The organism is Microbispora sp. H10670 (assembly GCF_014161385.1).
Lineage (GTDB): Bacteria > Actinomycetota > Actinomycetes > Streptosporangiales > Streptosporangiaceae > Microbispora > Microbispora triticiradicis.
In genome coordinates this window covers 1-53,643 of the sequence record NZ_JABBWW010000037.1, presented here as the reverse complement: position 1 = coordinate 53,643, position 53,643 = coordinate 1, and the positions used below count along the sequence as shown (strand labels likewise).

Sequence of the window (53,643 nt, the reverse complement as noted above, 5' to 3'; positions counted from 1 at the left end):
CGGTCAGCAAGGGCATGAAGGTCCGCGGTCACACCCTGGTGTGGCACGCCCAGCTGCCCAGCTGGATCAACAACAACATGTCGGCCAGTGACCTGCGCTCGGCGATGACCAACCACATCACCCAGGTGATGAACCACTACAAGGGCAAGGTCTTCGCCTGGGACGTGGTCAACGAGGCGTTCGCCGACGGCGGCGCGGTCGGCACGCTGCGCGACTCGATCTTCACCCAGAAGCTGGGCAAGGGCTTCATCGAGGAGGCCTTCCGCGCCGCGCGGGCCGCCGACCCGAACGTGAAGCTGTGCTACAACGACTACAACATCGACAGCGCCACCGCCGCCAAGACGCAGGGCGTCTACAACATGGTGAAGGACTTCAAGGCGCGTGGCGTGCCGATCGACTGCGTGGGCCTGCAGTCGCACTTCGGCAACCCGCCGTCGAACTACCAGCAGAACATCGCGCAGTTCGCCGCGCTCGGCGTCGACGTGCAGATCACCGAGCTCGACGTCGGCGGTTCGGGCTCCACCCAGGCCGACGCCTACCGCCGCGTCGTCCAGGCCTGCACGGCCGTGCCGCGTTGCACCGGCATCACCGTGTGGGGCATCACCGACAAGTGGTCATGGCGGAGTGGCGACACCCCGCTGCTGTTCGACGGGAACTTCAACAAGAAGCAGGCCTACACCTCGGTCCTGAACGCGCTCAACGCGGCGACCCCCAGCACGAGCCCGTCACCCAGTGCTTCGCCGTCCCAAAGCCCCAGCGCCAGTCCCAGTGCGAGCCCGAGCGCCAGTCCGAGCGCGAGTCCCAGCGCGAGCCCGTCGGCCTCGCCGTCGACGTCCCCGGTTCCCGGCGGATGCTCGGCGACGATCAAGACGATCAACAGCTGGGGAGGCGGCTTCCAGTCCGAGGTGACGGTGCAGGCGGGCAGTTCGGCGGTCAACGGCTGGACCGTGAAGTGGACCTGGCCGGGCGGGCAGAGCATCAGCAGCCTGTGGAACGGCCGGCAGAGCGCGTCCGGTTCCTCGGTGACGGTCACCAACGAGTCCTACAACGGCTCTATCGCGGCGGGCGCGTCCACGACGTTCGGCTTCACCGCCAACGGCACCGCGGCCACCCCCACCGCCACCTGCACCAGCCCCTGATCCACAACTCCTGATCAGGCGCCCCTGACGCCTCCGGTGCGCGGGACCTCCCCCCGCGCGCCGGAGGCGTCGACGGAAGGCGGCGTGGCCGGATCGACCGGATCGAGATCCGCGAGCGACCCGCCGGCCGAGGCGAGCCAGGCGCGTACGGTGGCGTCGTGCTCGCCGAGCGCCGGAGGCGGCTCCGCCGGGCGGACCAGGTCCTCGGAGTAGCTCACGGGGTGGCGCACCTGCGGCGTGCGGTCCGGCCGGGGGCGTACGGCCGGCGTCAGGCCGAGGCGCTCCGCCAGGCCGAACGCCTCGGCGATGTCCGCGACGCAGCCCGCCGGCACCTGCTCGGCGGTCAGCCGTTCCTGCCATTCGGCTGCGGCGGCGGCGGCGAGGAGGCCTTCCAGCGCCGCGACGAGTTCCTCGCGGTTGGCCACTCTGGCGGCGTTCGTCGCGAAGCGTTCGTCGGTGGCCAGGCCGGGATCGCCGAGCACGCGGGTCAGCCGGGCGAACTGCCCGTCGTTGCCGCAGGCCACGGCGAGCAGGCCGTCCCGGCAGCGCAGGGTCTCGTACGGCGCGATGGAGGGGTGGCGGTTGCCCATCCGCCCCGGCGGCACACCGGTCTCCAGGTAGCCCTGGGCCTGGTTGACCAGCGCGGCCAGCAGGCTGGACAGCAGGTTCACCTCGACGTGGCATCCCCTGCCGGTGCTCGCCCGGGCGGCAAGCGCGGCCAGGATCCCGATGGCCGCGTCCTTGCCGGTCAGCACGTCGACCAGGGCCACGCCGGCCTTCGTCGGCTCCCCGTCGGCCGCGCCGGTGACCGACATGAGTCCGCCCACGGCCTGGACGATGAAGTCGTAACCCAGCAGCCCGGCTCCGGCGCCCGGGCCGAAGCCGCTGATCGTGCAGTAGACGACGCCCGGGTTCGCGGCCGCCACCTGCGCGTAGCCCAGCCCGCGCCGGTCGAGCGCGCCCGGCCTGAAGTTCTCCACGAGCACGTCGGCGCGCCGCGCCAGCTCGCGGGCGAGCGTCAGGTCGGCCGGATCGTCCAGGTCCAGCGTGACGCTCCGCTTGGTGCGGTTCACGCTCTCGAAGTACGTCGACGACGTGGCGGACCACGGCGGTCCCCACGAACGGGTGTCGTCTCCGGTGCCGGGGCGCTCGACCTTGATCACGGTCGCGCCCAGGTCGGCCAGGGTCATCGTGCAGGACGGGCCGGCCAGCACACGGCTGAAGTCGGCGACGAGCACGCCGTGGAGCGGACGGGTCACGACCGCGCCTCCGGCTCGGGGTCGCACATCAGGTCTCCTCGTTCGGGGCTCCATGGGTACCGGGACGTTCACCACGCTAAGGCCGGGTGAGGCCGGTGGTGGCTTCCGATCGGTCTTGCGGCCGAGTTTCCGGCATTCCGGTCGCCTCCGGCAGCGTGGCCTAGCCTGAAGTGATTCGCGAAGTTTCCACGCGGAAGGGTCGCTTCATGCGGGTTACCACCGACGCCGACGTACGACGGGTGTTCGACCGGATCGCGGATCGGTACGACGACCAGATGCGGGCCTGGGAGAGGCGCCTGTTCCCCGGCAGCCGGGAGTGGGCCGTCGGGCAGGCGCGCGGACACGTCGTGGAGATCGCGGTCGGCACCGGGCTGAACCTGCCGCTGTACGACGCCGGGACCACCGTGATCGGGATCGAGTTGTCCGAGCGCATGCTGGACCTGGCGCGGCGGCGGGTGGCGCTGGCCGGTCTCGGCGCCCGGGTGGAACTGCGGCAGGGCGACGTGCAGCGCCTCGACCTGCCCGACGGCATCGCCGACACCGTCCTGTCCACGTTCACGATGTGCACGATTCCCGACCCCGCCGCCGCGGCCCGCGAGGCCTACCGGGTGCTCAGGCCGGGTGGGCGGTTCGTGCTGGCCGAGCACGGGCCGGCCCGCAACCCGGTCCTCCGGGCCGGAATGCGGCTGGTGGAGCCGCTGTTCGTACGGTTCGAGGCCGACCACCTCACCCGCGATCCCCGGCCGTACCTGGAGCGGGCGGGGTTCCGGATCGAGTCGGTGACCCGGACGGCGCGCGGCGTCGGCTTCCGGGTGCTGGCCGTACGGCCCTGACCCGGGTGCGGCGTGATCGCCTATGGGTTTTAACCATTTGCCTAGTGTCATTAGGAATGACTAGCCTCGCCGCTCATGAGACCGGTCACCGAGCACGAAGTGCGTACGTCGTTCATCAACTGTTCCAAGGGCGAGGCCAAGCGTCTCGGGCTGCCCAGGGACCTCCCGGATCGTCCGTGGGAGGACCTCGACTTCCTCGGCTGGCGAGACCCGGGCGCACCGGAGCGGGCGTACCTGGTGGCCGAACGCGACGGCTCCCTCGTCGGCATCGCGCTCCGGGTGACCTCCGGCGCCTCGCGCGCCTTCACCTCCCGCAGCATGTGCTCCCTGTGTCTGACCACCCACACCAGCGGCGGCGTGGCGCTGATGACCGCGCGCCGGACCGGCGAGGCGGGCCGTCAGGGGAACACCGTCGGGCAGTACCTGTGTACCGACCTCGACTGCTCCCTCTACCTGCGCGGGAAGAAGGAGGCCCCCGGGGCGGGGATCGTCGACGAGTCCCTGACCGTGGAGGAGAAGGCCGCCCGCACCCGGGCCAACCTCGACTCCTTCCTCGACAAGGTCGCGAACGGCTGACCGCCGGTCGTCGCACCCGCTGCGGCATGATGGCGCCCATGGCTTCGCAATCCAGGCACGTCAGCGAGTGGATCGACCGGCCGGCGGCCGACGTCTACGAACACGAACTGTCCTGATTCGCCCGCGCGCTTCAGCCTGGTGTGCCGGAGGTGGCCGGCTGCTCCTGCGGTTCGTTGCGGACCAGTGCGCGGGTGCCGCGGTCGAGCAGGCTCGCGGTCACGGCCAGGACGATGAGCGCGGCGCCCGCGGTCAACGTCACCTGGGCGTTGAAAGCCGAGGCGGCGAGGGCCGTGACGGCGAGCCCGGCCGGTCTCAGGATGAAGGATCCCGCGTAGTCGAACGACGAGACCCGCGACAGCGACGAGTTGGGGATGTGCTGCTGGAGCGCCGTCTCCCACAGGGTGTTGGGGAAGGTGGTCGCGATCCCGGCCAGCAGTCCGCAGACGATGAGCGGGATCGGTTCCGGCGCGGTTCCGAGGACGACGATCAGCGGGGCCGCCGGCAGCATCATGAGCCGCCCGGTGAACAGCAGGCGGCGCGGCCGGAACCGTACGGCGAGCGCGTTGCCCAGCACGTCGCCGATTCCGAGGCTCGCGGTCACGGCCCCCCAGAGCAGGCCGCCGTTGTCCGAGCCGGACAGCGACACCGGGCCCAGCACGTAGAGGAAGGAGTAGACGAAGTTGAAGATCATGAACATGGCGATGCCCGTCCAGACCCACGATCGCTTCGCGACCTCCTGCCATCCGCCGCGGAAGTCACGGAGGAAACCGCCGCCCGCGGCCGCGGGCCGGGCGGGGACCGCCAGCCGGCGGAGGAACAGCAGGCTGCCCAGGAAGGTCAGCCCGTCGGCGACGAGCACCCAGCCGGCGCCGGCCAGGACCACCGCCATTCCCGCGATCATCGGCCCGACGCTCACCGAGACGTTGCGGGTGAGCGACAGCAGGGCGTTGGCCTCCTGCAGCAGCCGCGGCGGCACGGTCTCGGCGACCAGGCCGACCGACGCGGGCATGAACAGGGCGCTCGCCGCACCGGCGAGGCCGTGCAGCGCGATCATCGCCCACAGCGGCGGATGCCCGGTGAGCAGGAGCAGGCCGAACGTGATCTGTGAGGCCGCGCTGATGCCGTCGGACAGCACCATCAGGCGCTTGCGCGGCAGGCGATCGGCCCACACACCGCCGCCCAGCATGAACACGATCTGAGCCGCCGAGTACGCCGCCAGCACCAGGCCGAGGTCGGCCGCGGAGCCGGTGGCGTCGAGCACGCCGAAGGAGAGCGCGACGGGTGTCATGGCGCTGCCGGCCGCGGAGAGGGCGCTCGCGAGGAACTGATTGCGGAACTGGACGAATCTGGCCAGTTCCGCGAGGTTGCGCCAGTGGACCGCGGCCATCAGGGTGTGTGGCCCGCCGACTCGAACTCGACCGCGTACTCCCGCATGACCCTCCGGGCGGCGGCGCGGACGCTGCGCTCGTCCGGCCCGGTCAGCCTGAAGCGCCCGGGTACGTGGAAGTAGCCGCCGGTCCCGTCGAAGACGTCCCCCGGCTCCGGCAGCACCTCGGCGTACACCTGGGGGACGGTGCCCGTCATCGCCGTACGGCGGACCACCCGGCCGGGGCGGAGGCCGGGTTCGGGCATCACCACCCAGCCGGCCGGGGCGTCGCCGAAGCGGGCGCCCGCCGACTCCAGCGGGATGCCCAGGACCGTGCGGAAGCTCTCCGTCACCAGGTCGATGCCGTGGAGTTCCCGGTGGACGTAGGGCACCTCCGCCCCGCCGGCGCGCATCCCCGCTTCGAGGAACACCAGACCGCCGTCGGGCCGGCGGATGACTTCGAGGTGGAAGCAGCCGGTCTCCAGGCCGAGAGCCCTGAGACACGCGACGGCGAACTCTCGGATCTCGTCCCGGAGCGGGCCCGGGTCCAGCGTCGCCGAGCCGAGCGGCCTGCCCCGCAGGAAGTCCAGGGGCGTGTTGACGTAGCCGGAGACGCTCAGGAAGTGCGGCAGCCCCCCGGAGAGGACTCCGTCCGCGTGGTAGATCTCGGTGGAGACGAACTCCTCGCACTCGAACGCCGTGACGTCGAGGCCGTCGAGTTCGGCCGCGAGTTCCTCCTCGTCACGGATGATCCGGACGCCGACGGAGCCGGCCTCGGCCCGTGGTTTGAGGACGAGCGGGAAACCGATCCCGGCGGTGATCTCGGCGATCGTGGTGGAGGCGCCCAGTTCCATGAACCGCGGCACCGGCAGGCCGCGCTTGGCGAGCCGCTCCTTCATCACGATCTTGTCCTTGAACGCCCGCACCAGGTCCGCGCCCGGGCCCGGCGCGCCGAACTCCTCGCGCAGCAGCGCCGCCGTCAGCACGTCGAACTCGGAGAGCGCGGCGACGCCGTCGAACCGCCCGTACCGCTCGGCGAGGTCCCGCGCGGCCGGCACCAACGTGGCGAGCCGCAGATCGGGGACCGTGCCGACCCGGCCCGGCTCCACCGGGCCCAGCGCCGTCGTCCGCATGGGCAGGGTCAGGTACGACAGGTCGCACGGCTGATCGGCGCAGTAGCGGAAATACTCCGCGTCGCTGTCGTCGTAGCGGTTGACGACGAGGTAGTGCGGGCGGTCCGGCATCGTCGTTTCCGTGGGTCGGAGTCAACAGGGCGGTCGAAGTGACAGGGGTCAGGGGTCAGGCCAGGGCGTACCGCGAGGTGGCGGGCAGGACCGGCACGAGGTCGCCGATGCCGATCGCGCCGAACCCCAGAGGGGCCATGGCCTCGCGCGGTGACGTCGGGGCCAGGAACTCCTCCAGCCGGGGTTCTCCCACCCCGCCGAGATCCTCCCAGATACGGCGGCCCAGCCGGGGCATGATCGGAAATCCGAGCACGCTCACGCCCTTCAGCCACCAGTAGGCGTTCTCTTCGAGGTCGGCGACGCTCCGCCACCAGGCGTCGAAGGCCTCCAGCGCCTGGGAGGTCGAGACGACCGGGCCGTCCAGCGCCGACTGCTGCCGCTCCAGCAGCGCCTCCAGCCGCGCGAGCTGCCCGTCCGAGATCGCCTCCGGAACGGAGACCCCGGCGAGCGTACGGCGGGCTCTTTCCAGCAGGGGCGTCAGGCCGTCCGCCAGGCGCCGGTTGACCGTCTCGACGAACGACTCCGGCTCCATGCTCTCCCGGCGCTCCTCCAGCCGGGTCCCGGCGAGGAAGTACCGTACGGCGTCGACGTCGACGTTCGGGGTGCCGGCGATGTCGGCGGCCCCGATGACGTGGCCCCTGCTGGTGGAGAACTTCTCCCCTTCGAGCCCGTAGAACTCGTTGATCAGCGTGCGGTCGTAGGTCTTCATGTCCCCGTGGAGCAGCGACGTGCCGACGATGCAGACGAGTGTGGGGACCACGTTGTCGACGCCGAGGCTGGTGACCGTGACGACGTCCGAGCCCGGGTCGAACGCGTTCACGCCGGTGCCGCTCAGCGAGCCGTGGACGGCGCCGGTCAGCCGGGCGAACATGAAGATCCCGGCGTACGGGAAGAGCGTCCGCGGCACGCCGGGGTCCGCCTGGTCCAGCGGGATCCCCCAGCTCTCCGGGGCGCTGACGCGGACCATCCCGCCCTCGCGGCTCAGGTAGCGCTTCACGGTCTCCTGGTAACGCGCCGGGACCCCGATGCCGGCCATCCGCGCCCCCAGGTCGTGCGGGTCCGCCGGGCGCAGGAACAGCGAGGTGATCTCCCGCCACTGGAGCGGGCCCACCCCGTTCGTGCCCTCGGGGTCGCGCAGGTTCTCCGGGCGGAAGTGGCCTCCGCAGGACTCACAGAAGTAGCTGCCCGCGTCGGCGCCGCAGTCCGGGCACCGGCCGGAGAGCCAGGGGCCCACGGCGAACCGCCCCGCCGCGGGGCTGTAGGGGACCCGCTCGCGCAGCGTCGTCACCGCGCCACGCTCCCGCAGCCGCCGGAGGCAGCCCGCCACCTCGTCCTCGAACGCCGTACGCCACGGCTCCTCGGCCGGGTTGATGAACGCGTCGAGGCCGATGTCCATCGCGGCGAGGTCCTCGGCGATGAGCGCGTGGTACTCGGCGGCGATCTCACCTTCGGGGCGGCCGTCGACGGCCGACTTGAGCGTCATGTACGGCTCGTAGACGTCGATCCCGGTGATCGTGAGGGGCAGGTCGCCCCTCATGCGGGCGAACCGGCTGAGCATGTCCGACCGCAGGTAGGGCCCGGCGATGTGCCCCAGGTGGAGCCGTCCGTTGGGGGTCGGCTCGGGCGGGACCAGCAGGTAGTGGCGCGGGGGGAGGGTGCCCGCGTTCCGGATGAGGCCCGTGGAGCGAGTGCTCATGAGCGACCACTTCCAAGTGACTGGGTTCCAAGTGACGGGGGGTTCAGGTGACCGGGGGTGAGAAGACCAAGGGCTCGTTCGGCGATCGCGGGCGCCAGGCGGAAGCCGGATCCGTTGCCGCCGACCGCGATCACGACGCCGGGGTGATCGGGCACCGGCTCGACCAGCGGCAGCCGGTCGCGGGTGTAGCCGTCGTAGAAGGCACGCCCGCCGGAGATCGTCCCGGCCAGCGACGGAGCGTACCGGCGCAGGACGCGCACCGCCTCGCTGTAGTCCCCGCCGCTCAGGGCGGCCGGCCTCAGGACCGGAGAGCCGCCCCACTCCTGGGAGGTGAAGCTGAAGAGCCAGCGGCCGCTCTCCGGCTGCGGCAGCAGGAACGCGTCGTCGTCCTCGAAGATCAGCACGGGCGCGTCGTCGGCGGGCCGGAGGTCCAGGTGGAATGCGGCGACCTTCTTGATCCGCAGGCCGGCCGCCCGCATCCGCTCGCCGAACGGTCCGTGCAGGGCCCACGGGCCGGTGGCGACGACCGCCGTACGGCACCGCGCGAGCGGCCGCCCGCCCTCGCCGCTCAGGAGGAACCCGTCCCCGTACGGCCGCAGGGTGGTGACCTCCTCGTCCTCCCGGACGGCGCAGCCGGGGCGGCCCCGCTGTTCGTCGAGGAGAGCGCGGGTCAGCCCGGCGACGTCGGCGCGCCAGGAGCCGCCGGAACGGAGCAGGACCCGGTCGCCGGACGGGCGCAGCCCGGGGAAGACGCCGTCGAGGGCGTCCGGGTCGGCCTCCTCCAGGGCGGGGCCGGCCATCGTCTCGCGGAGACGGCCGACGTTGCCGCGCGCCAGCAGCCAGAAGGTGTCGAGGGAACGGACGGGCAGGCCGGGCCGTTCGGCTCTGAGCCGCCGGTAGAGGGCGGTGCTGCGGGCCGCGAGCTCGCGCTGCCGCGCGTCCCGCCCCGTCGGCACGTCGAGCCCCGCCGACAGGCCCGTCGCGTTGAGGCCGCCCTGGTTCAGGGGGAGCTGGTCCACCGTGAGTACGCGCAGGCCCGGGTCCCGCTCCAGGGCGAGATGGCCGGTCATGGCGCCGACGACGCCGGCTCCGACGACCGCGAGGTCGAAGTCCGGGATCGCGCCGGTCATCCGGTCGTGCCCCACCAGATCGACAGCACGGAGAGCGGGACGCCGCGGTCCGCCATCGCCACGTGCTCGGCGAAGGGCGCGAAACCCAGCAGATCGCCCTTGCCGACCTCGTACGGCCGGTCCTCGTAGCGGACGGTTCCCGCGCCGTCGAGGATCAGCCAGATCTCCTTCACGGCGTGGCTGTCGGGCGGCGTCGCGCCGCCGGCGGCCACCGTGAAGCGCGCCATGGAGAACGGACGGTCGCCGTCGAACGGCCCGAGGAGCGCGGCCCATTCGTCCAGCTCCTCGAACTCGCGCGGCAGCGCCTCGAAGCCGAGCCGGGGGAGGCTCATGTGTTGTACCTCCGGTAACCGAGAATCGCGTTGAGGATGACCGCGCTGCGCCAGGCCAGCAGGCTGAGGTTGGGGTCGGCGATGCCCCAGGTGTGCCGGGCGCCGTTCTGCAGGAAGACGCGGCCCGAGGTCCGCAGGTCCAGCGACAGCGCGTAGTCGTCGCCGACCACCAGCCCTTCGGGGGCCCTGGCCAGGTGGGGGGCGAGCTCGCTCATGCAGTCCGGAAGGCGGTACTCGTACCCGGTCGCGAGGACCACGACGTCGGACCGGACGACCGAGGCGTGCGGGCCCCGCACCTCCAGCTCCCAGCCGTCGGAGAGCCGGGCACAGCCGGTGACCTCCGACCGGGGCATCAGGCGGAGCCAGTCCTTACGGCCCAGCAGGCACTCGTGCCGGTAGCGCTCGCGGTAGACGTCCTGGAGCGTCGCGAGGTCGATCCCGTCGCTCGCGAGCTTCTGCTCGGCCAGCAGCTCCTGCTTGTGGGTCTGCGGCAGCCCGTGGAACTCCCGCGCGTACGCCGGGAAGAAGTACTCGTTGGTGAAGGGGGAGTCGTCCATCGGCAGGAAGCCGGGCCTGCGGGTGATCCAGGTGATGCTGCGCGGCGGCACGTCGAGACGCATGAGGTGGCGGACGATCTCCGCCCCCGACTGCCCGCCGCCGATCACCGTCACGGCGCGGTCGGGCAGCTCCCGCGGCCGTGACAGGAACTCCTCGGCGTGGAACACGTCGGCGCACAGGTGGGGGCGCAGGAAGCCGGGGACGAACGGCGCCTGGCCGGTCCCGAGCACCACGTTCCGCGCGGTGACCTCGCCGTGTCCCGTGTCGAGGACGAAGTGCCCGTCACGGACGCGGACGCCGCGCACCTCGGTGCCGAACTCGATGGACGGAATGCTCCGGGAGGCCCACTGGAGATACTGGTCGAACTCGGCGCGCAGGACGGCCGGGAACTTCGCGGTGAGGAACTGGTACAACCTGCCCTCGTTGGCGAGGAAGGCGAGGAACGAGTAACGGCTCGTCGGGTCGACCAGCGTGACCAGGTCCTTGAGCGGCGAGACCTGGAGGGTCGCCTCGGGCAGCAGCAGGCCGGGGTGCCAGGAGAAGTCGGGGCGCGCCTCGAAGTGCACGCTCCGCAGGTCCTCCACGTCGGCGCCGAGGGCCGCCAGGCTCAGGTTGGCGGGGCCGACCCCCACCGCCGCGTAGTCCAGGACGTCGCTCACGGGAGCACCGCCAGGTCGTCCAGGCTCTTCCAGAACGCCTGGACGGCCTCGTACGACTCCGCGGTGTAGCGCACGCAGGCGAGCCGCGAACGGCAGTCGCCGGTCTGGGGAATGGGCGTGCCGGGCGGGATGAACAGCTGCTTGCCGATGACGCCAGGCCGGCCGTCCAGCTCGTCCCAGCCGAGGATCCCGCTGTGGGAGTCCAGGTCGTCGGCCGTGAGGAACCGTACGGCGGCGTACGGCGCGGCGGGCGGGCCGAACGCCGGCAGCTCCGCGGCGCCGACGCCCAGCCCCGCCGCGAGCATGACCGCGGCGAGGTCGGTTCCGGTGGCGAGCCGGATCAGCTCGGGGATCCCGTCGCCCGGCAGCCGGGCGCCGAGCTCCATCAGGACCGGGCCCTCGTCGCTCAGCCGCACCTCGCAGTGGAACGGCCCGGCGGTCACGTTCAGCGCCCGGACCACCTGTTCCGTGTACGCGACGACCTCCTTCGTCACGTCGTCCGGGAGGTCGGCCGGCGTCAGGTGCCCCAGCTCGACGAACCGCGGCTCGGCGCCGAGGACCGTCCTGGTGATCGCGACGACGGTGGCCCGGCCGTTCTCGACGTAGCCGTCGGCGCTGACCTCCTCACCCGCGACGTACTGCTCGACGACGACGGTGTGCCCCATCGGGCGGCCGAGGTCGAGCTCCCGGTCGCCGGTCAGGGCGGCGTAGGCGGCGGCGAGCTGCGCCCAGTCGTCGGCCCTGCTCACGTGGATGCTGCCGGAGGACTCGACCGGCTTCATGACGTTCGGGAAGCCGACGATCTCCGCCGCCGTACGGAGAGCCTCCGGGGAGGACGCCTCGGCGAAGCGCGGCGTGCGCAGCCCGGCGGCGGCGACCCGCTCGCGCATGCGCGCCTTGTTGCGTACGGCGTCCACGGTCTCGACCGGCAGGCCGGGCAGTCCCAGACGTGCCGCGAGCCTGGCCGTCGTGGCCACGTAGAAATCGCATCCCGGGAGCACCGCGGCGAGCGGTTCGCGCTCGTGGTGCTCGGCGACCACGTCGAACAACGTCTTTTCGTCGTTGGTGTCGACGGTGAGCACCACGGAGGCGATCTTCCGCAGATCCGCCGGGATCTCGCAGTCGCCCACGTCCTGCGAGGCGATCACAACTGTCATGCCGAGGTGGTGCGCGAGCCGGGCGACGTCTGCGCCGCCGGAGACCGGTTCTACGACGAGGACGGACGAGCCGACCGGATCGAACACGGACTGACCTCCACTTCCGGGTTCATGACTGCTTGGCCGTAGTGTTGACTACCAGCTCCCCCTCTCCGATCACTATCCGCACGTCGATCGAGGCCAGCTCGCCGAGATTCCCCAGGTGCGTGCCACCGCAGGGGAGCCGTGCGGGACCCGGGGGCAGCTCGCAACCCCACCAGCGGCGGGAGTTGATCCAGGGCCCCTCGGTGTCGATCGCGATCCGCCCGCCGGCGGCGATCCACTCCGACAGCCGGGCCGTGACGCCCTCGCGCACCGCGTCGAGCCGTCCGGGGAGGGCTTCGGCGTCGAAGCCCGCCTTGCGGAGCGACTTGCCGAGGCGGTAGCGGTCGACGCTCTCCCACGGGGTGATGCTCGACCGCGTGATCGCCGCCTGGTCGAAGTCGGGGCTGCCGAGGCAGTCCGTACGCGGGACCTTGCGCCACAGGTCGCGCAGCTCCATGTTCAGGGCGAGGGACATCAGGTGGCAGGCGGTGTGCGCGGCGCTCAGGCTCGATCGCCGCGCCACGTCCACCGCGAGGCCCACCTGTTCGCCGACGAGATCCGCCGGGCTCCCGTCCGGCGGCGTCTCGAGGACGTGACCGACAAGGAAGGACCAGCCCGGGTCCGTACGGCGGGCGGGGATCTCCTCCCCCTGGTACAGCGTGCCGTCGGGCCCGACCGCCATCGTGACGGCGTCCACGACGGCGTGCTCCCGACGCCCGAGCGTGATGGTGCCCCGGTCGCCCGGCTGGTCGGGCCAGGTGGGGTCGAGCGGGTGGAACGGCGTCCGGTCGGTGACGATCACGACCGGGCCCTCGTCGCCGGCGGCCTCCGCGAGGACGACGGTGGCCTCACAGACGCTCACGCCCTGCGGGAACAGGACGACGGTGCTCGGGGCCGAAGTGGTTTCGCCCATGGCGCGGTCCTTGTCCTTACATAAAAGGGATCAGACGGCGAACGCGGTGTCGATGATACGGCCGCGCAGTCTCCGGTGTCCGGCGGAAGGAACGAGGTCCCGGACCACGCAGACGCGCTGGAGCCATCGGTCCCGGCCGTCGTATCTGGGAGTGAACTCCGAGCGGCCGTGGACCGCCCTGCGGTTGTCGACGATCAGCAGGTCACCCGTGTCGAGGCACACCCACCGCCTGACCTCGTGGAGCACCGCGTGCAGCCGCTTCAGGGCGGCGTCCGCCTCGGGCACGATCCCCATCATGAGGTCGGGGTCCACGGTGAGATAGGGATCGAAGGGGTCGCCGTAGAGCACGCGCAGCAGCGGCCCGTTGCCCTTCGTGCCGTGCGAGCTGCCGAACGAGTAGTCGATCCCGGTCCGGTAGAGGGGCTCGCTGAGGATCGCCCGCTCGCGGAGACTCAACCGGGGCAGGGCCATCCGCAGGCTGGCGCTGATCGTCTTGGCCGCCCCGTCGTGGTCGGGCCGCAGGCAGTGCAGCAGCACGTAGTCGGGCATGAAGGGGTGGAACGCCGTCTCGGTGTGGTAGTCGAGCAGGATGGCCGAGCTCTCGGAGGAGAGCTTCGCGGCGTTGTGGGGCGTCGGCACCACGTTCTGGAACAGCAGACCGTTCTTCTCCTGGCGGTAGCCGATGGGCTCGCCCAGCGCCTGCGCGAAGGCCGCCAGCCACAGCTCGCTGAGCGGACTGGCGAAGCGGACCCGCGCCTTCGGGTCGGCGGGGGTGGGGGGAAGCGCGGGGTCCACGGGCAGGCCCTTCACCAGCAGGACGCCCGAGTCGGTGCCGTGCTGACGGAACCGGCTCACCGCCTGCCTGACGACGCGCGGCATCTCGTGGAACCGCAGTTCGGCCTCGCGGAGGAACGCCTCCTCGTCGGTCTCCGAGTCGCGGAGGAACCCGTCGGCGAGCCCGGTGAACATGTGGGCGTAGACACCGGCGTCGACGACGTGCGGCCCGGGCTCGTTCTTCAGGTTCTCCGTGGGGGAGAAGTCCCGGCCGGAGAACCGGTAGGCGCCGGTCACCTCGGCCGCCAGGTCGGCGGCCGACCCCTGGTGCCGGCCGTCCAGCAGCCAGGAGAGCAGGTTGAGCAGGAGCCGCGCGTTGTCCTCGCGGCCGAGGAAGGGGCGCGCGAACATCTCGGCGTTGCCCACCACGGCGACCCTGCCCGCCCCGTGACGCGCGACCCCCAGGAAGATCTGGCCGTCCTTCTCCACCAGGCCGGTCAGCGGGAAGCGGGCGCTGACGGGCTTGGGCCGGTAGAGGTACGCCCGGGTGACGCCCTCCAGCGCGGGGTGCGCACCGGTGACCTCGGCCGGGAACTGGTAGGGCCGCACGTGGGGCTGCGCCGGATCCGCGGGGTCGCCGATCGCGAGATCACCCGAGGCGAACCCGAACGGGGCGGGGCCCTGGGGCGGCTGCGGCCACTCCCCGTCCCCGAGGATCAGCACCGCGCCCCCCTCCTGGACGTACCGGTCGAGGGCCTCGCACTCCCTTGGAGTGAAGACCGCTCCGTCGACGCCCGGAGCGGGAACGAGCACGAGGCCCAGGTCCTTGAGCGCGTCCCCTTCGAACCCGTTCTCGAGAGCGGCCACCGTTCCCCCGAGAAGGTCGACGGCCAATTCCCCGAGGTCGGCGACGACGCTGACTTCGGAGAAGTCGGCGGCCCGGCCGGCTCCCGATTTCCGCTGAATGTCGAACCTCCACACCGCAGCATGCACCAGATCGATACCGATCACCATGTCGGATCCTCCAGGTGAGACTTCGCGAGGTGAGACTTCGCGTCCATCGGAGAGGCTAGAGGACGAAGTTCGAATTTCTGTACATTCCTCGTATAACGGCAGAGGCTTTCCGGGCCTGTGCCGGGCGACCGGGCATCGCGACCGTGCGCGCCGCATATACGGCGCTTATACAACGGCCGCTTAGCCTCGTGTCCCAGCACGTCGCCCGGAGGAAACCGTTGATGTCGATCGAAGAGCCCGCCGCGCGGAAGACGGACGCGCCGGCCGCATGGATGGCGGAGTCGGGTCTCGTCGTGGTCGCCGCCGTTTTCGGGCTTACTTTCGTCGTAATTCAGGACGCCATAGAAAACGTGCCGCCGTGGTCGTTCGTGGCTCTCCGTTTTCTGCTGGCGGCCGGTGTGGTGGCCGTGCCGTACGCCGCGCAGATCGGCCGGCTCTCACGAACGGGATGGGGCGCCGGGGCGGGTCTGGGCCTGCTGCTGGTCGGCGGGTACGCGTTCCAGACGATCGGTCTCACCTACACGACCGCGTCCAACTCGGGCTTCATCACCGGTCTCTACATCGTGTTCACCCCGCTCATGGCCGCGTTGCTCCTTCGTCAGCGGGTCACCCGCTGGAGCGCCCTGTGTATCGCGACCGCCGCCCTGGGCCTGCTGCTCCTCTCGGGTTACGGCGGGGCCTTCCACCCGCTGGGCGACGCGCTCACCCTGGCATCGAGCCTCTGCTTCGCGCTGCACATCATCGCCATGGACCGGGCGGTCCGCCGTTTCCCCACGGGAGCCCTGGTCGCGGTGCAACTGGGGACGTGCGGAACGGTCGCCCTGTGCATCGCGCTGATCAAGGAGGATTTCCGCCTGCCCGGCGAATGGGACGCCTGGGGCGCGATCGCGTTCACCGGGCTGGCCGCCAGCGCCTTCGCCTATTTCGTTCAGGCGTACGCGCAACGGCGCACCTCGCCGACCCGGGTGTCCGTCATCCTCGGGATGGAACCCGTCTTCGCCGGCGTCTTCGGATATTGGCTCGCGGGAGATCGTTTGACGCCGCTGGGCTGGGCGGGCGCCGCGACCATGGTGCTCGGCGTGCTTCTCATGGACGTCAAGCCGTCCCGCGTGTCGCTGAAGTGGGGGCGAAGCATATTCACCGGCCGGCCGCAGGGTTTTGACATAGTATTTACCCGCCATGGCCGGGGGAGAGCAGCACCCAGATCTGCGGTTCCGCATACTCGGACCGCTGGAGCTGACGGCGAATGGCTCCCCGGTCCCCTTGAAGGGCCAGAAGGTGCGAACGCTCCTGGCCCTTCTGCTCTGTTGTCCGAACACCGCCGTACCGGATGACCGGCTGATCGACGGGCTGTGGCCGTCGGACCCGCCGGCGTCCGCGGCCGCGAACCTGCGCGCCTACATCCGCGGCCTCCGGACGACGCTGGGCGACCCGCACCGCATCACCCGCGTCGACCGCGGCTACCTCCTCCACGTACGGCCCGCCGAGGTGGACGCCCTGCGGTTCTCCGCGCTGGTCGCCAGGAGCGAGGAGTCGGCCGCCGGCGGCGACGTCGCGCGGGCGGCGGAGATCCTCCGCGGGGCGCTGGACGAGTGGACCGGCGTGCCCTTCGCGGGGCTCGACGACTGCCCCGCGCTGCGTACGGAGGCCGCGGTGCTGGAGGAACAGCGGTTCACCGCCGTCGGCCAGTGGGTGGAGCACGAACTCGCGCTCGGCCGGCACGCGGACATGATTCCCGTCCTGGTCCAGCTCGTCGAGGAGTTCCCGCTGCGCGAGTCGCTGCGCGGCCGGTTGATGGAGGCGCTGCACCGGTCGGGCCGCCAGGCGGAGGCGCTGCAGCTCTATCGGGACACGCGCGCCCTCCTCGTCGAGTCGCTCGGCATCGAGCCCGGCCCGCAGCTGCGGGAACAGGAACAGGCGATCCTGCGGGAGGCCGTGTCGCCGGGCGAGGAGCCCGCCGCCGCCTCCCCGCGCCCGTGCAACCTCCCGGCCGACACCCCCGACTTCACCGGCCGGGCCGAGGAGATCGCGCGGATCACCCGCTGGCTGACCTCCGGTGACCGGGTCGGCCCGACGATCGTGGCGGTGTCCGCCCGGGGAGGCGCGGGCAAGACCACCCTGGCCGTACACGTCGCCCACCGGTTGCGGGAGGACTTTCCGGACGGGCAGATCTTCGTGCCGCTCCGCGGGGCCGAGGCGGCGCGCCGCATCCCGCCGGGCGTCGCGCTGGCCGGCTCGCTGCGCACCCTGGGAGTGCCCGACCACCGGCTGCCCGAGCACATCGAGGAACGCAGCGCGATGCTTCGGGAGGTGCTCTCGGAGCGACGCGCGCTGCTGATCCTCGACGACGCCGCCGACGAGAGCCAGGTGATGCCGCTCATCCCGGGCACGAGCGGCTGCGCCGTCCTGATCACGAGCCGGCACCGCCTCACGGCCGTTCCGGGCATACGCCGGCTGGAGCTCGAGTCCTTCACCGAGGAGCAGGCGATCGACTTCCTGCAGCGGATGCTCGGCGACGACCGCATGAGGAGCAGCCCGGAGGCCGGCGCGCGGCTCGTCCGCCTGTGCGGGCGTCACCCGCTCGCGCTGCGCATCGCGGGCGCACGGCTCGCCGCCCGGCCGCACTGGCCCGTACGCCGCATGGTCGACCGGCTGGCCGGAGAGCACCATCGGCTCGACGAACTCGTGCACGGCGAACTGGACGTGCGCGCCAACCTGATGCTCTCCTACGCGGCCCTGGGGCCGCGGGCCAGGCTCCTTCTCATGCTGCTCGGCAGTCTCGACCTCGTCGAATACGAGGAATGGGCGGCGTCGGCGCTGCTGGACTGCCCGCTCAGGGAGGCCGAGGACCTCCTGGACCAGCTCGCCCACAGCCATTTGGTCACCGTGGCGGCCGGAGACCACGGCCAGCCCCGGTACGGCCTGCACGACCTGGTCCGCATCTTCGCCCGCCAACAGGCGCAGGCGCAGCTCCCCTGCGCCGAGGTGCGCGCCGCGCTGGAGCGGGCCATCGGAGCCCTGCTGACGGTGACCGAGTACGCCCACACCCAGCTCGCGGGCCACGACCACCTGGTGCTGCACGGCATGGCCCGGCGGCGGCCGATGACGGAGGAGCACCTCAGGGAGATCGTCGTCGATCCCGTCACCTGGTGCGAGGCCGAGCTGCCGAACATCCAGGGAGCGGTGCGCCAGGCGGCGCACCTGGACTTCGACGACCTCTGCTGGGATCTCGCGGTGACCGCCGCACCTCTCCTGGAGGTCCGCAAACACCACGACGAGTGGGAGCAGACGCACGAGATCGCCCTCGACGCCACCAGGGCCGCCGGCAACCGCCGCGGCGAGGCGGTCATCCTCGCCGAGCTCGGCGAGCTCAGCCTGCACAGACACGACTACGGTGCGGCGGCGAACTTCATCGGGCAGGCCGCCACCATCTTCACGGCGCTGCGCGACCGGCACGCCGAGGCCATCACCGAGCACAAGCTGGCCGTACTCGACCGTCTCGGGGGCCGGCTCCAGGACGCACTCTCCCGTGCCCGGCGCAGCGCCGCCGCCCTCAGCGCGCTCGGCGACGTCGGCAACGAAGCACTCGTGCTCCGTCAGATCGGGCAGATCCATCTCCAGCTCGGCAACCACGAAGAGGCCCGGATCAATCTGGAGCAGGCCCTGCAGATGGCGCAGAAGGCGCAGGGCGCCCGCCTGGCCCAGCAGGTGAACTACCGGCTCGGCGAGCTCAGCCTGGAGTGCGGCGAACCGGCCGAGGCTCTGCCCCGGTTCGAGCGCGTCCACGAGTTCTGCCTGGCCATCGACGACCAGGTCGGCATGGCCCACGCCCTGTACGGGATGGGCCGGGCGTGGGCCGCCCTGACGCGATGGGACACCGCGCACCGCACTCTCACGCTCGCTCTGGCGCACGCGAGGGCGGCGGGGGAGCGGATCGTCGAAGCCGACGTGCTTCACCACCTCGGACGGGTCGCCGGCAGCCGGGGGAGGACGGAGGAGGCGGCCGAGTCCTTCGCCCTCGCCGAGGCCATCTGCCGGAATCTCGGCATCACCCCCACCTGGCTCGGCGAACCCGAGACCGCGGCCCACCCGTGACCGGCCCGGTCGGGGGTGCCGGGTCTCGATGCGGACTCTGGACATCGCGAAGTCGATCAGCGATCTTTGTATTGCAAACGTTATCGATCACGTTTGCGGTAGGCACGGGATCCACTTGATCAAGGCGTGATTGGGGTACCGGATGACCGCTGTGAGTCCGGAGCCGGCAGTGACCTACACCGATCCGGCCGCTGCCGTCGGGGAGCGCGTGACGGATCTGCTGGCCCGGATGACCCGGGAGGAGAAGCTCGCACAGCTGGGGAGCGCCTGGGCGTTCTCGCTGATGGAGGGCGGGCGGTTTTCGGCCGAGCGGGCGCGGACGGTCCTCCGGCACGGCTTGGGGCACGTGACCCGTGTCGCGGGAGCCACAAGTCTCAGGGCGGAGCAGGTGGCACGGGTGACAAACGAGATCCAGCGCTTCCTGGTGACGGAGACCCGGCTGGGGATCCCGGCGATCGTCCACGAGGAGGTGTGCTCCGGGTTGATGGCGCGGGAGGCGACCATCTTCCCTCAGGCGATCGGCGTCGCGAGCACCTGGGAGCCGGAGCTCAACCGGCTGCTGGCGGATGCCGTCCGTGCGCGGATGCGCGCGACGGGAAGTCATCAGGGGCTCTCGCCGGTGCTGGACGTGGTGCGGGATCCGCGCTGGGGCCGGACAGAGGAGACCTACGGGGAGGATCCGTACCTGGTGGCCCGCATGGGCGTGGCGTTCATCCGGGGCCTGCAGGGTGCTTCTCTCGCGGAGGGCGTCGTCGCGACGGCCAAGCACTTCGTCGGCTACGGGGCGTCCGAGGGCGGGCTGAACTGGGCGCCGGCGCACCTGCCGCCTCGTCTGCTGCGGGAGGTGTATCTCCATCCGTTCGAGGCGGCGGTCCGCGAGGCGGGCCTTCAGTCGGTGATGGCCGGCTACCACGAGCTGGACGGGATTCCCTGCCATGCCAACCGTGAGCTCCTCGGCGATGTCCTCCGAGGAGAGTGGGGCTTCGCGGGGACCGTCGTGTCGGACTACTTCGCCGTCGACGATCTCCACTCGTATCACCACTTCGCCGAGGACAAGCGGCGAGCGGCGGCTCTGGCACTCACCGCGGGCACCGACGTCGAGCTTCCGGCCACGGACGCGTACGCGGGGGCGCTGGCAGGGGCCCTGGACGCCGGCGAGATCAGTGAAGGGCGACTGGACGAAGCGGTCTCGCGGGTGCTCCGGCACAAGTTCGAGCTCGGCCTGTTCGAGAACCCTTACGTGGACGAGGCCGCGGTGACGGTGGCGGTGAACGCCGAGCGGCACCGGGAGGTGGCGCTCGAGGTGGCTCGCCGCAGCCTCGTCCTGCTCAAGAACGACGGCGTCCTGCCGCTCCGGCCGGGCACCGGAACGGTCGCCCTCATCGGGCCGAACGCCGACAGCGCCCGGCATCTGCTCGGTGACTACTCCTTCGCGGCGCATGTCGAGTCGCTGCTGGAGGCGCGCGAGCGGAAGGGTCTGCTCGGCCAGGCGATGACCGTGCCGGACGACCTCAAGATCGAGGAGAGCACCGACGGGGTCCCCACGGTGCGCGACGAACTCACGGCCCGCCTGGGCGACCGGGTGCGCCACGCGCGCGGGTGCGACGTGATCGACACGTCGAGGGACGGTTTCGACGAGGCGGTCGCGGCCGCCGCGGCCGCCGACGTCGCGGTGCTGGTCCTGGGTGATCGTTCGGGGTTGACGACCCGGGCCACCACGGGAGAGTCGCGGGACCGGTCGAGCCTGGAGCTTCCCGGCGTCCAGGAGGATCTGGTCCGAGCCGTCGTCGCCACCGGAACACCCGTGGTGGCGGTGCTCGTCGCCGGTCGGCCGGTCGGCGGCGACTTCCTGCACGAGAAGTGCGCCGCGGTGCTGCTGGCCTGGCTGCCGGGGCAGACCGGGGCGCAGGCGATCACCGAGGTGCTGCTCGGCGAGGTCAACCCGAGCGGGAAGCTGCCCATCTCCTACCCGAGGACCGTGGGGCAGATCCCCGTCTTCTACGGACACAAGGTGTCCGGTGGGCGGTCGCACTGGCACGGCGACTACGTCGACTCGCCCGTCAGCCCGCGATACCGCTTCGGTCACGGCCTGGGGTACGCCCCGTTCGTCATCGAACAGGTCACTCTGGACCGCACCGAAGTGCTCGCCGGGGACAGCGTCGCAGTGGAGGCCACCGTGGCCAACATCGGTGATCGAGCCGGAGAGGAAGTCGTCCAGCTCTACGTTCGCGACCCGCAGGCGACGGTCACCCGGCCGGTGCTCGAGTTGAAGAGCTTCGCCCGTGTCGCCGCCGGTCCCGGGCAGCGAACGGCCGTACGCTTCGACCTGCCCACGGGCCAGCTCGGCTTTTACGACAGGGACATGAACTACTCGGTGGAAACCGGGCTCATCGAGGTGTACGTCGGCTTCTCCTCCGATATGCGTACGCTCGCGGGCACGTTCACCATCACCGGCGACTCCGGCCGGAAGGTCCGGAAGGCCTACTCGGGCACGGTCACCGTCGGCGAACCGCCTCAGGCGACCACGCCGCCGGCCTGACGGGATGACGGCCTGCCGATGCGCGACGGACAGCCGTCCCCCGGCCTGCCTGCACATTCTGGTCATGTCCTTATAGGACGTACGGTCGGCGCGGTGAGTGGCCGAAATGGGTCTTGTCTTCGCAATCGTTGTCGCTTACGTTAAAAAAACCGCAAACGTAACCGATAACGATTGCAAACAGAGAGGGCCGCATGGCCGATGGCGGAGCTCCGGTGACCATGAGCGATGTCGCGCGACTGGCGGGCGTCTCCGTGGCAACCGTGTCGCGGGTGGTCAACGGGCGCTACGGCGTCAGCACCGGCACCACCGCGCAGGTCCGTTCGGCCATCGAGCGGCTGGGCTACGAGTCGAGTCTGGTGGCGACGAGTCTGCGGCGCAGTCGTACCAATGTCCTGGGTCTGGTGACCCACAGCTTCCAGTCCTATACGGCCGAGGTGCTCAAGGGCGTGATGGAGGCGTTGGCCCGGTCGAGCTTCGATCTGATCGTCTACGCCAACAGCGCCGTCTACGGGACGTACTCGGAGGGCTGGGAGCAACGGCACCTCACCCGCCTGTCGGGCACGCTCACGGACGGGTGCATCGTGGTCACGCCCTGGGGCGAGGTGCGGAGCAGCACGCCGGTCGTGGTCATCGATCCGGTGCGGGATTCGACGGTGCCGTCGGTGACGGCGGACAACCTCTCGGGCGCCGTCACAGTCGTCGAGCATCTGCTGGGCCTGGGTCATCGGCGGATCGGATTCATCGCGGGCCGCTCCAGCCTCGCGGCCGCGTGGTCGCGCGAGGAGGGTTACCGGAGGGCGCTGACCGAAGCCGGCGTGCCGGTCGACCCCGCCCTGATCGGCAGGGGCGACTTCAATCCCGAGTCCACGGTCCCGTTGGCGCGCGAGCTGCTGGGAAGGGCGGACCGTCCGACGGCGATCTTCGCAGCGAGCGACGGGATGGCCCTTAAGGTGCTGGAGGTCGCGAAGGAGCTGGGGCTCAGCGTCCCCGGCGACCTGTCGGTGGTCGGATTCGACAACATTCCGGAGTCCGCGCTGGCGGAGCCGGGGCTGACCACGGTGGACCAGTCGATGTACCGGCTCGGACACGAGGCCGCGCGCATGCTGCGATCACTGGTGACCGATGAGTGGGAGGGCCCCCGCCAGATACTGCTCCCGACGCGCTTGGTGGTCCGCGGCAGCACCGCACCGCCGAGGACCACGACAAGACCCTGACAACCCACAGGTGCGGTGTCCGGCCGTACCTGACGTCAGGTCAATCGAAAACAGACTCGCGACGCACGGAGGTGCAGGAACAGAGTCCACACCACATCCACCGATGAATCAGGTCGGTCAGTCGGGCCCAATCCGCTGCCGACCACAAAGGAGATCGGTATGTCACTGTCATTATATCACGGCAGAGTGCGTCCCATGGGCGTACGCCGGCTCTCGGCGGCGGTCGTCGCCGGAGTCATGGCACTCGCGGCGGTGTTGCTCCCGCCGCGATCCGCGGTGGCGGACACGCCCTGGCTGAGCGTCTCCGAGGACGGCTACGCGTCGTTCACCGTCCCGGCGGCCTATGTGCAGACCAACGTGGGCCAGGTGTCCCAGGTCGTCGTCGAGGGGAACTTCGGTCCCTCCTCCGCCTGGGCGGAGTTCGGCCTCACCCGCCGCGGCGACGTCTGGTCGGGGATCCTCGGCCCGCTCAAGCCGGGCCTGTACTCCTACCAGGTCACGGGCGACGACACCAAGGGTCTCAAGGATCCGACGAACGCCACCAGCGTGGCGTCCAAGCCTCTGTGGAGCACCTTCCTCGTCGCGGGCGACTCGGTGCGCCTGCTGGCGGACGCGCCCGGAGGGCAGGGCGGCAAGGTCGGGACCCTGACCTACCGGGCCGGGACGCAGGAGCGGTCGGCGCTGGTCTGGACGCCGCCGGGGTACCCGGCCAAGGGCGGCAAGCCCTATCCGGTGCTCTACCTGCTGTCCGGCCCGGACAGGAGCGCCACCGACTGGCTCGACCTCGGTCGTGCCAAGCAGATCCTCGACAACCTGTCGGCCGGCGGTTCCATCGAGCCGATGGTGGTCGTGATCACCGACGGTCGCGGGCCGGACGACGACAAGGACCTCAAGGACCTCCGCAAGGCCGTCGGGGACGCCTACCGCGTCCGTCACGACCGGGAGCACCAGGCCATCGCCGGTGTGTCCGAGGGCGGCTCGCAGGCGCTGCGCGCCGCCCTGACCAGGCCGGACGACTTCGCCTACGCCGGCTCGTTCTCGGGTCTCCTCACGGAGATCGCCGGAGGGAGGCCCGGTCCCGGGCCGAACCCCGGCGCCAAGCTGCTGCGCCTGTACACCGGGAACGTGACCGATCCCGCCTACAACGCCACCGTCCGCCTGACGAAGGCGCTGGACCGCGCCCGTGTCAGGTACGAGTTCGACGGGGTCAACCCCGACGCCGGGGCGAACTGGACCGCCTGGCAGGAGAACCTGGTCGACTTCCTCCCGCGGCTGTTCCGCAAGGCGCCGGACCATGGTCCGAGCGCCGGTCACGAGCCGCTGAAGGGCGAGTTCCACCCGCCGGCGCCCGGCACCACCCCGACGCCGTTCGTGACGAAGGACGGCTTCGTCACCTTCGAGACCACGACGGACTTCAAGGACGCCCAGCACGTCACCGTGTGGGCGAACATCGCTCCCGGCGGGAGCTGGCTGCGCGTCCCGATGTCCCGTGACGGCGACCGGTGGCGGGCGACCGTGGGACCGCTGGACCCGTGGTTCTACTACTACCGGCTCATCGTGGATCGGGTCGCGTTCAAGGACGTGTCGAACCCGACGAAGGTGACCACCGAGCCGACCTGGAGCACCTTCTTCATCTCCGGAGAGAGGTCACGCCTGCTGTCGGACGTTCCCGCCGGTCAGGGCGGAAAGGTGGAGAGCCTGACGTACCGGAGCAACGTGGCGAACGCCGACCGGACCGCGTTGGTGTGGACCCCGCCCGGATACGACCCGGACCGCGCGCAGCCGTATCCCGTCTTCTACCTCCAGCACGGTGGCGGCCAGAACTACACCGACTGGGTGGAGATGGGACGCGCCAAGCAGATCCTCGACCACCACTTCCTCGACGGGAAGCTGGTGCCGATGGTGGTCGTGATGGGCAACGGCAACACGTCCGACTTCAACAAGGAGCTGCTGGACAACATCGTTCCGGCGGTCCGGGCCCGCTACAACATCTCCGGCGACCCGTCGCAGCAGGCCCTCGCCGGTCTCTCGATGGGCGGTGGACAGACGATCGGGGTGCTCAAGGCGTACCCGGGCCGGTTCGCCTACATCGCGGCGTTCTCGGCCGGGTTCGGCGGCGGCAGCGGCGTCGACGTGGCGGCGATCAACAACGGGACCAAGCTGCTGCGCATGTACGTCGGCGATGTGACCGACTTCGTGTACCCGTCGTTCATGGCGGGCCTGACCACGATGAACGACCTCGGCGTCCGCTACGAGTTCGACGGGGTCACCCCTGGACCGCACGGCTGGGACGTGTGGCAGAAGAACCTCATCGACCTGGCGCCGCGACTGTTCAAGCGCTAGGTAGGCCCGACGAGGCGGTGCCGCCGGGGCATGGGCGTTCCTGCCCCGGCGGTGCCCGCAGCGTACGGGAGCCGGCACGAAGGACAGGGCGCGGACCCGGAGAGGAAATCATGTCAACGAAGACGAAGAGAATATTCGCCACCACAGCCATGCTCGCCGCGGCGTGCGTGCTTGCCGCCTGCTCCTCCACCGCGGGAAGCGAAAGCAGCGCGAGGGCGAGCAACAGCGGAAACGACACGACCGGAAACAAGGCGAGCAACTGCACGAACACGATCAGCAAGAAGGACCTGCCGGTCGTGACCTTCTGGGGCTGGTACCCCAACATGCAGCTCGTCGTCGACAACTTCAACAAGCAGAACAACGAGGTGCAGGTCTGCTGGACCAACGTCGGCCAGGGCGGCGACGAGTACGACAAGTTCCAGACGGCCATCTCGGCGGGCACCGGCGCGCCCGACGTGATCATGATCGAGGTGGACCGGATCCCGACCTTCCAGATCCAGAAGGCGCTCGTCGACATCAAGCAGTACGGCTTCGACGCCGTCAAGGCGAACTACGGCCCGGGTGCGTGGAAGGACGTCTCGATCGGCGGCGCGGTCTACGGCGTGCCGGTCGACGGCGGCCCGATGGCGATGATCTACCGGAAGGACATCTTCGACAAGTACAAGATCACGCCGCCGAAGACGTGGGCCGAGTACGAGCAGGCCGCGCAGAAGGTGAAGGACGCGGGAGGCCCGCTGTTCGGCGACCTGGGCGCGAACGTGCCGGCCGTCATGATGGCGCTGCAGATCCAGAAGGGCGCCACTCCCATCACCTACGACCCGGCGAAGCCCGAGTCGATCGGTATCGCGCTGAACGACCAGGCGTCCAAGGACGTCCTGGACTACTGGGGGAACCTCGCGCGGAAGGGCCTGGTCGGGACACAGGACCAGTTCACGCCGGAGTACATCTCCGGCGTCATCAACGGTAAGTACGCGACGTACATCTCGGCGGCCTGGGCGCCCGGGTACCTCACCGGCGCCGGCGTCGGCAAGGGCAAGGACACCGGCAAGTTCGCGGTGGCGCCGCTCCCGCAGTGGGATCCCGCCAACCCGGTGCAGGTGAACTGGGGCGGGTCGGCCTTCTCGGTGACGAGTCAGGCGAAGAACCCCGAACTCGCGGCGAAGGTGGCGTACGGCCTCTACGCCGACGACGAGTCGCTCACCGACGGCTGGACCAACCAGATCATCTTCCCGCTGAACCTCAAGGCGCTCAACGATCCCAAGTTCGTGGATCTGAAGGTGTCGTTCTTCGACGGCCAGCAGGCGAACAAGGAGGTCTACGTCCCCGCGGCGAACGCCTACAAGGGCATGACCTACAGCCCGTTCGGCCAGTACTACTTCGATGCCATGACGAAGCAGATCGGCGCGGTCATCGAGGGCTCCATCACCGGTGCGCAGGCGGCCGACCGCGTCCAGGAGGACGTGGTGGGCTACGCCAAGGAGCAAGGCTTCACCGTCCAGTGACACCACGGGTGGGCCCGCCGTCCTCGACCGGCCGGCCCACCCGCCACTCCCCAGCATCGACCTCCCGGAGCCCAAGATGACCCTCCTGATCGAGGAGAGTGCGTCGAGCACTCAAGAGAAAGCGCACAAGGTCCGCGGCACGGTGCGTCTCCGTGAGCACCTGATGGGGTGGCTCTTCGTCGGGCCGTTCGGGCTCGTCTTCCTGGCGCTTCTCATCGCGCCGCTCGCGTACGCGCTGTACCTCAGCCTCTTCCGGAAGAAGCTGATCGGCGGCACCAGCTTCGTTCTGTTCGACAACTACGTGAAGGCGTTCACCGACCCGAGCTTCCTTTCCGGGGTGTGGTTCGTCGTCCGCTTCTCCCTGGTCGCCATCCCGCTGCAGATCGTCATCGCGCTCGCGATGGCCCTCATCCTGGATACCGTCACCTCCGCGTTCGCCCGGTTCTCGCGGTTGATGATTTTCCTTCCGTACGCGATTCCCACGGTCATCGGTGCGGTGATGTGGGGGTTTCTGTACAGCAGGAGCTTCGGGCCGCTCTCCGACATCTTCGGATTGTTCGGCGCCACCGCGCCCGACTTCCTCAGCAGCAACCTGGTCTTCTACGGCCTGGTCAACGTCGTCACCTGGCAGTGGGCCGGTTACTACATGATCATCCTGTACGCGGCGCTGCAGGGCATCGACCCGGCGCTCTACGAGGCGGCCCGCATGGACGGCGCCGGCAAGTGGCAGATCGCGCTGCGGATCAAAATCCCGCTCATCGCCCCCGCGCTGCTCCTGATCCTGGTCTTCGCGCTCATCGGCACGCTGCAGTTCTTCAACGAACCACAGTTCCTGCGGTTCCTCGCGGCCGGCACGATCGGGCCGGACTTCACCCCCAACATGTACGCCTACCAGCAGGCGTTCGCACTCGCGAACTTCAACTACGGGTCGGCGATCTCCTTCGCCCTCGGCGGGATCGTGTTCGCCGGCGTCTACGCCTTCCTGTTCTTCACCCGCAAGCGGAGGAGCTTTCTGTGATGACCGGCCGCTCCGGCGCACGCCGCCCGCCACAACGCCACCTGCCCCTGCAGGTGCTCCTCGGCTTCCTGGTCGTCTACTTCCTCGTGCCGTTCTGGTGGGTCATCGTCAACAGTTCCAAGGACGCCCCCGGCCTCTTCGGCGGCGGCAACACCCTGTGGTTCACCGACCGGATCGACTACTTCGAGAACCTCAGGCAGCTGTTCACCTACGACGGCGGCATCTACGGCAGGTGGATCCTCAACTCCACGCTCTACGCGTTCGCGGGCGGGATCGGCGCCACGATCCTGGCCGTGATGGCCGGTTACGGATTCGCCAAGTACCGGTTCGCCGGCAGGCGTTTCGGCTTCTCCGTCCTGCTGGGCGCGTTGATGGTGCCCGCGACCGCCCTGGTGATTCCCACCTTCGTGATGTTCTCCGGGCTCGGCCTGACGAACACGATTTGGGCGGTGATCCTTCCGTCACTGCTCAACCCGTTCGGCGTCTACCTGATGCACGTGTACGCGCGCGACGCGGTCCCCGACGAGATCCTGGACGCGGCGCGGGCCGACGGCGCGGGTGAAGTGCGGACGTTCCTGCAGGTCGCGCTCCCGCTGATGCGGCCCGCGGTGGTCACGGTGCTGCTCCTGTCCGCGGTGGCGTCCTGGAACAACTACTTCCTGCCCGTCGCCATGCTCTCCGACAACCGCCTTTTCCCCGTCACCGTCGGACTCGGCCTCTGGCAGGGAATCGCCTCCGCGAACAACGCGGGCAGCACCTCCCTCTGGAGCCTGATCATCCTGGGCGCGCTCGTGTCGGTGATCCCGCTCATCGTCGCCTTCTTCACCCTGCAGCGGCACTGGCGCGGCGGACTGTCCGTCGGGGGCCTGCGCTGACGCGGCCGACGTCACTTCCAGCCGGTCCGCTGCCGCAGCCATGCCAGCGCCACCCTGCCCTGCGCGAGCTGGAAGGCACGCAGGGTGGGGAGGCCGGGCGGCGGGGGCAGGAGCCCACGCTGCAGGAAGTATCCGGTCATCGCGGCGAGAACGGCGGTGACGGCTCCGGGATCGGCGTTCCTCGCGGCCGGGTGGCCGTCGAAGATCTGGGCCGGTGGCGGCCCCCCTTGCATGGTCACGCTGGGCAGCATCCCGAGCAGGTCGAACCACGGCGCGGCCAGGCACGCGTGGGGCCAGTCCACCACGAGCACCCGGCCGTCGGCCGTGAGCAGCAGGTTGTCCGCCCGTAGGTCGGCGTGGGCGAGGCAGTCGCCCTCGGCCGCCTGCCCCCATCGCTCCTCCAGTTCCGCCAGCCGCGGCAGGTGCCGTACGGCCCAGGAGCCGAGGACGGCGGCCAGGTCCGCGCCGTCCGCGGCCAGGCGCCGCCAGCCCCGGAACTCGTCGTCGAGCTTCTCGGCGGCGGCAGGCACCTCGATCGGGGCGGGGGTGAGCGCCTCGGCCATGCGGGCCAGCGCGTCGAGCACGAGGGCCAGCTCGTCCGGCACCCACGGCTGGGCGGGCAGGCGCCCCTCCACGTCCTCGAACAGCAGCACCACCCAGCCGTCCTGGTCGAAGGAGGCGAGCAGCCGGGGCGCGGGCACGCCGGCCGGCAGCGCGGCGGCCACCCTGGCCTCGGCGCGGTGGAAGGCGGGGCTGTCGGGGTTGGGCTGTGGGCCGACCGCCTTGACGAACGCCCTGCCGCCGCCCGCGAGCCGCAGCCGGGCGGCCACACCCGGTGAGAAGCCCCCGGGCTGCGTGACCGCCTCGGCCACCCGATCACCGAGATGACCTTCCACCGCGAGCCGCAGGCCCTCGGGCACCGCTGACCACGGGATCCGTACGCCCTCTGCCGGCGGCGGAAGCTGCTCCTGACTCATCCCGGCATGATCTGGCTCTCCGTACGCCCAGGGCAATCGAGTTTCCCGGAGTGTGCGGGTGCGGCGGGCTAGGAGTCGCCGGTCGCGTGACACAGCCGGGCGAAGGCGTGGTCCGCGTCGGCGACCGCCTCGGGTCGCACGTCGTGTGCGGTCCTTCCGTCAGCGATCTTCTGCCAGTTGGTCCGGGCCAGTACGCGTTGGACCGCGATCACCTGGGCGGCTTGCAGTCGGCCCCGGACACCCGGATCGAGGACGGCGGCCAGCGCGTCCTCATCGTCGAGCATGTACTGCAGGAGCCGTCCCGCCAGGCTCGGGGTGGTGAACACCAGCCGATGGAACGCCACCACCTCGGGATGATCGTTGAGGCCGGTGACCGGCTCGAAGCGATCGAGACCGGCCCGGAAATGCCGGTGCAGCGCCGTGATCGGCTCGATATCCGGGTGCCGGTCACGGACCACGCGTGCGGCCTCACCGTTGTGGTCCGCGAAGCGGTACAGGATCAGGTCTTCCTTTGTGGCGAAGTAGCGGAACAGCGTCGGTTTCGACACCTCGGCCATCGCGGCGATGTCGGACACCGACACCTGGTCGAACCCGCGCGCCAGGAACAGCGAGATCGCCGCGTCAGCGATCGCGTCCCGGGTCCGTACCTTCTTGCGGGCCCGCAGCCCGACCGGCTCGCTCACCGTGTCAGATTAACATTTGTAACCAAGTTGCTTTTTTAACTCGGTAACGAAAAGATGGCGGCCATGGAACAGACAGACACCCCCCGCGCTCCGTCGACGACTCCGGTGCTCGTCACCGGGGCGACCGGACGCATCGGCCGCGCCGTGGTCGACCAGCTGACCGATGCGGGCGTGCCGGTCCGTGCCCTCGTGCGCCGCACCGAGGCCGCGGTGACGCTGCCCCCCGACGTCGAGATCGTCAACGGCGACCTCACGGTGCCCGAATCGCTCGACGCCGCGCTGCACGCCGTCAGTACGGTCTTCCTGGTCTGGACCGCCCCGCCGCGGACCGCGGCGGCCGTCGTCGACCGGCTGGCCGCCCACGCGCAGCGGGTCGTCTACCTGTCCGCACCGCACCGGACCCCGCACCCGTTCTTCCGGCAACCGAACCCGATGGCGGCGCTGCACGCCGAGATCGAGCGGCTCATCGCGGCCACCGGACTCGACTCGACGATCGTCCGGCCGGGGATGTTCGCGTCGAACGCCCTGTTCTGGTGGTCCGCCGCGATCCGTGGCGACGGCCTGGTCCGGTGGCCGTACGGCGCGGCCGAGACGGCTCCGGTCGACGATCGAGACGTGGCCGCGGTCGTCGCGCGGACCCTGCGCGAGGGCGGGCACGCCGGCGGCGACTACGTCCTGACCGGTCCCGAGTCACTCACCCAGGCCGAACAGATACGCATCGTCGGAGACACGCTGGGCCGCCCGCTGACGTTCGAGGAAATGCCGCCCGACGAGTTCCGGCGCGAGACCCCAGAAGCCTCGCGCCCGGCCGCGGACATGCTCCTGGCGGCGTGGAACGCCGCGACGGGACGCCCGGCATACGTCACCTCGACGGTGTCCGACCTCCTCGGGAGGCCGGCGCGAACCTTCCGCCAGTGGGTCACCGACCACGCCACGTCGTTCACCGGGAACCCCGCCCCGATGAATTGAGGCTTCCACGCCGATTCGCCTGCGAAAGAAATGCCTCACAAGAAGTCCTTTCTTGTGAGGCAGGCGCTCTCGGTTCTCACCCCTGCTGCTGTTGCTGCTGGCCGTCGCCGTCCTGCTGTACGACCGGGGCCGCGTGGGCCGGTGCGGCCTGTAACGTCACCGGGAGAGCAGCCGAGGCGGCTAATGCGCAGGCCGCGAGGGTCTTTCGGAACATTGGAGTCACCTTCCGGTCGCGGTCCACCTTTCGGTGAAATATTCGATCCCGCACGCGTCAATGGTGCGATAAGGAGGGTTGACGGATTCGGGCATTTATGAACGCCGAGCGCGACCCCGCCGGAGGCATGATGGGGCGAGAGGTGGGTAGTGGGCGCTTCCGTACCACGGTGACGAGCGCCTCCTGTGGCCGATGTTGCCGTACCTTGGTCGGGGACTGGGTTGTACGGCAGTGACGCTTCGCGGGTAGGAGGCGGTGATCACGGTGCCTCCGAAGGGGATCGTGTTCGACGTGGATCATGGTGCCTACGGCAGGTGGGCGGTCGTTCACGTCACGGGGGACCTCGATTGGACGAGGTCTGCCCGCTTGCTCGACACGGTTGAGCGCCTGTGGGATCACCTCCGCGACGGCTGTCTGGTTCTGGACCTCGGCCCGATGCGCTTCTGCGACTCCTCCGGCATCTCCCAGTTGATCAGGGTGTTCCGGGGCTGCCAGGAGCACGGCATCCGGATGACTTTGGCTGCTCCACCGGCCTTTTTCCGGCGCATGCTCAACACGACCGGCCTGATCCAGTTGTTCGAGATGCACGAGACGTTGGAGCAGGCTCTGAGCGGTCTGGACGGCTGGGGGCCGGACGCGAACGCGGCCCCCGCTTCGTCGATCTGAGCTGCGAGCGGATGCCGTCCGGCGCTGCCGGAGGTGCGGAGCGCAGCCCTTGACGCGATGACGACGAGGGCGACGGCCCGGCCGGGCGGCTGACTCCGGGTTGCCAAGGGGCGCACACGAAGCGGCGGAGTGTGGCGGACCCCGAAAGTGCCGCGTTTGGCAGTGAAAGCTAGTGTTGATGCACATAAGTGGCAACTTGCCCCATTGCTGCGCTTATGCCGGGAGGTGAGGTGGCGACCGCGAAAGTCAGGTCCGAGAGCCACGCTGAACAGCCGCAGGCGGAGCAGCTCGGCGTTGTGTGGGCCTCGGACGAAGGGCACTGGAGCGCGCAGACGCTGACGCTGGCTCTCCAGCAGGCGGTGACGAGCCTGGGCGGCCTGGGCGCCCTCGTGCACAGGTGCGATTCCGCTACCGGTCGCCTGCACCTGGCGGCGGCCAGCGGGCTTCTCCCGGAGACCGCCGAGGTGTGGGCGGATCTTCGCACCGCGCAGGACGTGGCGCCCACACGCGCCGTGCGGCGTGGTGGCTACGTCTGGGTGTGCGGGGACAGCTTGGGGATCGGGGCAGCCGGCACGGCGGCACTGCCCCTCCCGGGCGCCGACGGGCCGGTCGGGGTGTTGTCCGTGCTCACGGCAGGGCCCGCCGAGCCGGACGACGAGCAGCGTTCCTTTCTCGGTGCGGTAGCGGCATGGGCCGCTGCGCGCCTGGAAGGCTTGCCCGGCACGGCGCCGGGCCTTACTTCGGCGGCGGGGTCCGAGAAGACGGTCCGGATGGGCGAGCTGACCGCGGCGCTCGCCGAGGCCGTCACCAGCCGGGATGTCGTGCAGGCCGTCGCGGACCATGTCCTGCCTCCGTTCTGTGCCGACGGGCTCGTGGTCTGGCTGATCGAAGGCGACCGAGTGGATGTGGTCGGCGCCGCCGGGTACCCACCGGAATTCCTCAGTCTTCTCGACCGGGTCCCGCTCACCGAGACCGCATCGGTGATGGATGTGCTGACGAGCGGTGCTCCCCGGTTCATCGGATCGCGCGCGGAGTATCGCCGGCGCTATCCAACAATGAAGATCGTGGCGGAGGCGTCACCGAAGAACGCCTGGGCGCTCCTGCCCGTGATCGCCTCCGGGCGGGCCATCGGCGTATGTGTGGTGTCGTTCGCCCGGGAGCGTGTCTTCAGCGACGAGGAGCGCACCCTGCTGACGGCGTTGAGCGGTCTGGTCGGCCAGGCGCTGGAACGGGCCCGGTTGTACGACATGGAACACGCCCGCGCACAGGAACTGCAGCGCGGCCTGCTTCCCCGGGAGCTTCCCCGTCTCCCCGTGGCCTGCGCCGCTGCGCGCTACCTGCCCGCGGGCCGGGGCGAGGAGGTGGGCGGCGACTGGTACGACCTGATCCCGCTGTCCGGCAGCCGGGTCGCCATCGTGATCGGCGACGTCATGGGACACGGCATCACCGAAGCGGTCACCATGGGTCGCCTGCGCACCGCTGTAAGCACCCTCGCCGACCTCGACCTGCCGCCCGACGAACTGATCGGCCACCTCAACGACCTGGTCAGCGACCTCGGTGACGACTTCTACGCCACCTGCCTGTACGCCGTCTTCGATCCCACCACCCGGACCTGTACGCTCTGCCTGGCCGGCCATCCCCCACCGGTCATCGTCTACCCCGACGGCACCGTGCTGTGCCCCTACCTGGCCGCCGATCCGCCGCTGGGCGCCGCGGAACCGCCCTTCGAGGTCCACGAACTGCATCTGGCCGAGGAGAGCCTGCTGGTGCTCTGCACCGACGGCCTGGTCGAATCCGCCACCCGCGACGTCGACCATGGAATGGCTCAGCTCTGCCGGATCCTGGCCCAGGCCGTGCCCCGCATTCCTCACCTCTGGTCAGGAGACGAGTGCGACGACGTCGGTTGCCTGGAAGAGCTCTGCGACACGGTCGTTTCGGCGCTGCTGCCCGCCCGTGAACAGACCGACGACGACGCCGCCCTGTTCATCGCTCACACCCGTGGTACCGCCGCCGAAGATGTCGCCACCTGCAGCCTCCCCGACGATCCCAGGGCAGCCGGACAGGCCCGCAGATATGTCCGCAAACAATTGGCCACCTGGGGACTGGACGAACTGACGGTCACCACCGAACTTCTGGTCAGCGAACTCGTCGGCAACGTGATCCGGCACGCGAAGGGCCCCGTATGCCTGCGCCTGCTGCGCAGCCGCTCTCTGATCTGCGAGGTCTACGACGGCAGCCTCAGTACCCCGCGCATCCGCCACGCCTCCTACACCGACGAAGGCGGCCGGGGCCTGCAGTTGGTGGCCGCCCTCTCCCGGCGCTGGGGCGCCCGCTACCTCTATGACGGCAAATGCATCTGGACCGAGCAATCCCTCCCTGCTGACGAACACGCGAAACAGCCTCTCGGGTGAGATGGACTCTCCTGGTGGCTGGGGGCCGTGGCCGAACGTAGAAGACTCCCACGCCTCCGGCGCCCTGATGACAAGGCGCGCGGCTCGACGTTTCGGTTACGTGAGCGATGAAGCCGCCTCTCTTGTCGTCGACCTCGCGAACCCACTGGCAATTGGCGCTTGCTCCACGTCACCTGCAAACCCGCTGCTGAAGGACCCGGCCCAGTGGCCGCTGATCAAGCTGAAGGGTCTTACTGACAAACCGAAGCTGCCCGACGAGGCGGAGCGAGCCCTGGCGCAGGTCAGGGTCTTCCTCCGGTCTGTGCGGGCTGTCCAGCTCAGAGTGGAGCGTTCACAGCGATGTGAGCATGTACGTCGACCTGACCAAGTCCGAGGGGCGCTCGGAGCGGCCAGAGGGATTCTCGGGACCGGTGGAGCCGGCGGTGAGCAGTGTCTACGGCACCAAGGTGAGCCTGTTCTGCACCCCCACCAGGATGCTGATCAGGGTCTCTGAAGAGACGTCGCAGCCTTTTGTCTCCGGCGAAGCGGTCGCGCGGCTTGTCGATGGTGGGCTCAACGCCGTCGTCGGCTCAGCGGAAGCCCAGAGGGAGTCGCTGCCCCGTGCGACCGTGACCCGGGGCGGGTAGGGGGTTCGGCCGAGAGGTCGGCTTCGAGGGAATGTCGGCGGCGATTCGCCGCCTGGTCAAGTCGGGGAGAATCGAGCAAGCCTGCAGCCTCCTCGCCTCTCCTGGCGACGTCGGGGAGCAGTGAACGCCCTGGGCTCCGAGCGGCGCTGCACTCGTCGCTTCCCAGCGGCAGGGACCGAGGTCTGCTCCTGCCGGACGAATGGTGGGTTCAGCGAGAAGACCGGCAGTGGGGTTTACGCCACCGCGAACGACATCCGCCGAGGGGAGCCCGGATCACCGTCGCCGTGTGGTCACTCGCCGGCTGACCCGGTGCCACCGCACATTCGCACCGGAAAGATCGAATTTGCCGATTCGGTGGGCAGTGGCTTCGATGAACTTCGTGTCCCGCCCGTTTTCCGTGCCCGCACGCCGACATCGGCCGGTCCGCCGAGCGCTTGCCATCGTCTTGGTGATCATGTGCCTCGGTCCGCTCGTGCTGACGGGCTGCACCCGATCGGACGAGCCACCGTCTCTGCCGCCCACTGGCGTCTACGAGCATGACGCAGCAAGTGAGAACTCGCAGGCCGAGCCGGCTCCTATCGACGGTACGGCAGGGGCTCTCACTCGGTCGTTGAGGGAGGCGGGTTGGTTCTGTGCGCAGGTGCGAGCCAATGCGGACGGCCGTGCCTTGTGGTGCCGAATCGGTCACCGCGACGAGGCGGACGGGGTCTATCCGCAGGTGGCGCAGTTTCTGCTGGACCGCGACGATCGGCTCGCCTGAGCGTGGTTCCCGTCCACAGAGGAGGCGAACCATGAGGACGATCAGGTTGCCGCGGCCGCGGCACCGGCGCTGGCCGCGATCTGGCCCGATGCCGGCGATCGCGTGCGGCAGGAGATCGACGACTTCAATCGCGATCTCCAGACCCCTACGGCGCGGCGGAGCGACGATATCCCCCGTACGGGGTGGCGGGACACGCACGCGGACTACAGCTACGACGGACACAATGGACTGGTCGTCACCGCTCTGGACACCTATGTGCGGCGCTGGCCGTTCGGCTCCGAGCACTATGCGACCACGATGAGCTCCGCTGTTGACGATCTCCTGGCCGGTGGTTACGACTGCTTCTATCCACCCCAGCAGAGCTGCAACCGCCCCCAGTCGAACGGTTACTTCCGGGTCGCCCTCCGTGGTGATCGGATTGTCTCGGCCCAGTTCGGAGTCGGCAGCCTGATCAAGTCGGGGCGGCAACGACACCTGCTCAGCGAGGAGTTTCCGCACGGCCTCACTTTTCTTACCGAGGCGGTCCGCCGACCGGTCACGAAGCGCATCGAACAGTCGCGGCGATCCGGCACCAGTTTCGCCGGTGTTGTGGCCGGAACGGTTGTGATCATCGACGCGCGCCGGGGCGTTGTCGACGGAGACGACCTCGTGGCGTACTTCGACATCCAGATCGGCGCCCCGCTGACCGCGACCTGATCACGCAGGCCGGAGTGGCACATCGGACCGCTGACAGCGTCACGGCTCCTCTTGCCGTGCTGAGCTGGGAAAACAGGGGTGCAGGTCATGGCTGGTCGATCGATCGTGATTCTCTGTGGTTCACCGCTGCTCGCCGTCCGTTCTGGTACGCATCTGGCACGACGGCCCTCCTCGTCGGCGCTGCGAGGGGGTGTCTGCCAAGATGCGTTCCAGGGTGCGTTGGCCCATCAGGCTCATGGCCGGGTTGGTTTCCAGGTAGTACCAGACGAGCCCCATCGCCTGTTCGAAGGCCCACGATTTGCCTCGTTCCCATTCAAGGTCTTCGCACTTGAGGTCGAGGCGGAGCACCTGCCGCGGCCCGGCCTCAAGCAGGTGCCAGGCACTCACGAGATCTAAAGCAGGGTCGGCCGGTCCGAAGCCGCCGACGTCGAGAATCCCGGCCAGCCGACCAGCGGACACGAGGACGTTGCCGGGAATGAGATCACTGTGGGTCATCACGTCGGCTGCTTCGCGAGGGAGACTTCGAAGGTCTTCCCACATCCGGCGAAGTCGGCGAACGTCCAGGAGTTGTTCGCTGTGCCTGAAACAGGTCTCCATCCACGCGTCGTGGGCTTGAAGGTCGCCTCCGCGGCCTCTTCCGGCGAACGTGCGGCCACGTGTGTCGATCGCGCGCAGGTCATTGATGAGATCGGCCAGGTCGTGGGCGAACGCGACCGATTCGGCCGGGTCCTCGTCGGTGGCCACGACGCCGGGCAGCCACGTCTGCACCGACCACGGAAGCGGGTATCCCGCGCCGGGTTCACCGAGCGCGACCGGCTCGGGCGTGGGAAACCGCGTTCGACCTGCCAGCTCGCGCGCTGCTTCCGCTTCGGACTCCAGCCGGCGCCGCGTCGGGTCGATGTCTCCGGGTAGTAGGGGGAACCGAGCTGTGAAGCGGTCGCCGACGCGAAAGACGGCGTTGACCGTCCCATGGGTGGCGATGCGGGTGATGGGCAGGCTCTGCCACTCGGGGAACTGCTCATCGACCAATATGCGCACCGTCTCCAGGGTCACCGTCAGCTGGTTGGCGTGCATCTTCACGCCGGCAGCCTTCCTCGCCCCGGTCTTCTTCTGCAACGTGTTTTCGGCGCCGCAGGGCGGCGTCGCGCCATGCAGCGGCGGAATCCTTACCTTACGACCGATGCTGTGCGCACCAGTATCGAGACCGCGTAAGTGCCGACCGTCAATATCCAGGGCATGGGTTGTTTTTTGTGTTCTCGCCGAGATTGTCCAGACGTTCGCCCCACTTCTCGCGGCCTTCGGAGGTCTTCAGGCTGTTGATCTCATCCCGGACCTTCTTGCCCGCGTAGGCGCCCCCGAGCGCTCCGGCCACTGGTTGCCCGGTGACAACGCCGAGAGCGGTGACCTTCACCGTGACCGCTGACCCGGCAACCGTGGCTACAGCGTCGATGATGTCGTGAGCCAAGGGGGTCTTCTTCTTCTTTCCCATATCGCCCCTCTTTCGCGACCGCTATGTTCGGTTGAACATGTCTGCACTGTAAAACATAGAAAGGTTTATGGCGGCGGCGAGCCATATGGTTGTCGCTTCCCGGATAGCAGGCTGAATACTGACATGGATCGTGTAATCTGCTGACAGCCGCGCGCTACTACTCGAGGTTGAACTGGTGTCGTAGGGGCTGATGGCTCGTCGTCCGTGCGGTATCACCGGAGCATGCGATATCCACAAGGAGGCGGGCTGACTGCCGAACGGCAGCAGTTCCGCGAGGAGTTACGGCTCAAGGCGGCCGAGCGGTTCGCCCAGGGCGAGGCGAGCTCGGTCATCGCCAAGGCCCTGCGCGTCAACGTCCGCTCGGTACAACGGTGGCGGCAGAAGTGGGAGCAGGGCGGTCCGCGGGCCCTGCGGTCACAGCGCGGCCGCTCCCGCAGACGGATCTCCATCGCCGCGCTGACCTGCCGTCCAGCGCATCCGGCGCGGCCTACGGCACATCCAGTACCGCAGCGAACTCATAGACGGCTGCCTCGCCGAGACCGGCCTGGCAATCAGACCCACCTGAGCAACCCGGCCACATCACGAGTTCAACCTCAGTAATGCAGGGCGGCCGCGAGTGCCTCGGCCAGGGTCACGGGCGGGCGGCCGATCAGGCGGCGCAAGTCGCCAGAGTCGGTGTACATCTCGCCGCGCTTCATACCGCGGTCAGCGTCAGCGAGGACCTCCGCCAGCTCGGCGGGTAGGCCCGCGGCGTCCAGTACCTGGGCGAAGTCGGCCACCGGGAGGTCAGCGTAGGTAACCTGCTTTCCGGCCGCAGCGGAGATCGCGGCGGCGAGCTCAGTCAGGGTGAAGGATTCGTCGCCGCCGAGCTCGTACACGGCGCCGGTGTGGCCTTCAGCGGTGAGGACGACCGCTGCGGCCTCGGCGTAGTCGGCGCGGGACGCGGCGCTGATCCGCCCCTCGCCTGCGGCGCCGACGACCGCGCCGTTCTGCAGGATCTGCGGCAGTTGGCTGGTGTAGTTCTCCAAGTACCAGCCGTTGCGCAGCAGCACGCTGGGGATTCCGTGGTCCCGCAGATACGCCTCGGTCTCGCTGTGCGTGGCACCGATGACGGTGGTGGCCGTGTCCGCGTGCGTCGTGCTCGTGTACGCCACTAGCGACACGCCTGCGGATGCCGCGGCGTCGATCACGCGGCGGTGGTTGGCGACCCGCTCGCCCACGGGGACCGAGGCCGAGATCAGCAGCAGCCTGTCCGCCCCCGCGAATGCCTCGGCCAGGCCGTCCGTGTCCGCGAAGTCGGCGCGGCGTACCGTGATGCCTCGGTCGGCCAAATCCTTGATCCCGGCGATGTCCCGGCCGGTCGCGATGATGTCCGCGGCCGGGATCCCGCGCCGCAGCAGTGCCTCGACGGTGAGCCTGCCCAGCTGGCCGGTGGCTCCAGTGACGACGATCGGCATGATGGTCATTCCTTCCTTCCGCGCGTGCCTCGCACGCCTGCCGCGGTCCGTCCGCCGCGGGATAGAACACAGAATGACCTGAACACTCTCTGTTGGGGAGTAGCCACTTCTTGGTAGGGTACTTACCGCAGCGAAAGCATTGAGGTGAACCGTATGGCTGCTGTCGAGAATGCGACCGGGCCCATGCCGTCATTCGATCCGTACGAGCGCGGCTGCCCGTCGCGGGACCTGCTCGACCAGATCGGCAGCAAGTGGGCGGTCCTCGTGCTGGGCGAACTCGGCCGGAACGGGACCTCCCGGTTCGGTCATCTCCGGCAGGCGCTGGCGGGCGTGAGCGAGAAGATGCTCACCCAGACGCTGCGCACCCTCGAACGCGACGGGCTGGTCAGCCGGACCGTCTACCCAGAGGTGCCGCCGCACGTGGAGTATGAGCTGACCGCGCTCGGCCAGACGCTACGGGAACCGCTGAAGGCGCTCACGGAGTGGTCCGTGCTGCACATCGAAGAAGTCATCACCGCCCGCGAAGAGTACGACGACCGCACTGAGCGCACCAGGTAATCAGCGGCGGCCAGTGGTCTGGTCATGGACGGCCGCCTCGCCGAGACCGGCCCGACAATCAGACCACCTAAGCCACCCGGCGACATCACGAGTTCAACCTCAGTAGTCAAGCAGCTCGGGTCGGCGGATTGTCAGGGGCGTCGAGCCGCTATGTAGCGGTCGTTGTCTTCCAGTCAGGTCGGGCGGCACCCGGTGTCCGATCCGGAGGGCCGCCGTACCTCTCCATGACGCGCGGCCGTTCTCGGACACGACGACGGGCATCGCCGGATCGGCGGCCGACGAGCCGCCGCACTGAGCGCGATGGCCCAAAAGTGCAATTTCTGCGCGGGGGTGGCGCGGTGACACTGTGCGTGTCGGGAATTTCCGTCAGTCAAACCTTTAGTCAAGGAGAGGCGCTATGTCCGAGGACAAGGCCCCCGAGGCCCTCGACGCCACCGAGACGGACGACGTCGAGGTCGTGGCGCACAGCACCGAAGAGGAAGAGGAGCCGGGCACCTGCCTCACCAACAACAGCAACGCGCTGTGAGCTTTGCCGGCTGGGTGAAGGCTTCCGGCTTCGCAACGAGGCCGGAAGCCTTCCCGATCTCGCCACCATGACGTCACGGAGGCCACAGTGAACGTGAGCAGCGGGGAGCGGATCCTCAAAGGGGCGAAGAACTGGTGGTTCGTCGGTCCCGGCGGCGTGGCTCGGCTACGCGCCCGGCACCTGACCCCCGGGGGTGCGCTCCAGCCGGGCACAGAGCGCCGGCTGCGCGAGAGCGGGCTGCTCACCACCGCCCCGGTGACCGCCTATTCGCTCACCGTTCTGACCAGCACCGACTGCAACCTGGGATGCGGGTACTGCTTCCAGAACACCAGCCAGGACACTGCCGGTGGCAGTCGCCCGCCGCGGATCGCCCACGCCCGGCTGACGCCGGAGACCGTCACGTCCATTCTCCGTTTCACCGACCGGCAGATGGCCGCGGCCGGGCTGGACAAGCTCAAGATCCTGCTGTTCGGCGGAGAGCCCCTGCTCAACCCCAGAGGCTGCGTGGAACTGCTGTCGCGGGCGGTCGGTCATGGGCTGGCCTCCGCGTCGATGATCTCCAACCTCACGCTGCTCACACCGTCGCTGGCCAGGCGACTCGAAGAGCTCCGGCTCAAGTCCGTCCAGGTCACCTTCGACGGCGATCGGGATGACCACGACCGGATCCGGGTCCGCCGGTCGCACGGCGGGACCTTCGACACCATCGTCCGCAACATCGCCAGGGCTTCGGAGGTCACCTCGATCCGGTGGACGCTGAGGGTGAACGTCTCCCACCACACGTTCCGGGGGGTCGACGCCCTCGTCGACCGGCTCGCCGCCGCCCTGGATCCCTCGCGATGCGGCATCTACTTCGCCCAGGTGGGGGACGTGGGCATCGGGTACGCGAACGACCTGACGCCGACCGGCGAGCTGGCGGCCGGATTCGCCCGATGGCAGCGCTCGGCGCTCGATCACGGCTTCTCCGTGAGCAGGCCGCGTGCTCACCTGCCATGCGCCACCTGCGGGTACGGCGACGGCCGCTACGGCGCGGTGGCGAACGCGGACGGCACCCTGTCCAGCTGCTGGGAGACCGCGGGGAAACCCGGCTGGGAGGTCGGCTCGGTCGCCGAGGGCTACCTTCCCGGCGCGCAGACCCGCGAACGCTGGATCTCCTGCGCGGACCTGTACCGCAACCAGCAGGACGAGCGTGCGCTCGCGGCCTTCCGCGACGCCGTCGACGCCGCCCTGCTCGACCACCTCGACGAGACGGGACGCCTCTAGCGATGCCATCGTCCCGCCGGTACCCGGACGCGCCCCGCGACGACGTCGTCCAAGAGCTGCACGGGCGGCGCGTCCCCGATCCCTACCGCTGGCTCGAGGACTCCGAGGACCCCAGGACACTGCGGTGGACCGCGGAGCAGGAGGTTCTCTACCAAGCGGAACGGGCGACGTGGCCGGACGCGGACCGGTGGCGGGCGGAGCTGACGGCGCTCAACGCCACCGACCTCGTCATCACCCCGAAGGCGCGCGGTTCCCGGATCTTCGTGGAGCGGCGGGACGCGGGACAGGACCACCCGGTGCTCTACGTCCGCGAGGGGGAGGCCGAGAGGCCCCTGCTGGATGTGCGTGCGCTGGATCCGGCCGGCCGTACCGTGCTCGAGTCCTGGGAGCCGTCCGTGGAGGGCGACCGGCTCGCCTGTCTGATCTCCCGTGACGGCACCGAGGACGCGACGCTGTGGGTGCTCGACGTCGCCACCGGGGCGGTCGCCGACGGGCCCATCGGCCGGGTGCGCCGGACGTCGATCGGATGGCTACCGGGTGGCGAGGCCTTCTACTACGTGGGCCGCCTGGCATCGGAGGCGCTCTACCAGCGCCGAATCTACCTGCACAAGGTCGGCTCCGAGCCGGATACCGACGTCCTCGTGTTCGGCGAGGGCCGGGAGAGAACCCAGTTCTACACCGTGGCCGTCACACCGGACGGCCGATGGCTCACCGTCACCGCCGCGACCGGCACCGACCGCGGTGCGGCGGTCTACCTGGCCGACCTGTCCACGAGCCCGCCCGGATGTCCGGACCTGCGGCCGGTCCAGGAAGCCGGACAGGGCCGCACCCGGGTACGCATCGCCCCGGGCACCGGTCCGCACGACCCCATGTGGCTGCGCACCGACAGGGACGCCGCTCGCGGACGCGTCGTCGTGTGCACCCCGGCGGACCCGGCTCCCGGCGCCTGGCGCGAGCTGATCGCCGAACGCCCCGACGCGGTGCTGGACGACCTCACCGTCCTCAGCGGCCCCGAGCTCGCGCGGCCGATCGGGCTGGTCTCCTGGATCCGCCACGCGGCCGCGGAGATCACCGTCCACGACCTGACCGACGGCCGTGAGCTGGGGACCGTCCCGCTGCCCGGCGTCGGTTCCATCGGGCGGATCTCGGTACGGCCGGAAGCGGGACACGAAGCCTGGTTCCCCTACACCGACTACGCCACGCCCCCCTTGGTGCTCCACTACGACGCGCGAACGGGCCAGGTCGGGCCGTGGTCGCCGGCGCCGGGGATCGGCGCTCCTCGCGTGAAGGCCGGTCTGGAGACCTGCCGGTCCGCGGACGGCACGACGGTACGGATGTTCGTGGCGTCCCCGTCGGGTTCCCCCGATCGTCCACGCCCCGCCATCCTCATGGGATACGGCGGCTTCGGCGTGTCGATGTCGCCGCGCTACTCGCCTCTGATCGTCGCCTGGGTCGAGGCGGGCGGGATCTTCGCCACCGCGTGCCTGCGCGGGGGCGGCGAGGAGGGCGAGGAGTGGCACCGTGCCGGCCGCGGGCCGAGAAAGCAGAACACCTTCGACGACTTCGACGCCGCCGCCGACCATCTGGTCGAGGCGGGCTGGACCAGGCCCGGCCAGCTCGCGATCATAGGCGGCTCCAACGGAGGCCTCCTCGTGGGCGTGGCGCTCACCCAGCACCCCGGAAAGTACTCGGCCGCCGTGTGCATGTCTCCGCTCCTGGACATGGCCCGTTACGAGCTCCACGGGCTCGGGCCGAGCTGGGTCCCGGAGTACGGCAGCGCCGCCGACCCCGACCAGGCGCGGACGCTGCTGTCGTACTCCCCCTACCATCACGTCGTCCCGGACGTCGCGTACCCCCCGGTCCTGTTCACCGCGTCCGACGGTGACACCAGGGTGGATCCGCTGCACGCGCGGAAGATGTGCGCCGCGCTCCAGCACGCCACGTCGGGGGAGGGCCCGGCGCTGTTCCGGTTCGAGCGGGGGGTGGGCCACGGGGTTCGCTCCGCGTCCAGCGGGGTGGCGCTGTTCGCCGACTGCCTGGCCTTCCTCGCCGCCCACCTCGGGGTGAGTCCGGCATGAACGTCCTGCTCTGCCCGCTGAGCGACGGGGGGTATCTGTATCCGGCGATCGCGGCCGGACGCGAGCTCCAACGGCGGGGGAACACCGTCTGCGTGCTGGGCAGGACCTCGGCCGCGCAGATCGTGGCCGAATCCGGCCTGCCGTACCTGACGGCGGAGCGGTACGGCGGGCAGCGGGGGTTCTCGGTCGCCAGGTGGCGCGACGGAGGGCCGGCGCAGTTCCGGGCCGCCCTCCGAGCCGCTCGGCAGGTCCGGGCCGACGTGCTCGTCACCTCGGTCCTGTGCCACGGAGCACTGCTCGCCGCCGAGGCGCTGGACATCCCGGCGGTGGTGCTGGGGCTGTCGGCCCACCTGTTGAACTACGCGGCCGGAGGCCACGACGAGCCGCAGCCCGGTATGAGCAGGCAAGCGCGGTCACGCGAGATCCTTCAGTACTACCGCGAGCTGCGCGCGGAGGTCGGCCTGGCCGCACGGAGCGACCCGTGGCCGGAGAGCCCGCTGTTCGGCGCGGCGTTGCTGCTGCGGGGTGATCCCGTCTTCGAGTACCCGGGCGCGGTGCTGCCCGAGCGCGTGCACCACGTCGGACCGCTGGCGTGGGAGCCGACGGCGGACGGGGCCGACGTCGACACCGTGATGGAACATCTCGACCGGGTGGGCAAGCCCGTCGTCTACGTGCATCTCGGTCGCTTCTTCGGAGGGAAGGTCCAGTGGCCGCGGCTCAACTCGGCCTTCACCGGCGGCCCGTTCCAGGCCCTGGTCGAGCAGGGCCGGACGCTGGATCCGCGCCCTGACCCCGGCGCGGACATGCTGCTCGTGCGCAGGCCGTACATGGGGCCGTTCGTCGACCGGGCCGGACTGGTGCTGACCAGCGGCACGTCGGCGCCGGTGCTGGCCGCGCTACTGCGGGGACGGCCGCTCGGAGTGACGCCCAACGGGTCCGAGCAGCCGCTGCTGGCCGCGGCGTGCGTCCGGGCCGGGGTCGCGGTGTACGCACTGGACGACATGGACTCCGATCCGTGGAAGATGCTCCGCCTGGCCTGGGAGGACCCGGGGCTGCGGAAACGCGCGGCGGATCTCGGCCGCAGGCTGGCCTCGGCCGACAGCGCGTCACGCGCGGCCGACGTCGTCGAACTCTCCTGCGCCCGGGTGGCCCGGAAGCCGCACCGACCCGCGGACCGGGCCGTGGACACGATGCCTCTCGAAACACGATGGCTCTCGAAAGGGGCAGATGGATGACCGAACCTGCGACGACCTACGCGGACGAGAGGGCGACCGGCGACCTGGAGCGGCTGTCGGCCGGGGCCAGGCGCTGGATCAGTGACAACCTGGAGTACCTCGATCCGTCGTATTCGGGGCTGCCCGTCACACCCAAGGTGAAGGCGTGCCTGGAACTGGCGCAGCTCTGTGCGATATGGACGAGGTTGCGGCCCGACGACGAGGATCTGGCGAAGGTGGCCGCGACCGTCCGGAAGATCTGGCATGACCCGGACTTCCCACGGCAGCTGACGGCCATGCCCAGGTACTACCGGGCGTACGGCCTGGCCTTCGGCGCGCTGGCACCCCCCGGGCTCACCGACGGGCGCCACTGGGCCGTCCTCGAGGAGCTGGCTCCCGGCGGCTTTTTCCCGCTCTACGGCAGGTCGCCGCACGTGCGCCTCGAAACCCGTTACTACGCGGAACGAGCCGGCCTCCGCCACGACTTCCCTTCGTACCGGGAGCTGTACGAGAGCACCCTCCTCGCCGACTGGACCACGACGTATCCGGTCGACATCGAGGACGCCTACGTCATCACGCACATCCTGTTCCACCTGAGCGACTTCGGCGCCCGGGACCCCGGCTTCACCGACGACGAGCGGAGGCGGATCTTCCAGGTCCTCGACGAACTGACGACCCACTTCGTGGAGATCGACTACTGGGATCTCGTCGGGGAGTTCCTGCTCTCGCAGTCCCTCGTCGGCGAGGATCCGACCCGCACCCGGTCCGGTCTGGCCGCGATACGGAACCTCCTGGAGGCCCAACTGCCCAGCGGGGCCATACCCGGACGGTACGCCGCCCAGCGGCCACCGGAGTCGGCGTCGGCGGTCGAGGTCTTCCGGAAGGCCTATCACACCACTCTCGTGACCGCCATGGCTACGATGATCACCTTGTCCGCGTCGCGCCGCCGGTAGCCCTGGTCCTCTCGTGCCTGCCACTGTCAAGCACCGGTTCCTGATCAATCGCGACTATGCCCGCCTGTGGTACGGGCAGGCCGTCTCGTCCACGGGAGACGTCGTCTTCAGCACCACCCTCGTCCTGTGGGTGGCCGATGTCCTGGCCAAGGACCAGTCGTGGGCGCCCGCGGCGGTGAGCGGCATCCTGCTGGCAGTGGGCGGCGCGGTGCTGTTCGTGGGTCCGATCGCCGGGGTGTTCGTCGACCGGTGGGACAAGATGCGCACCATGCTCGGCACCGAGGTGATCCGCGGCGTTGTGGTGGCGTTCCTGACGGTGGTGGCGCTCCTGCCCGCCGATGCGATCCCGGTCTGGGCCTGGCTCGCACTGATCTACACGTCCGTCCTCGTGCTGAACGCCACGGGTCAGTTCTTCGGGCCCGCGCGTCTGTCCATCATCAGGGACATCGTGACAGGCGAGGCCGACCGGGCCCGGGCGGCGGGCATCGCCCAGGGCACGGCCGGGGCCATCGCCATCGTCGGCCCGCCGCTCGCCGCGCCGCTGATGTTCAGCGTCGGGCTGCAATGGGCGCTGCTCCTCAACGCGGCGTCCTATGCCGTGTCCTACGCCGTCATCCGCTCGGTCCGCCGCGACTCCGCCCCTGACCCGGGCAGATCGGACGGCTCGCAGCCCGGGCTGCGCAAGGAGTTCGTCGTCGGCCTGCGCTTCTTCGCCGGCAGCAGGTTTCTGGTCGCCCTGCTGACCCTCGCGGTGATCGGTCAGTGCGGGCTGGGCGCCCTGAACACGTTGAACGTGTTCTTCCTCACCGACAACCTGCACTCGCCATCTCATCTGTTCGGCTACCTCGGCACGGCGGAGGGCGTCGGCGGGATCATCGGCGCGCTGTGCGCCGGGAGGGTCGTGCAGTGGATCGGCGCCCGGAGGACCGCGTGGATCGGCCTGATCGTGAGCGGCGCGTTGCTGCTCACCTATACACGGCAGACCGAGTTCCTCGGCGGTCTCATCGTGCTCTCCCTGTTCGTGATTCCCATCACCATGCTCAACACGGCGATGACGCCACTGCTGCTCGCCGCCGCGCCGAAGGAGTATCTGGGCCGGGTCATGGCCGTGTTCTATCCGGTCACGCAACTCGCCTCGATGCTGGCCGCGTCGGCCGCCGGTTGGCTGGCCAGCACCGACCTGCGCAACCTCGACGGCTCGCTGGCCGGGGTGCGGTTCGGGCCGATCGACTCGATCCTCGCTCTGTCAGGCCTGCTCATCCTGATCGCCGGTGTCTACGCGAGGGCCGCCCTGGCCGCCGCGGAACGGTCGACGTCGGCGGCCCCGGCTGCCGAACACGGATGACGACGGGACTACCGGAACTACACCGGGAGCAAACCGCATCAATACTGCGATCCCACAGCATTACGTCATGTTCGCTCCTCCTGATCGGAGTCCGGGGTCCGCGATCGACAGCGGGACGGCCAGGCGTCGGCACGCCAGGCTCGGGCCGCGGCGGGCGGCGGGTCCTGCGCTGAGCGGCTGCACGACGTGCGGATCCCAGGACGTCCGGGGATGCGTCAGCATCGGGAATGACGCCCTTCCTTCGCCGATCGCCGCGGCGCTGTTGCTCGCCCCGTCGTTGACGGCCCGGGAGGCGTCGGTCTTCGAACTGCTCGGCCTCGGCTACGACAACCGGTCCATCGCCAGAATGCTGTCGATCAGCGAACGTACGGCCAAACGGCACATCACCGCGATTCTCGCCAAGCTGCGGTTGGAGTCGCGGCTCCAGGCAGGACTCACCGCGATGCTCGTGAGCCTGACCACCCAGACGGATCTGGCACACCAGACGCGCGCGTGACGGTCACGCGGCGTGCCTTCGAACCGCCAGGCGGCCGTCGCCGGCGAGGGTGGTGAGCAGGCGCCGCCTCACCCGGTGACCGCTGTGGAGCGTTGACCTGGGCGTCGGGCCGGTCATGGATGGCCGTGATTGTCCCCTCGTCCCCCTGTCTAATCGCGCGGTAATTGCACGACGACCACGCGCACGACCTGCGGCGGTACGGCATGGGCGCGGCCTGGCCCCTGATCCACCTCTGTCCTCCTCGTAGCTGCCGACCCCCGGGACGGGCCCGCTGTGTCAAGGGTCAGCGAAGCTGTTCGCGGAGCGACGCCGTAGGCGCCCTTGACTCGGGGAGAACGGCCGGGACGCTTGAGCAGCGAGGAGGACGGTGGTCACCAGGTGTCGTAAGCGGGCGATCTGCCGGTCAACGCCGACCGTGAGTGTGCCGTTCGGAGCACCGCCTGCCGAGATGTTCTTACAGGTAGTCTCGCCAGAACGAAACCGATGCATGCGGCTGCCATGTCTCGGCGCGCTCAGGGCGCGGGTCCCGGAACTCCTGGTCAATGTAGTCGAGCAGGTCGGTCCCGTAGTAAATGGTGTCAGTGCCCCGCATGGATAGAACCGGATGTCCGAAGCTTCCACGCCCAGCCGGCAGGAACCGATGCGCATAGACCGGGACCATTCCGGGGACATCCGCCACTCGCACCCGGGCTATTTCGACGGCTTCAAGAGGATCGTTTGGTCGCTTGCCCCAGCTCGATCGCCAGTGGCCATGCTCGACGTCCCACAGGAGATAGTCGACTGGCCAATCGACATGTTTACGCAGCGTCTCAGGGTCTGCGTTGCGCCAGTCGGGCCATGGGTTCTCCCATGTCTGGCCCGCCACCCAAGGCTGACGCACCGGTAACCCTGCTGCCAGGAAAGCCCGGTGCTCGTCGGCGAACTCGAACCCGTACTCGTGCTCGATGCGAGCAAATTCCGCCTCGGAAAGTCCTTCCTCAATCTCACAGCAACCTAGCTGAGCCAGGCGATGTGCGGCTTCCGTACCTAGCCGGGAACCCTCTTCACTGATCACTTTGCGAACATAGCGCCTGCCGCTTGTAGCCCTGGACTAGCAAGGGAGCGCAGGTCACCGATAGCGGATTGAATCGCGAGGTCTGGCGGGGGGTGTATCGCCGGTTTCGGCGGGCTTATTGGGTGGGCGGAGGAGCGTAGGCAACAGCCCGAGCTGCCGGCGGCCGGGACCGGCCCCCAGGCCGCACGCCCGGCCGCCGAGCGGGCGCAGGGTGGAAGCTGGGACCGTGCGTGTTCGGGCGGCCTTCGTCGAGCGCTCCACGGGTGAACTGGTCCTCGGGCCTCCCAAGTCCAAGGCCGGGCGGCGGACCGTGGGCATTCCGCAAGCGATCGTCCCCGCGCTGCGTGAGCACCTGGCGACCTACGTCCAGGACGAGCCAGGCGCGCTGCTCTTCCCCCGGGGCCAAGGGCGGCCCATTGCGGCGTAGCGGCTTCCCGTACGCGCTGGGTGGACGTGGTCAAGGAGATGGATCTCCCCGGTCTTCACTTCCATGATCTCCGTTACACCGGCAACATGCTCGCCGCCGAGTCGGGCGCGGGGCTCAAGGACCTCATGTCTCGGATGGGGCACGAAAACGTCCGCGCCGCGATGATCTACCAGCACGCCGTACGGGGTGCGACAAGACGATCACGGACGCCATCGACCGGCAGATCATCCGGCGCGACGACGACGAGGGCGACCACCCGGCCGGGCTGCTAGGGCCGGGGCGTGGCCCCGTTCGCCGTGGCCAGGAACCGTTCGACTCCGTCGGGGTTCTTCAGCACATGGAGTTCGGCGGTGCCCGCGTGTTCGGCGATCGCGTCCATTACAAGGGGCAGAGCGCGACACCGGTAGGTGAGGACCCAGCGCCAGAAGGTCAGATCCTCGCGGGAGCGGCGCAGCGCACGCCAGGCGCAGCGCCAGAGCGCAAAGTCCAGGACGACCACCGTGTCAGCGGCTCGTAGACGGACGTCGAGGACGTCGTAGGGACCCAGGTCACCATCGAGGACCCATTGGGGCGCATCGACGAGCCGCCGCTGAACGACCTCCCACTCCTCCTTGGGGGTGGGAGAGAGCCCGGCGCTCCAGAAGCGCTTGTCCAGTTCGACGACCGGCAGCGACAGCACCTCACCGAGCCGGACCGCCAGCGTGGACTTGCCCGCGCCACCCCTTCCGAGGACCACGACCCTGTTCATCCCGCCTCCTCAGCCTGCTCCTGAACCAGTTACTCATGAACTGAAGATCTGGACTGCGAACAGAGCCTGGCTCCGGTGAGCTGACCAAGACCTAATGGCACGCGAAGATCGAACACCGTCAGAAACAACCAAGGCCCGGGTCTGGAAACTATCCCTGACCTGGGCCTTCGTACGTGGAGCGGGTGACGGGAATCGGACCCGCTCTGTCAGCTTGGGAAGTCTTTCAAGATCAAGCTAGCTGAGCTGGGAAAACTACAACCTGGGCCTATGGCGGTCGCGTGACCGCGAGTCCCCGTGGCTTCCCGCTGATAGCCATCCGATCGGGCACGCAACGGGCACGGCCACCGTGTCCCTGACGCTAGCGAGATCGCGAGCGTAGACTCTGAGCATGAGCGCTGGGCATGCGCATGAGGAGCTTCATCACCTGGTGGATCGGCTGTCGCCGGACCAGGCGGGTCGGCTGCTGCGGTTGGTCAAGACGGACCCGGAACTCGCTGAGGCCGCGAACGAAGATCTGTCGGAACCGGTACGGCGTCGTCGGCTGTCGATCGCGGGGATCGGCGCATCCGGAGAGGGCGATCTGTCAGAACGGGTCGAAGATCTGCTGGCGGAGCGATTCGATCGGTCGGTGTGACCGCTACGCTCCTGGACACAGGGCCGCTGATCGCCGTTGTCGATCGCGATGACAAGCACCATGCCTCGTGTGTGCGACTCCTTGAGCAGTTGGAAGGGCCGTTGCTTCTGCCCTCAACCGTCCTTATCGAGGCCGGTTGGACGATCAACAGGCACATGGGACCGGCCGTACACGCGCAGTTTCTTGATCTCGTCACGGCAGAGTTCGAGCTGGTCGATCTGCTCGCCGCTGACGTACGACGTATGGCCGAACTCGTCCGGCTCTACAAAGATGCTCGCCTCGACCCTGCCGATGTGTCCGTGGTCGCAATCGCCGAGCGTCTGGGAATCACACAGATCGCGACGATCGACCGGCGCGATTTCGGACTGATCCGGCCGCGGCATGTGGCGGCGTTCAGGCTACTGCCGGAGGTGCTCGCTTAGATCTTGGAGCGGGTGACGGGAATCGAACCCGCGCTGTCAGCTTGGGAAGCTGATGTTCTGCCATTGAACTACACCCGCGTGACGGGCCGTGGAGCTCGTCGCTGCCCCTACTGTAGCGGATTCAAGGCGTGCTCCTGCAGTCCCGACGCGAAGATCCCTGACACCGGCGCTCAATGGGCCTACTAGCCTGGCACCGTGCTGCTTTCCGATCGTGACCTTCGCGCCGAGATCGAGTCGGGCAGGGTGAAGCTCGACCCGTACGACCCGGTGATGATCCAGCCGTCCAGTGTCGACGTACGCCTGGACCGCTACTTCCGGGTGTTCGAGAACCACCGGTACCCGCACATCGACCCGGCGATGGAGCAGCCCGACCTGACCCGGCAGGTGGAGCCGGAGGGCGACGAGCCGTTCATCCTGCATCCGGGGGAGTTCGTGCTGGCCAGCACGTACGAGGTGATCAGCCTTCCGGACGACATCGCCTCGCGGCTTGAGGGCAAGTCGAGCCTGGGCCGGCTGGGACTGCTCACGCACTCCACGGCCGGGTTCATCGACCCCGGTTTCCAGGGGCATGTGACGCTCGAACTGTCGAACGTCGCCACACTGCCGATCAAGCTGTGGCCCGGTATGAAGATCGGCCAGCTCTGCATGTTCCGGCTCAGCTCGCCCGCCGAGTTCCCGTACGGCTCAGACCGGTACGGTTCGCGCTATCAGGGGCAGCGCGGGCCGACTCCCAGCCGGTCGTTCCTCAACTTCCACCGGACGAGGATCTGAGCGGAACCTGGCAACAAGTGTGTCACGGGAGCCCTTCCGGGCAGCTGGGAGGGGAAGAGTAGGTTACAAGTGGGCCTGCATGGCCTGAACTTCGCATTTCAACTGGTAACCCGTACCCTTCTCTGCGGACCGTCCCCGCACACTGGAGAAACGACGTGCGCCTGCGTCTCACGCCCCGTGAGGACAGCTACTACGACTTGTTCGCCGACTCGGCGAACAACCTCGTCACCGCATCGCGTCTGCTGGTCGAGATCATCAGCGACGGTTCGGACCGTGACGCCCTGGCCGAGAAGATGCGCGCCTGCGAACACGCGGGTGACGAGCGCACTCACGCCATCATGAACCGGCTCAACGAGAGCTTCATCACGCCCTTCGACCGCGAGGACATCTACCGCCTCGCGTCGAACCTCGACGACGTGATGGACTTCATGGAGGCCGCCGCCGACCTGATCGTCCTCTACCAGATCGACCACCTGCCCAAGGAGGTCGTACGCCAGGTGGAGGTCCTGGAGAGGGCGGCGGAGCTCACCGCGGACGCGATGCCGCGCCTGCGCTCTATGCAGCACCTCAACGAGTACTGGATCGAGATCAACCGGCTGGAGAACCAGGCCGACCAGATCTACCGCCGGCTGCTGGCCAAGCTCTTCAGCGGTGAGTACGACGCGCTGACCGTGATGAAGATGCGCGAGGTCATCGAGCAGCTCGAACTCGCCGCGGACGCCTTCGAGCACGTCGCGAACACGGTCGAGACGATCGCGGTCAAGGAAAGCTAAGTGGAGCTCGCGCTTGTCATCAGCGTGGTCGTCATCGCGCTGGTGTTCGACTACACCAACGGCTTCCACGACGCCGCCAACGCGATCGCCACGTCGGTCTCCACCCGGGCGCTGACCCCCCGGGTGGCGCTGCTCATGGCGGCGGTCATGAACTTCATCGGCGCCCATCTCGGCACCTCGGTCGCCTCGACCGTGGGGAAGGGGATCATCGACGCTCCGGACGGCAGGCACGGCCTGATCATCGTCGGCGGGGCGCTGTTCGGCGCCATCGTGTGGAACCTCATCACCTGGTACTTCGGCCTGCCGTCGTCGAGCAGCCACGCCCTGATCGGCGGGCTCGTCGGCTCGGCACTGGCGGCGAGCGCGTCCGTGCACTGGAGCGGGGTGATCGAGAAGGTCGTCATCCCGATGGTGCTGTCCCCTGTCGTGGGGCTCCTCCTGGGCGCGGTCATCATGATCGCGATCTTGTGGATCTTCCGCAGGGCCAACCCCCACCGGGCCAGCAAGGGGTTCCGGTACGCCCAGACGCTGTCGGCGGCCGCGATGGCCCTCGGTCACGGCCTGCAGGACGCGCAGAAGACGATGGGTGTGATCTTCCTCGCCCTGGTCGTCGGCGGTTATGTCTCTCCCGACTCGCACATCCCCGAATGGGTCATCACCTCATCGGCGCTGGCGATCTCCCTCGGCACGTACGCCGGCGGGTGGCGGATCATGCGCACCCTCGGCCGCCGGATCATCCACCTCGACCCGCCGCAGGGCTTCGCGGCCGAGGCCGCCGCGGCGAGCGTGCTCTACACGGCGGCCCTCGGGTTCGGCGCGCCCATCTCGACCACCCACACCATCACCAGCGCCATCATGGGCGTCGGCGCGACCAAGCGGCTGTCGGCCGTACGGTGGGGCATCGCGGGCAGCATCGTGACCGCGTGGGTCCTGACGATCCCGGCGGCGGCCGTCGTGGCCGCGATCGGCTACTTCATCCTCAACCTCGTCCTCGGCTGACAGTGATGATGTAGATGAGCACCTCCCGCCAGGGCTTGACCCATCGGCTGACTGACCTCGGGTCCTCAACGGGATCTGTCGGTCCTGGCGGGAGGCGCTCATGTGCACTCACTGGAC

The 53,643-nt window shown here is 69.4% G+C and carries 49 protein-coding genes, 1 tRNA gene and 1 pseudogene; 33 read left to right on the top strand and 18 right to left on the bottom strand.

The window, feature by feature from the left end; all coding sequences use genetic code 11:
• Positions 1-1,139, top strand: a 1,139-nt coding sequence (locus HHX33_RS31970) for an endo-1,4-beta-xylanase (RefSeq protein WP_182877837.1), incomplete at its 5' end; no start/stop codon positions are given.
• Positions 1,140-1,153: 14 nt separating this feature from the next.
• On the opposite strand, the gene HHX33_RS31965 is transcribed toward HHX33_RS31970, so the two are convergent.
• Positions 1,154-2,398: a CoA transferase gene (locus HHX33_RS31965; RefSeq protein WP_310741612.1), complete on the bottom strand. Its 1,245-nt coding sequence runs from the start codon at positions 2,396-2,398 to the stop codon at positions 1,154-1,156.
• 206 nt (positions 2,399-2,604) lie between these two features.
• Here HHX33_RS31965 and HHX33_RS31960 point away from each other — a divergent pair, with 206 nt between their 5' ends.
• Together HHX33_RS31960 and HHX33_RS31955 are read left to right on the top strand one after the other, a co-directional pair.
• Complete coding sequence (locus tag HHX33_RS31960; RefSeq protein ID WP_182877835.1) at positions 2,605-3,231, top strand: class I SAM-dependent methyltransferase; 627 nt, start codon at positions 2,605-2,607, stop codon at positions 3,229-3,231.
• A 75-nt stretch (positions 3,232-3,306) separates the two neighbouring features.
• A complete protein-coding gene (locus HHX33_RS31955) occupies positions 3,307-3,807 on the top strand; it encodes an FBP domain-containing protein (protein WP_138460588.1) in 501 nt (166 codons plus the stop codon).
• Between the two features lie 130 nt (positions 3,808-3,937).
• Here HHX33_RS31955 and HHX33_RS31950 read toward each other — a convergent pair whose 3' ends face one another.
• Genes HHX33_RS31950 through HHX33_RS31910 form a run of 9 tightly spaced genes read right to left on the bottom strand, consistent with a single transcriptional unit; the run spans position 3,938 to position 14,734 of the window.
• The gene (locus HHX33_RS31950) at positions 3,938-5,194 is read right to left on the bottom strand and encodes an MFS transporter (protein ID WP_182877834.1); all 1,257 of its coding nucleotides are present in this window, start codon (positions 5,192-5,194) and stop codon (positions 3,938-3,940) included.
• Positions 5,194-6,417: an ATP-grasp domain-containing protein gene (locus HHX33_RS31945; RefSeq protein WP_182877833.1), complete on the bottom strand. Its 1,224-nt coding sequence runs from the start codon at positions 6,415-6,417 to the stop codon at positions 5,194-5,196. The genes HHX33_RS31950 and HHX33_RS31945 overlap by 1 nt, the downstream gene beginning before the upstream one ends.
• A 55-nt stretch (positions 6,418-6,472) precedes the next feature.
• A complete protein-coding gene (locus HHX33_RS31940; RefSeq protein ID WP_182877832.1) occupies positions 6,473-8,113 on the bottom strand; it encodes a class I tRNA ligase family protein in 1,641 nt (546 codons plus the stop codon).
• Positions 8,110-9,258 (bottom strand): NAD(P)/FAD-dependent oxidoreductase, encoded by a 1,149-nt coding sequence (locus HHX33_RS31935; protein ID WP_182877831.1) that lies wholly within the window; start codon positions 9,256-9,258, stop codon positions 8,110-8,112. The genes HHX33_RS31940 and HHX33_RS31935 overlap by 4 nt, the downstream gene beginning before the upstream one ends.
• Positions 9,240-9,575, bottom strand: a complete 336-nt coding sequence (locus HHX33_RS31930; protein ID WP_182877830.1) for a cupin domain-containing protein — start codon at positions 9,573-9,575, stop codon at positions 9,240-9,242. Before HHX33_RS31930 ends, HHX33_RS31935 begins: the two co-directional genes overlap by 19 nt.
• Entirely contained in the window at positions 9,572-10,792 is a 1,221-nt protein-coding gene (locus tag HHX33_RS31925; RefSeq protein WP_182877829.1) for a lysine N(6)-hydroxylase/L-ornithine N(5)-oxygenase family protein, read from the bottom strand. Before HHX33_RS31925 ends, HHX33_RS31930 begins: the two co-directional genes overlap by 4 nt.
• A complete protein-coding gene (locus HHX33_RS31920; protein WP_182877828.1) occupies positions 10,789-12,036 on the bottom strand; it encodes an ATP-grasp domain-containing protein in 1,248 nt (415 codons plus the stop codon). The genes HHX33_RS31925 and HHX33_RS31920 overlap by 4 nt, the downstream gene beginning before the upstream one ends.
• Positions 12,037-12,058: 22 nt before the next feature.
• Positions 12,059-12,946 (bottom strand): metal-dependent hydrolase, encoded by an 888-nt coding sequence (locus HHX33_RS31915; RefSeq protein WP_182877827.1) that lies wholly within the window; start codon positions 12,944-12,946, stop codon positions 12,059-12,061.
• 30 nt (positions 12,947-12,976) lie between these two features.
• A complete protein-coding gene (locus HHX33_RS31910) occupies positions 12,977-14,734 on the bottom strand; it encodes a TauD/TfdA family dioxygenase (RefSeq protein WP_182877826.1) in 1,758 nt (585 codons plus the stop codon).
• A 221-nt stretch (positions 14,735-14,955) separates the two neighbouring features.
• Here HHX33_RS31910 and HHX33_RS31905 point away from each other — a divergent pair, with 221 nt between their 5' ends.
• From HHX33_RS31905 to HHX33_RS31870, 8 genes are all read left to right on the top strand, one after another.
• Positions 14,956-16,068, top strand: coding sequence for a DMT family transporter (locus tag HHX33_RS31905; protein WP_182877825.1), 1,113 nt, complete (start codon positions 14,956-14,958; stop codon positions 16,066-16,068).
• Positions 16,013-18,829 (top strand): AfsR/SARP family transcriptional regulator, encoded by a 2,817-nt coding sequence (locus tag HHX33_RS31900; protein WP_182877824.1) that lies wholly within the window; start codon positions 16,013-16,015, stop codon positions 18,827-18,829. The genes HHX33_RS31905 and HHX33_RS31900 overlap by 56 nt, the downstream gene beginning before the upstream one ends.
• 169 nt (positions 18,830-18,998) lie before the next feature.
• Positions 18,999-21,368: a glycoside hydrolase family 3 N-terminal domain-containing protein gene (locus HHX33_RS31895; RefSeq protein WP_220502428.1), complete on the top strand. Its 2,370-nt coding sequence runs from the start codon at positions 18,999-19,001 to the stop codon at positions 21,366-21,368.
• A 218-nt stretch (positions 21,369-21,586) separates the two neighbouring features.
• A complete protein-coding gene (locus HHX33_RS31890; RefSeq protein WP_244301840.1) occupies positions 21,587-22,582 on the top strand; it encodes a LacI family DNA-binding transcriptional regulator in 996 nt (331 codons plus the stop codon).
• 159 nt (positions 22,583-22,741) lie between these two features.
• Positions 22,742-24,925, top strand: coding sequence for an alpha/beta hydrolase-fold protein (locus HHX33_RS31885; protein ID WP_182877822.1), 2,184 nt, complete (start codon positions 22,742-22,744; stop codon positions 24,923-24,925).
• A 110-nt stretch (positions 24,926-25,035) separates the two neighbouring features.
• A complete protein-coding gene (locus tag HHX33_RS31880; RefSeq protein WP_220502427.1) occupies positions 25,036-26,427 on the top strand; it encodes an extracellular solute-binding protein in 1,392 nt (463 codons plus the stop codon).
• A gap of 76 nt (positions 26,428-26,503) precedes the next feature.
• Positions 26,504-27,445: a carbohydrate ABC transporter permease gene (locus tag HHX33_RS31875; protein WP_182877821.1), complete on the top strand. Its 942-nt coding sequence runs from the start codon at positions 26,504-26,506 to the stop codon at positions 27,443-27,445.
• Positions 27,445-28,320, top strand: a complete 876-nt coding sequence (locus HHX33_RS31870; RefSeq protein ID WP_111697769.1) for a carbohydrate ABC transporter permease — start codon at positions 27,445-27,447, stop codon at positions 28,318-28,320. Before HHX33_RS31875 ends, HHX33_RS31870 begins: the two co-directional genes overlap by 1 nt.
• Before the next feature lie 11 nt (positions 28,321-28,331).
• Here HHX33_RS31870 and HHX33_RS31865 read toward each other — a convergent pair whose 3' ends face one another.
• Together HHX33_RS31865 and HHX33_RS31860 are read right to left on the bottom strand one after the other, a co-directional pair.
• Entirely contained in the window at positions 28,332-29,297 is a 966-nt protein-coding gene (locus HHX33_RS31865) for an aminoglycoside phosphotransferase family protein (RefSeq protein WP_182877820.1), read from the bottom strand.
• 68 nt (positions 29,298-29,365) lie between these two features.
• Entirely contained in the window at positions 29,366-29,980 is a 615-nt protein-coding gene (locus HHX33_RS31860; RefSeq protein ID WP_182877819.1) for a TetR/AcrR family transcriptional regulator, read from the bottom strand.
• A 63-nt stretch (positions 29,981-30,043) separates the two neighbouring features.
• On the opposite strand from HHX33_RS31860, the gene HHX33_RS31855 reads away from it, so the two are divergent.
• From HHX33_RS31855 to HHX33_RS35340, 6 genes are all read left to right on the top strand, one after another.
• The gene (locus HHX33_RS31855; protein ID WP_220502426.1) at positions 30,044-30,949 is read left to right on the top strand and encodes an NAD(P)H-binding protein; all 906 of its coding nucleotides are present in this window, start codon (positions 30,044-30,046) and stop codon (positions 30,947-30,949) included.
• 469 nt (positions 30,950-31,418) lie between these two features.
• Positions 31,419-31,829 (top strand): STAS domain-containing protein, encoded by a 411-nt coding sequence (locus HHX33_RS31850; protein ID WP_220502425.1) that lies wholly within the window; start codon positions 31,419-31,421, stop codon positions 31,827-31,829.
• A 230-nt stretch (positions 31,830-32,059) separates the two neighbouring features.
• The gene (locus tag HHX33_RS31845) at positions 32,060-34,240 is read left to right on the top strand and encodes an ATP-binding SpoIIE family protein phosphatase (RefSeq protein WP_220502424.1); all 2,181 of its coding nucleotides are present in this window, start codon (positions 32,060-32,062) and stop codon (positions 34,238-34,240) included.
• 347 nt (positions 34,241-34,587) lie between these two features.
• On the top strand, positions 34,588-34,866 hold the full coding sequence (locus tag HHX33_RS31840; protein WP_182877816.1) for a hypothetical protein: 279 nt from the start codon (positions 34,588-34,590) through the stop codon (positions 34,864-34,866).
• Positions 34,867-35,236: 370 nt separating this feature from the next.
• Positions 35,237-35,626 (top strand): hypothetical protein, encoded by a 390-nt coding sequence (locus HHX33_RS35345; protein WP_220502423.1) that lies wholly within the window; start codon positions 35,237-35,239, stop codon positions 35,624-35,626.
• Positions 35,627-35,728: 102 nt separating this feature from the next.
• A complete protein-coding gene (locus HHX33_RS35340; protein WP_220502422.1) occupies positions 35,729-36,322 on the top strand; it encodes a hypothetical protein in 594 nt (197 codons plus the stop codon).
• A 120-nt stretch (positions 36,323-36,442) separates the two neighbouring features.
• On the opposite strand, the gene HHX33_RS31830 is transcribed toward HHX33_RS35340, so the two are convergent.
• Both HHX33_RS31830 and HHX33_RS31825 read right to left on the bottom strand, forming a co-directional pair.
• Positions 36,443-37,396, bottom strand: coding sequence for an aminoglycoside phosphotransferase family protein (locus tag HHX33_RS31830; RefSeq protein WP_182877839.1), 954 nt, complete (start codon positions 37,394-37,396; stop codon positions 36,443-36,445).
• Between the two features lie 148 nt (positions 37,397-37,544).
• A complete protein-coding gene (locus HHX33_RS31825; protein ID WP_133305873.1) occupies positions 37,545-37,811 on the bottom strand; it encodes a hypothetical protein in 267 nt (88 codons plus the stop codon).
• A gap of 222 nt (positions 37,812-38,033) precedes the next feature.
• Between HHX33_RS31825 and HHX33_RS37805 the strand changes: the two genes are divergently transcribed.
• Positions 38,034-38,411 (top strand): helix-turn-helix domain-containing protein, encoded by a 378-nt coding sequence (locus HHX33_RS37805; RefSeq protein ID WP_220502420.1) that lies wholly within the window; start codon positions 38,034-38,036, stop codon positions 38,409-38,411.
• On the opposite strand, the gene HHX33_RS31815 is transcribed toward HHX33_RS37805, so the two are convergent.
• Positions 38,405-39,268: an SDR family oxidoreductase gene (locus HHX33_RS31815; protein WP_220502419.1), complete on the bottom strand. Its 864-nt coding sequence runs from the start codon at positions 39,266-39,268 to the stop codon at positions 38,405-38,407. The two genes, HHX33_RS37805 and HHX33_RS31815, sit on opposite strands and share 7 nt — an antisense overlap.
• A 153-nt stretch (positions 39,269-39,421) precedes the next feature.
• Between HHX33_RS31815 and HHX33_RS31810 the strand changes: the two genes are divergently transcribed.
• The 8 genes from HHX33_RS31810 (at position 39,422) to HHX33_RS31780 (ending at position 47,698) form a co-directional block, all read left to right on the top strand.
• Positions 39,422-39,826, top strand: coding sequence for a winged helix-turn-helix transcriptional regulator (locus tag HHX33_RS31810; protein WP_068897377.1), 405 nt, complete (start codon positions 39,422-39,424; stop codon positions 39,824-39,826).
• 397 nt (positions 39,827-40,223) lie between these two features.
• The gene (locus tag HHX33_RS36780) at positions 40,224-40,352 is read left to right on the top strand and encodes a hypothetical protein (RefSeq protein ID WP_259403076.1); all 129 of its coding nucleotides are present in this window, start codon (positions 40,224-40,226) and stop codon (positions 40,350-40,352) included.
• An 87-nt stretch (positions 40,353-40,439) separates the two neighbouring features.
• Positions 40,440-41,612 carry a radical SAM protein gene (locus tag HHX33_RS31805; RefSeq protein ID WP_182877814.1) on the top strand — a complete coding sequence of 391 codons (1,173 nt, stop codon included), beginning with the start codon at positions 40,440-40,442 and terminating at the stop codon, positions 41,610-41,612.
• A 2-nt stretch (positions 41,613-41,614) separates the two neighbouring features.
• Positions 41,615-43,690, top strand: coding sequence for a prolyl oligopeptidase family serine peptidase (locus tag HHX33_RS31800; protein ID WP_182877813.1), 2,076 nt, complete (start codon positions 41,615-41,617; stop codon positions 43,688-43,690).
• Positions 43,687-44,925 (top strand): glycosyltransferase, encoded by a 1,239-nt coding sequence (locus HHX33_RS31795; RefSeq protein WP_220502418.1) that lies wholly within the window; start codon positions 43,687-43,689, stop codon positions 44,923-44,925. Before HHX33_RS31800 ends, HHX33_RS31795 begins: the two co-directional genes overlap by 4 nt.
• Positions 44,922-45,857, top strand: coding sequence for a DUF6895 family protein (locus tag HHX33_RS31790; protein ID WP_182877812.1), 936 nt, complete (start codon positions 44,922-44,924; stop codon positions 45,855-45,857). The genes HHX33_RS31795 and HHX33_RS31790 overlap by 4 nt, the downstream gene beginning before the upstream one ends.
• A 13-nt stretch (positions 45,858-45,870) precedes the next feature.
• Entirely contained in the window at positions 45,871-47,202 is a 1,332-nt protein-coding gene (locus tag HHX33_RS31785) for an MFS transporter (protein ID WP_182877811.1), read from the top strand.
• A gap of 67 nt (positions 47,203-47,269) precedes the next feature.
• Positions 47,270-47,698 (top strand): response regulator transcription factor, encoded by a 429-nt coding sequence (locus tag HHX33_RS31780; protein ID WP_182877810.1) that lies wholly within the window; start codon positions 47,270-47,272, stop codon positions 47,696-47,698.
• A gap of 454 nt (positions 47,699-48,152) precedes the next feature.
• Here HHX33_RS31780 and HHX33_RS31775 read toward each other — a convergent pair whose 3' ends face one another.
• Positions 48,153-48,752: a hypothetical protein gene (locus HHX33_RS31775; protein WP_182877809.1), complete on the bottom strand. Its 600-nt coding sequence runs from the start codon at positions 48,750-48,752 to the stop codon at positions 48,153-48,155.
• Positions 48,753-48,978: 226 nt separating this feature from the next.
• Between HHX33_RS31775 and HHX33_RS31770 the strand changes: the two genes are divergently transcribed.
• Together HHX33_RS31770 and HHX33_RS37800 are read left to right on the top strand one after the other, a co-directional pair.
• Complete coding sequence (locus tag HHX33_RS31770; protein ID WP_182877808.1) at positions 48,979-49,179, top strand: hypothetical protein; 201 nt, start codon at positions 48,979-48,981, stop codon at positions 49,177-49,179.
• A 17-nt stretch (positions 49,180-49,196) separates the two neighbouring features.
• Positions 49,197-49,451: pseudogene (locus HHX33_RS37800) on the top strand (tyrosine-type recombinase/integrase); the annotation flags it as partial.
• Here the strand turns inward: HHX33_RS37800 and HHX33_RS31760 are convergent.
• Positions 49,448-49,927 carry an adenylate kinase gene (locus HHX33_RS31760; RefSeq protein ID WP_182877807.1) on the bottom strand — a complete coding sequence of 160 codons (480 nt, stop codon included), beginning with the start codon at positions 49,925-49,927 and terminating at the stop codon, positions 49,448-49,450. The pseudogene HHX33_RS37800 and the gene HHX33_RS31760 overlap by 4 nt on opposite strands.
• Positions 49,928-50,315: 388 nt before the next feature.
• Here HHX33_RS31760 and HHX33_RS31755 point away from each other — a divergent pair, with 388 nt between their 5' ends.
• Together HHX33_RS31755 and HHX33_RS31750 are read left to right on the top strand one after the other, a co-directional pair.
• On the top strand, positions 50,316-50,561 hold the full coding sequence (locus HHX33_RS31755; RefSeq protein WP_182877806.1) for a hypothetical protein: 246 nt from the start codon (positions 50,316-50,318) through the stop codon (positions 50,559-50,561).
• The gene (locus HHX33_RS31750) at positions 50,558-50,983 is read left to right on the top strand and encodes a type II toxin-antitoxin system VapC family toxin (RefSeq protein WP_182877805.1); all 426 of its coding nucleotides are present in this window, start codon (positions 50,558-50,560) and stop codon (positions 50,981-50,983) included. The genes HHX33_RS31755 and HHX33_RS31750 overlap by 4 nt, the downstream gene beginning before the upstream one ends.
• A gap of 4 nt (positions 50,984-50,987) precedes the next feature.
• Here HHX33_RS31750 and HHX33_RS31745 read toward each other — a convergent pair.
• Positions 50,988-51,061 (bottom strand) — tRNA-Gly (locus tag HHX33_RS31745).
• 117 nt (positions 51,062-51,178) lie between these two features.
• Between HHX33_RS31745 and dcd the strand changes: the two genes are divergently transcribed.
• The 3 genes from dcd (at position 51,179) to HHX33_RS31730 (ending at position 53,526) form a co-directional block, all read left to right on the top strand.
• Positions 51,179-51,754 (top strand): dCTP deaminase, encoded by a 576-nt coding sequence (dcd, locus tag HHX33_RS31740; RefSeq protein ID WP_182877804.1) that lies wholly within the window; start codon positions 51,179-51,181, stop codon positions 51,752-51,754.
• A 155-nt stretch (positions 51,755-51,909) separates the two neighbouring features.
• Complete coding sequence (locus HHX33_RS31735) at positions 51,910-52,527, top strand: DUF47 domain-containing protein (RefSeq protein ID WP_036328787.1); 618 nt, start codon at positions 51,910-51,912, stop codon at positions 52,525-52,527.
• On the top strand, positions 52,528-53,526 hold the full coding sequence (locus HHX33_RS31730; RefSeq protein WP_182877803.1) for an inorganic phosphate transporter: 999 nt from the start codon (positions 52,528-52,530) through the stop codon (positions 53,524-53,526).
• Positions 53,527-53,643 lie beyond the last annotated feature (117 nt).

What these genes read in the sequence shown, in the direction of transcription:
- HHX33_RS31890 (WP_244301840.1), top strand. Translation starts at nt 21,587, where the DNA reads ATGAGCGATGTCGCGCGACTGGCGGGCGTCTCCGTGGCAACCGTGTCG.
- HHX33_RS37805 (WP_220502420.1), top strand. Translation starts at nt 38,034, where the DNA reads ATGCGATATCCACAAGGAGGCGGGCTGACTGCCGAACGGCAGCAGTTC.
- HHX33_RS31755 (WP_182877806.1), top strand. Translation starts at nt 50,316, where the DNA reads ATGAGCGCTGGGCATGCGCATGAGGAGCTTCATCACCTGGTGGATCGG.
- HHX33_RS31955 (WP_138460588.1), top strand. Translation starts at nt 3,307, where the DNA reads ATGAGACCGGTCACCGAGCACGAAGTGCGTACGTCGTTCATCAACTGT.
- HHX33_RS31880 (WP_220502427.1), top strand. Translation starts at nt 25,036, where the DNA reads ATGTCAACGAAGACGAAGAGAATATTCGCCACCACAGCCATGCTCGCC.
- HHX33_RS31780 (WP_182877810.1), top strand. Translation starts at nt 47,270, where the DNA reads ATGTTCGCTCCTCCTGATCGGAGTCCGGGGTCCGCGATCGACAGCGGG.
- HHX33_RS31815 (WP_220502419.1), bottom strand. Translation starts at nt 39,268, where the DNA reads ATGCCGATCGTCGTCACTGGAGCCACCGGCCAGCTGGGCAGGCTCACC.
- HHX33_RS31810 (WP_068897377.1), top strand. Translation starts at nt 39,422, where the DNA reads ATGGCTGCTGTCGAGAATGCGACCGGGCCCATGCCGTCATTCGATCCG.
- HHX33_RS31825 (WP_133305873.1), bottom strand. Translation starts at nt 37,811, where the DNA reads ATGGGAAAGAAGAAGAAGACCCCCTTGGCTCACGACATCATCGACGCT.
- HHX33_RS31865 (WP_182877820.1), bottom strand. Translation starts at nt 29,297, where the DNA reads ATGAGTCAGGAGCAGCTTCCGCCGCCGGCAGAGGGCGTACGGATCCCG.
- HHX33_RS31790 (WP_182877812.1), top strand. Translation starts at nt 44,922, where the DNA reads ATGACCGAACCTGCGACGACCTACGCGGACGAGAGGGCGACCGGCGAC.
- HHX33_RS31905 (WP_182877825.1), top strand. Translation starts at nt 14,956, where the DNA reads ATGTCGATCGAAGAGCCCGCCGCGCGGAAGACGGACGCGCCGGCCGCA.
- HHX33_RS31930 (WP_182877830.1), bottom strand. Translation starts at nt 9,575, where the DNA reads ATGAGCCTCCCCCGGCTCGGCTTCGAGGCGCTGCCGCGCGAGTTCGAG.
- HHX33_RS31795 (WP_220502418.1), top strand. Translation starts at nt 43,687, where the DNA reads ATGAACGTCCTGCTCTGCCCGCTGAGCGACGGGGGGTATCTGTATCCG.
- HHX33_RS31840 (WP_182877816.1), top strand. Translation starts at nt 34,588, where the DNA reads ATGTACGTCGACCTGACCAAGTCCGAGGGGCGCTCGGAGCGGCCAGAG.
- HHX33_RS36780 (WP_259403076.1), top strand. Translation starts at nt 40,224, where the DNA reads ATGTCCGAGGACAAGGCCCCCGAGGCCCTCGACGCCACCGAGACGGAC.
- HHX33_RS31870 (WP_111697769.1), top strand. Translation starts at nt 27,445, where the DNA reads ATGACCGGCCGCTCCGGCGCACGCCGCCCGCCACAACGCCACCTGCCC.
- HHX33_RS31960 (WP_182877835.1), top strand. Translation starts at nt 2,605, where the DNA reads ATGCGGGTTACCACCGACGCCGACGTACGACGGGTGTTCGACCGGATC.
- HHX33_RS35345 (WP_220502423.1), top strand. Translation starts at nt 35,237, where the DNA reads ATGAACTTCGTGTCCCGCCCGTTTTCCGTGCCCGCACGCCGACATCGG.
- HHX33_RS31915 (WP_182877827.1), bottom strand. Translation starts at nt 12,946, where the DNA reads ATGGGCGAAACCACTTCGGCCCCGAGCACCGTCGTCCTGTTCCCGCAG.
- HHX33_RS31945 (WP_182877833.1), bottom strand. Translation starts at nt 6,417, where the DNA reads ATGCCGGACCGCCCGCACTACCTCGTCGTCAACCGCTACGACGACAGC.
- HHX33_RS31760 (WP_182877807.1), bottom strand. Translation starts at nt 49,927, where the DNA reads ATGAACAGGGTCGTGGTCCTCGGAAGGGGTGGCGCGGGCAAGTCCACG.
- HHX33_RS31875 (WP_182877821.1), top strand. Translation starts at nt 26,504, where the DNA reads ATGACCCTCCTGATCGAGGAGAGTGCGTCGAGCACTCAAGAGAAAGCG.
- HHX33_RS31885 (WP_182877822.1), top strand. Translation starts at nt 22,742, where the DNA reads ATGTCACTGTCATTATATCACGGCAGAGTGCGTCCCATGGGCGTACGC.
- HHX33_RS31800 (WP_182877813.1), top strand. Translation starts at nt 41,615, where the DNA reads ATGCCATCGTCCCGCCGGTACCCGGACGCGCCCCGCGACGACGTCGTC.
- HHX33_RS31940 (WP_182877832.1), bottom strand. Translation starts at nt 8,113, where the DNA reads ATGAGCACTCGCTCCACGGGCCTCATCCGGAACGCGGGCACCCTCCCC.
- HHX33_RS31950 (WP_182877834.1), bottom strand. Translation starts at nt 5,194, where the DNA reads ATGGCCGCGGTCCACTGGCGCAACCTCGCGGAACTGGCCAGATTCGTC.
- HHX33_RS31830 (WP_182877839.1), bottom strand. Translation starts at nt 37,396, where the DNA reads ATGCACGCCAACCAGCTGACGGTGACCCTGGAGACGGTGCGCATATTG.
- HHX33_RS31910 (WP_182877826.1), bottom strand. Translation starts at nt 14,734, where the DNA reads ATGGTGATCGGTATCGATCTGGTGCATGCTGCGGTGTGGAGGTTCGAC.
- HHX33_RS31855 (WP_220502426.1), top strand. Translation starts at nt 30,044, where the DNA reads ATGGAACAGACAGACACCCCCCGCGCTCCGTCGACGACTCCGGTGCTC.